This window comes from Legionella sp. D16C41, from assembly GCF_048541585.1.
Classification (GTDB): Bacteria; Pseudomonadota; Gammaproteobacteria; order Legionellales; family Legionellaceae; genus Legionella_C.
In genome coordinates this window covers 322,501-380,171 of sequence record NZ_CP183303.1, presented here as the reverse complement: position 1 = coordinate 380,171, position 57,671 = coordinate 322,501, and the positions used below count along the sequence as shown (strand labels likewise).

The window sequence follows — 57,671 nt, the reverse complement described above, 5'->3', positions numbered from 1 at the left end:
TAGATCTCCGCCTGCGCGGAAATGACAATGTTTTAAGTTAGCACTATTTGGAAAAATAGCCCTGTCATTCCCGCGTAGGCGGGAATCTATTTTTATGTAGACACAGTGCCAGTATTGGGATAGATCTCCGCCTACACCAAAATAACAATGTTTTGAGTTAGCACTATTTGGAAAAATAGCCCTGTCATTCCCGCGTAGGCGGGAATCTATTTTTATGTAGGCACAGTGCCAGTATTGGGATAGATCTCCGCCTACACCAAAATGACAATGTTTTGAGTTAGCACTATTTGGAAAAATAGCCCCGTCATTCCCGCGTAGGCGGGAATCTATTTTTATATAGGCACAGTGCCAGTATTGAAATAGATTTCCGCCTGCGCGGAAATGACAGAGTATTTAAACTGAGCCATTAGAGATGAAACGCTTACTTATTATTCTCTTGAGCTCTTAAACGTCTCTCTTTTCTTAGATTTCAGCACAGCGCTGCCATTCCCGCACGCAGGAAGCTAGATTTATGTAGGCACAGTGCCAGTATTGGGATAGATCTCCGCCTACGCCGAAATGACAATGTTTTGAATTAGCACTATTTGGAAAAATAGCCCCGTCATTCCCGCGTAGGCGGGAATCTATTTTTATATAGGCACAGTGCCAGTATTGAAATAGATTTCCGCCTGCGCGGAAATGACAGAGTATTTAAATTGAGCCATTAGAGATGAAACGCTTACTTATTATTCTCTTGAGCTCTTAAACGTCTCTCTTTTCTTAGATTTCAGCACAGCGCTGCCATTCCCGCACGCAGGAAGCTAGATTTATGTAGGCACAGTGCCAGTATTGGGATAGATCTCCGCCTACACCAAAATGATAATGTTTTGAGTTAGCACTATTTGGAAAAATAGTCCTGTCATTCCCGCGTAGACGGGAATCTATTTTTATGTAGGCACAGTGCCAGTATTAGGATAGATCTCCGCCTACACCAAAATGACAATGTTTTAAGTTAGCACTATTTGGAAAAATAGTCTTGTCATTCCCGCGTAGGCGGGAATCTATTTTTATGTAGGCACAGTGCCAGTATTAGGATAGATCTTCGCCTACGCCGAAATGACAGAGTATTTAAATTGAGCCATTAGATGAGCGCTTATTTATTATTCTTTTGAGCTCTTAAACGTCTCTTTTCTTTAGGATCATTAATAAGGAGACGATAAATTTCAATTCGATCACCTGGTTTTAATACGGTTGTCTCTTCTACACGTTTAGAGAAAATACCAATTGGTAAACCGTGAGCTTCCGGACAACGAGTAAATATACTAGATTGCTTTAGTGCATCTCCTACCGTTGCCCCTTCAGAGAGACTGCAATGAAAGTGAGTTACTTTTTGCTCACTATCAACATAAATTATTTCAACTTCAACCATATAATGACTCAGCACGCTCACAAAACGCATCTACCATTTTATCGGTGACTTGTTCAAAAACGGGTCCAAGCAACATTGAAAACATTCGACCAGCAAATTCAAATTCCAAATCAAAGCAAATTTCGCAACCTTCTGCTACCTCATTAAAACGCCAAAATCCTTCCAAGTGCTTAAAAGGGCCATCAACTAGCCTGATTTCGATCATTTTATTAGGAAGATGTCGATTACAGGTGGTAAATGATTTACTCATACCAGCAGCAGCGATTACCAGTGTGGCCTGAACCTCATCTTCATCACGATAATTGACAATACTATTTGAGCAATAAGGTAGAAATTCTTGATAATGCTCAACATCATTAACTAAATTAAACATTTGCTCGCATGAAAAACGGACGATACGAGACTTTTTAACATTTCTCATGCTATCTAAACTCCTTGGAAGTGAGTAGATAACCAACTGGCAATGTCTGTAATTTCAGCAGGACAAATAGCGTGCTCCATAGGATATTGTCGCCAAGTAAGTTCATCAAAACCTTGAGCTATTAACCATTCTTTTGTTTGTTTTGACCAGTCGGGTAGAACTATAGGATCATATAATCCGGAAGCCATAAAAATTGGTGTCTTTTTCATCAAAGTTGGCTTGCACTCAAAAACTAGTGGCAAATAAGCAGATAAAGCAATGACACCTGCGAGAGGGAAACTACAATGAAGCGCTGTATATAAAGCAATTGCCCCACCTTGAGAAAAACCAGCAAGTGCAATCTGAGAGGAATCATAACCTGCTTGTATCTGCTCCATAATTACATCTTTAATATAATTATAAGAGTGTAAAATCCCTTCTCTGTCTTCTCTATCAGTCAAGGTTAGGCCAACAATATCATACCAAGCACGCATACGCATCCCAGCATTTAACGTCACCGGCCGAATAGGTGCATCAATACAAATATGCTGTAGCGCTAACTCCGAAATGGGATACTCTGTTACTAAACTTGCCATATCTGATGAATCAGCCCCCAAGCCATGCATCCAGATGACGCAACCTTTTGCGGGAACAGTATTTTGTGAATTAAATATAGTCACTAAAACTCCAAATTAGATTATTAACACCACCTCTAGCTGTTTTTAAGTGCTTTAATCATCCAGCTTATTACTACTATAAACTTGCTAAATTAAACCGTGTAGTTTAAGTGATTTTGATTATTAAATCATCTGCAAAAGTCTAATTTAATAATTTATTCATGGTCTAAAGCCTATTGTTAATGAACTCTATACCTATATACAGAGAGTAAAATTATAAAATGTTGATATAGGCTATTCATAACAACAAGATTTATTTAAAACACATAGTTTAGCCTAAATATAAATCATCAATTTGTCATATTATTTAATTACTTATAAATACATAAAGGGCTTATTTTAAAAAATAAACAAAATGTCTATTTTAAAATCAATTAAAATAATTTATAATTAGATAGTTTAATAGTTAAATAAATTTATAATTATCTAGGATCTACTCTTTATGTACTCTGAGGAAGTTAAGGCGTTTAGGGATCGTTGTATTCAATGCCTGCCTAATATAGAAACCATCATTAAAAAGCATGATACTCTTACTGAAGTAGAGAAATGGCAGAAGCTTTTCAATCAATTTCAAACGCACAAACGCCAAAAATTAACCCGCCCTTTCTTAATTTATTTGGTAAGTAATACATTAGGAAATACCTTTGAGAAAATCAATGCTCAGCTACAAAATCAAAATCCAGGCCGAAAAGTGAAAAAGGAGTTAGCACAAGAAGCTAAACCTCCAGCGCAGAAATATAGTAAAAAAAGGCGAAAAGAAGAGACCGATGATAAAGAAAATCAGGATCCTAATCGACGTTGTGTTGTATATACAACAACACCTTCCTCTGGCTTACAAACCCATTGTGAGGAAAAAAACATACCACTTACACAGGGACTTGAGGACGCCTCACCACATAAGGATTATCCAAACATTTCAATCAAAAGAACTCCTAGGGGCAAAACTAAAGTTCGCCTTTTTCATAGCCACACTACTACCAATCAAAATGCACCTCACCAATCAGAGGTTGTTTCTTGCTATACACCGTTTACTCCAGAAAGTAAAAAACCTGGTGAAGGAAGACTGGTATTTAGTCTAGATGAAGATATAGAAACTAAATTACCTAATTTGACCGTAGAACGCATAGAACCTACAGAATTTGAAATCACCTTAGATAATATAGAAAAATCTATAATCCGCCGTATGGGCCAAAATCAACTAGCACACGCGACCTCCCGCGAAGTCTTTGTAGCCCATGGTGTAGAAACGATAGTCCTAGTTAGAGGTAGTAAATACCATTGGAGCCATCTCAGAGCACTTTGGTTAGGTGGGCAGCATACACCTAAGCATTTGCTGCCAACTACAGCTGCTGCAAATTATAACACACTGAATTTAGTCGAGCGGTTTATTGTTGAAAAATTAACTGAAGAAAGGAAATACCCTGTTCAAAAAATAAAAGTCAAAGTTGTGCCAGTTTATGGTAATGACAAATCTATTATCCCTAAATTATTAACTTTTGAACTTAAATGGGAAGAAAAGAAAAGTGACTTAACTATTCTTGAAAAAACGGAGACCATTATTATTAATGCTCGCTCTTATCAGCAAGTGACTACTAAAATGCGACAAACTGTTGACTTTATAAGAAAACAAGATAGTTTTACAGCTAAGGAGGCCACTTCTTCTGTAGAAACAGGTGAAAAAAAAGAGTCTCTAGCTGAAGAAGGACTACCTATAAAGAAGAAGAGCAAAGTTGCGTGTACTACAGCTCCTGTCCATACGGAGGTTATCGATGGCGAAACTATTGAAAGCTCCTCTGCACCATTTCCAAAATAATCCTCACTAATTTAGTTTATAAATCAGATAGCGATTTAGTTAGCTATTTTCTATAATCGACAAATAGTTTAATCCATTATTATAATTATGAAATTTTCATTAATCACTTTACTTGCTTTAGTTAGTATATTAAATCTTACTTCTTGTGGACAGAAAGGTCCTCTCTATCTTCCACCGCCGCCTCCCCCACCCGACCAACAAAAACCGGTGACCTAACCTTCGAATTGAGATTATCATGCCCCTTTATTTTACTAAAATGCATGGCTTAGGTAATGATTTTATCGTGATAGACGCTATAAGACAGTCTATTAAGCCAGATGAATTAGATATACCTACTTTAGCTAAACGTCATACCGGCATTGGCTTTGATCAATGTTTGCTTGTAGAGCCTGGTCAAGATAATACAACTGATTTTTTTTACCGCATTTTTAATGCCGATGGCCAAGAGGTAGGACAATGTGGTAATGGCGCTCGTTGCCTCGCACGCTTTGTTAGCTATTATGGCTTAACTAATAAAAAGAAAATAAGTGTTGCTACCAAAACAACACGCATGTTTTTACAAATTAATGAAGACGATACAGTCACGGTTGATTTGGGTAAGCCTCTTTTTGAGCCGAAAAATATTCCATTACTTGCCCCTAAATTGATGCCGCTTTATTCACTACCTTTAAAAAATGGCCAGTTACACTACTTTCATGCTTTAAGTGTAGGCAACCCTCATGCAATTACGGTTGTTAATGATTTAATTAATACCTCAGTCGATGAATTAGGAAAGGAGATTAGCGAGCATGCTCTTTTTCCAGAACAAACTAATGCAGGCTTTATGGAGATTATTAATAAACATCATATTGCTCTTCGTGTTTATGAGCGTGGTTGTGGCGAAACACAAGCTTGCGGTAGCGGCGCTGTTGCAGCGGCTATAGCTGCACAATTATATCATGGTTTAGTAAGTCCGATTAAGGTATCGTTACAAGGAGGTGACTTACTTGTGGAATGGTTAGATGAACAAAGTTCTATTTTTTTAACAGGTCCTGCAACTTTTGTTTATGAGGGCGTGTTATGCGAATAGTAATTCTTGGTGCCGGCCAAGTGGGAGGTACTTTAGCCCGTAACTTAGCGCGCGAAGAAAATGATATAACCTTAGTTGATTTGGATGAAAATAAGCTACGTGATTTAGGACACCGCCTAGATATCCAAACGGTACATGGCTCAGGCTCACATCCAAGTGTGCTTATAGAAGCTGGTATAGAACAAGCCGATATGCTTATTGCAGTTACCAATAGTGATGAAATTAATATGATGGGTTGCCAGATAGCTTACAGCCTATTTCGAACACCTATGAAAATAGCACGTATTCGTTCACAACATTATTACACCTATCCTGGACTTTTCCATAAAGATCACGTCCCAGTGGATGTATGTATTAGCCCTGAAAAACTTATTACCGAACATATTCAAAGCTTAATTGATTATCCTGGTGCAACTCAACTTTTTGAATTTGGTGATGGTTTATTGTTGATGGCCACTATTAAATTATCCTCCCAAAGTGCCTTGGAGATGCAAACCTTAACTTTATTACAACAAAAACTTACTAATATTGATTGCCGTATACTAACTATTTTTCGTAATAATACAGCGCTTGAACTTACTGCGACAACTGAATTATTAGCAGATGATTTAATTTTATTCATTGCATTACCTCAAGCTGTTCAGCATATTATGATTGTTCTAGGTTGTTATACACCGCCCAATCGACGTATTATCATTGCTGGTGGAGGGCATATCGGTTCGCAACTTGCCCAGACTCTAGAAGCCAATTATCGCATTAAAGTTATTGATCATAATATTAATCGGACTATGGACTTAGCATTACAATTACACAAAGGAACTGTATTACAAGGCGACATCGCTGACTGCGATTTATTAATTAATGAAAATATTGAATTTACAGATGTTTTTTGTGCAGTTACAGATGATGATGAAGCTAATATTATGTCCTGCTTACAAGCTAAACGCTTAGGTGTTCGTCAAGCTATGGCGCTTGTTAATCGTCACGCCTATGTAGAACTAATTAAGGATAGTGCGATTGATCAAGCTATTTCACCACAGCTCATTACAATAGGCTGCATACTTGCGAAATTACGTGGTGGTCATATGGTTAAAGTGCACCGACTTCAGGATGGGGAGGCAGAGGCTATCGAGCTTATTACGCATGGCGATCATTATACTTCCCAAGTTGTAGGACGTAGCCTATCTGAGATAGAATTACCACCTAGTTGCTTTATTGCTGCTATTATACGAGATAATAAGCCCATTTTAGCAACGTCTGAATTAATAATTGAATCCAATGATCATGTTATTTTACTTTTACTTAAACGACGCTATGTGCGTCAACTTGAAACATTATTTCAGGTAACTTTAACTTTCTTAAATTAATTAATTTACCATGTTGTCTAGCTTTACATCGGACAAAAATGAAAAATCTTTTTTTAGGTTACAGCTCTTGCTCGTATAGACAAGCTATGGGATGTTGAGCTACAAAAATAGCCTGTCAACAAATTTTCATTTTTGTTTGGTGCTGAGCTAAACAACTTAATCGATTGTATTACGTATTATCATGCAACTTAAAACTATATTTCGCTTACTGGGTTTTCTTTTAATGATGTTTAGCATAAGTATGCTAACTCCATTACTTATTAATCTTATCTTTCATGAACAATTTTGGCTTCCTTTTGTCGCTGCCTTTACCTGTACATTTAGTATTGGCGCTTTCTTTGCTTTTCTATTTAGGCATGAAAATCATGAATTAAAAATACGTGACGGCTTCTTAATTGTCGTTTTATTTTGGTTTGTTTTATGTTTTTTTGCCTCTCTGCCTTTCGTTTTTGCTCTAAAAGGCCATCATATTACCGACGCAGTCTTTGAATCAGTATCAGGTTTTACGACCACAGGAGCAAGTATTATTCCTAATCTTGATGGCTTGCCAAATGCGCTTTTATTTTATAGACAACAATTACAATTTTTAGGTGGTATGGGTATTGTTGTGTTGGCGGTAGCTATCTTACCTATGTTAGGCGTGGGTGGTATGCAGCTTTATAAAGCAGAAACGCCAGGGCCACTTAAAGACAGTAAATTAACTCCCCGAATAGCACAAACAGCAAAAGCCCTTTGGTCCATTTACTTATTATTAACCCTCATATGTATGTTTTGTTACTGGCTAGCAGGTATGAACTGGTTTGATGCACTAGGAGAAAGTTTTGCTACTGTCTCAACAGGCGGCTTTTCTATGCATGATACTAGTTTTGCTTATTATCATAGCGAAAGTATTGAATTAGTCGCTTGCTTTTTTATGCTATTAGGCGGTACTAATTTTGCTCTTCATTTCATTGCCTTTAGAAAAAAAACTATATCTCATTATTGGCAAGATGAAGAATTTCGCTGTTACCTGGCTTTTCTTTTATTAGCTACTTTAATTGTCACTTTAAGTTTAGTGATGTATGGTTTTTTTAGTGCCAGTCATCATACCTTAATTAAAAGTTTATTTAATATAATATCGCTTGCCACAACTACAGGCTTTCTTTCAGAGCCTTTCAGTCATTGGCCAACCTTTGTGCCTTTATTAATTATTTTACTTGCCTTAATTGGTGGATGTGCTGCCTCTACAAGCGGAGGTATTAAAGTTATTCGTGCTTTATTGCTGTTTAAACAAAGTAAGCGAGAAATGGCGCGTTTAGTTCATCCAAATGCTGTTTTTACTATTAAATTTGGTAAACATGCGTTATCAGAGTCTGTTTTACAATCGATGTGGGGCTTTATTTCTGTTTTTATTGCCTTATTTTGGACACTGGTTATTCTTTTAATGGCCCTAGGTAATGACTTTGTGACCTCTTTTTCAGCTGTCATCGCAAGTCTTGCCAATGCTGGAGCAGGAATTGGAACTATTAGCTCCAATTTTGCTTTATTAAACTTACCAAGTAAATGGGTATTAATTTTTGCTATGTTAGCGGGTAGATTAGAAATATTCTCTCTACTTATTCTTTTCTCACGTCATTTCTGGGAAAAGTAATTACTCTTTAAAAGAATATATTTAATAAACTTTTGGTAGATACCTAATGAAATATAATAGTATTTGATAAGTTTTATATTAGGTGTAAATATTTATTCGATCATTCCTTACGTGCTATATCAAAAAAATTACACCCTGCTTTAAATTAAAAATTTGCCGATTATGCAAGAACTTTAATATTAATATCGATTTTCAAGTTGATATAATTTCTGGGCATACCCCAAAATACCTTTATTATTCTGCATCTCGGGGTTTTCTTATATCTGTAACCTTAAATGCTTCTACATACCTAAATATGAATTTGAATCGATAATGGCATCATGAGTTGTACATACTGATTCATCAGTAGCTCTTACAACGGGAAACCCATCACAGTTTTCAATAAAACTATTATCAACTAAGTTCTTTGGAATATAAACAGAATTGACGCTGGTACGTTCGTGTTCTCTATTTTCTCTTTTACAGTAGAAGCTATATCTACACATTGCTGTGGGAGACGGATCCTTATCGGCTATAGAGGGTTCAACTTTAACATGACAAGTCTTTGTATAAGAGCCTCGTGGTGGTATACAGTTAGCCTGACTTGGAGTTACATAGGTGGCTAACAGAAATAATGAAAATACAGTTGTCAATTGAGAATTAGAATCCCTATCTCGATCATGATTTAATAATAAGCTTAATTCGTTTTGCTTCGCTGCTTTATTATAGCGAGGTTTTTGTTGGGGTCTATGTACGAATAACTGCGACCTCTTATTATGAGGCATAATATCTCCTTGTTTATTAAAAGATTTTTATTCTTTAATTTATAATATCCAATTGTGCCAAGGCATATTATCTAAGAAATGTATGAGGTTCAATATAGCCGATAACAAGAATATTAATGATATTAATCCGAAGCAACATCAATTATTGATAGTGGCATTTTGCGCTTGATTAATGATTTCTTCATTCACTATGCCATCAACTATTTTATAAGCGTCACTTGTATCTAACCAATTAAATTAAAATGATAATTTTTGTAGACAAAAACAGGGCAAGGTAATATAAATTAGGCTACCTTGTTTCAATTATATGAAAGCCGTTTAATTAATATAATTTTTAATGGCAAGCACATTAATTGAAATTGATGTAATGGAGTTAAACTAATGCCTGCTCATGCTAATTTGATATCAGATCTTAAAAAAATAACCACAAGTAAATCATTTGATCGCGTCTTTAAATACATAAATAAAAAAAATTATACTAAAGCCTTATTACTGCTATGTCAGAAATGTAAAAATAGTGATGAAACTCGCTTGCGTCTAGTTAAAGCGCTATTAAATTATAAAACTGAGCTAAGTATTGATATCAATAAACAAGATGTTCTAGGTAAGTCACCTATTCTTTACGCTCTACAGCATCAAAATAGTCATTTGTTTACTTTATTAAAAAATGCTGGAGCCAATATAGAGCAAAAATTAAGTGATGGGTTTACCATTCTTGATAAACACCGCTACAATGTAGTACAAAAAATCTTAAATAATTCTGAAGCGAAATTTAAAGAAAAACTAACCAATCTTGATACTCTCTTTAATAAGTTACCTACTAAGAATAATTTTAAAACAGATAATGAAAATGCCCGCTATGATCAACAAAGACTTGAATTTATTTTAGCATCTATCAACCATTTATTAACCTACCATAATATGGCGTCAGACCGGCGTATTCCTGTAGCGTTTACACCCGATGCCATTGAGGCTAATGTCGTCTTTGATTTTACTTTAGTGCAAGCACGTAATCATTTAGAAAAAATTTCTTTAACGATTCGTAATTTGTCAGGTGAATTTCGTGAACGATATAAAAAACTTTTTGGACCAGCGCCCTTTACTTGGTTTACATTTGAGCAATTTGGTGGCCTAGTAAGAATTAAAGATGATAATCGGTATATTTTTTTACCTATCCCGGTGTCTTTAAATCAACCGCTTGAAAATCACCCTGATGTTTTTTTAAGACTATATAATGAATTTGAGGATATGGAAGAATTCGTTGAAAATGCCGTGCCATCTATAATTAGTATGGATTTACCTATCCTAAAAGATTTCTTCGAGAAAATTTTAATTAATCACTCGCAAAGTCAGAATAATCCTATTTCATCTATTTCGTTAACCGCTATTAAAGCCTTTACAAGTCATTTAGGTGATAACTTAACATTACTCAATTTACTTAACTTATTTAATTATTCTGAGCATGAAGCATCTAATCTTTATGAAAAGAAACAGCTTTCCGATAGGCTTTCATTCTTAGTTAATATTCCGCCAGAAAAAGGTAAAGAATATAGGCAGCGTTTTGACTTAACTAAAAAATCTGGCCGACATGCTGCCTTACGTCGTCTGCAAGCAATAGGAGAACTTTGTACCGGTAAAAAACTTTCTAAAGATATTACGGAACTTGATAATACTATTGATTGGAATGCATTTGTTACGGTAAGAGACGGCTTGTGTCATCCTGATGAACGAGATAATAAATATAAAATCGATTTACTACTTACCAATTTGCCTCGCTTAGAAAAAATTGTTGGTGAAGAATTTAGTGACTTTCAGAAAAAATTAACACAAATTGTTAAAGCACGTGAAGTGGAAATTGGCCGATATGAGCATGATTCGGGAAAACGGTGGCTACAAATCTTAGAACGTTATGTTAAAGCAACTTCTGTAGTAGCGAAAGAATCTCCAAAAGAAGAAGTAACGAGACGTGTACCAGAAACCGAGGAACAATTGTTTCTTGAAGCACTTATTGAGAAGAATGCGCCACAAGAAATTATAGTAGAATGTCATAATATTTTTGCAGGTGAAATTCCAATTCCCGATAAAAGAAGACAAGGCGAGCTTCTACGTTATTTACCTACCCGCGCAGAAAATAAAGAGCGTTATAAAAGCCTTACAGCCATTTTTCCAAAAAGTGATGCTATTAAAACTACGGAAGAAGAAAGAAATCGCAAGCGTCGAGAGTTAGAAGAGCAAGCTAAGCAAAAAGAATTAGAAAAGGAAAATAAATTTCTTTTCTTTCCTACCTTAAGAGAATTAGCACGTTTTTTTAAGCAAGATCCAATCGCGGCGCATCAACTTAATCCAATCAAACGAATTTATGCAGCCATTGAAGCACTTAATAACATTGAGGAATTTCTTTTTGAAGAAGGTTATCTACTAAAAGAACATCCCTATAAAACGCTTGAAGAGTGGGATCGTTATCACTTATCGCATGGCCGTAAAAAATTAGCTCAACAACTAGAGCTTAACCGACAACTCAATGATGCCCTGGAGTATAATGCAGGTCACCTTTTACAACATTTAGATAGAATTCAACATTACCCTGAAGCCAAATTTTGCAAATATTTAAATGAAGATTACGAAGCTATTCGTACTTTGCGCAATTATATTGAGCATGGCGATCCTCTAAACGACCCAGTCGGCTATGACCTAAAACGCTATGAAAAAGGTGAGCTTCGCCAGCATACTATTTTAAAAGTTATTATTGAATTAGTGTTTAATTTAAACCCTGCCCTACATCAAATTGCAGAATTACTCAAACAAGCAGAAGTAATAGAAAATCCTAAGGAAGAAGTTGCAACTATAAGTGATAATGAAAAGCAATTAAAAACGAATAATGTTTCTTCATATTCAAGCTCCAATACTAATTATGCGCTCCAATTTTTTAGTAAAACACCCGATGATTCTAACAATACTTCTGCAAAGACTAATGTAGCAACGCTTCAATAAAGCAGGTGTTTACGATTCACCAAGGCTTAAGGATATTTTTGAATCTTGGTGAATGGATTAATTTGAGCGCAGGTTGTGCGAAAATGATAGTGAGAAAACGCAGCATACATTAGTATGTGAGGCTTTCGAACCGTTATTTTCGCGCAAGATGCGCCAAATTTAGCCATTCGGTGTGAGCTCCTGAACGCTCACTTGAGTTTCCAGCGCTTGTGTAACCACATCCACTGCTCCGGGCGGGCTAAAATAATGCGCTCTAAGGCTTGATTGTACTTTAAAGTATTTTGATAGATTGCCTCTTGCGTACTTGGGTAATCCTGCCAAAAAATTGGTTCGTGAAATTCAAGTACATGTCGTCCATTGGGTAGGCGATAGCCTGCTGCTGGAACAACGGGCACCCCTGTATGCCGAGCCAAACTTGCTAGACTGCGATAAGTTCCTGCTTTCTTACCAAAGAATTCAACCGCAATACCATCACGATTTTTTAATGAGGCGTGTTGATCTAAAACAAAAATGACTGCATGATTTTGCTCTAAAGCATTACAAACTTGCTCAAGGGAATTCTTTTTCGGAATAACATTTAAGCCTGCCTGATAATAACGACGAAATAAAATGCGTTCTATCATTTTATTTCCTAACGTGCGTCTTATAAAATGAAATTGTCCCTGAAATTGTTTAAAATTTAAAATACCCCCCAGTGGCGCAAATTCCCAGTTACCGAAATGCCCTGTTAATACTAGAACACCTTGACCTTTGGCAACAACTTCTAACATCCGTTCATAACCACGTACTTCAACGCGTTCTTTTAATGCTTTCTCCGACATAAACCGCAGTTGAATAGTTTCTTTAATTGATGTAGCTAGATGAGAATAAAAAGCTTTAGCTAGATGCTTTTTTTGCGCATCATTTAATTGTGTGCCAAAAACTTGGTTAATATTATTCATAATCACAGAGCGACGATAGGGCAATAACCTATAAATTAAACGTCCACTAAGTGAAATCGGTAGTTTATGAATATCTGCAATACTAGACACAAGATTTAATCACCAAACAAGCATTCATACTTGCAAACCCACGATTAATCATTACAGCAATATGATTTTTGTTTTGCATAACCCGATGCTCTTTACTTATATTTAAATTATTACAATTTACAGCTGGCGTAGAAAAATTGGCAATACCTGGTATTATGCTTTTATTTAATGAGTAGGTAGTTAATACAGCATCAATTAATCCTGACGCACATAATGTATGTCCCATCGCCCATTTAAAAGCAGTCACAGGAACTGAATAGTTATTAAACACACTTTGAATAGCTTGTGCCTCGGTATCATCCGATTTAATATTTCCATTGCCATGTGCCACAATCAAATCAATATCAGTTGGTGTCAAAGCTAAGTTATCTAAAGTTTTAGCAAGTAAATTAGCTAAAGGTTCGCCATCGCTTGCTAGAGAAAACAATCCAGCTGCCTCAGTAGCAGCACGACCGCCTAAAACCTCGCCATAGCATCTTGCACCGCGGGCTTGTACACTTGCCTGACTTTCCAAGATAAAAGCTGCTGCGCCTTCAGCTAGCAATGTCCCATCATGCTCTTTATCGAAAGGCTTTAAGTGCCTTTTACTAATAACGCCTAACTTGTCATAATAAAATAAGGCTTGTGGTTCAACGCCCATATCGTAAGCAACTACGACTGCACGTTCAGCAAAACCGCTTTTAATAGCATGAAAAGCTTCAAGTATAGCCTGAGTCCCACCAACTGCATGATTTGTAATGTTATGATTAGGGCCTTTAAAGCCATAAGTAATTCCCGTATAGGCTAAAACATTATTAGGCAAAATACGCAGTAACCACATAGGATGAACTTCAGAAAATAAATTCTCAGCAAATTGGCGCATATTGCCTTTTGTTTTAGCTAAAAGAGGTAAAAAATCATATTGCTGAAAATATTTATTTCCGGGTGAGCCGACATAAACTGCAGTATTTTCATTAAAAATATCAGCGTTTGGCAAACTGTCCCGATACATTAATAGTTGACTATCTTCAACAGCTTTGACTGCGGCGTGGATTCCCATGACATCTTGGCGCGAAATAACTTTAATTAATTTTCGATCGGGTAAAAGACGGGCTGGATTAAAATTTTTTAATTCACCACCCAATGAGCTAGGCCAAGAAGAAATATCCCAATTGTTAATTTGGTCTAAACCACTTTTTCCTTCTAAAATAGCTTCCCAATTTGACTGCGCCGTATCACCACAAGCCGTTAAAGCACTTAGTCCTGTAATAAAAACACGATTGTTACATTCATTGCTCATTTAAGTCATCCTCTTAATTCAGGGTGCTTAAACAGCAAACAGCTATTAGAGCCACCAAACCCAAATGAATTAGACAGTACAACACCTAAGGACTTCTCACGAGGTCCATCAATAACATAATCAAGATCACAATCTGGATCAGGTGTTGTTAAATTAGCTGTAGGAGGAATTTGCTGGCGCTCAATTGATAATACAGCTAAGGCTGCCTCTAACGCGCCTGCTGCAGCAATTAAATGACCCGTTTGGCTTTTCGTTGAGCTTACTGGCAATTTATAGGCTTTTTCACCAAAAACAGCCTTAATGGCATTGGTTTCACTTAAGTCATTCATTTTGGTCGAGGTACCATGAGCATTAATATAATCTACATCACTCGCTTCTACTCCGGCGTCATACAAAGCACGTTCTATAGCTTGAATTGCCCCATCACCATTAGGGTGAGAATCGGTAATACGATAAGAACTTAATGAATTTCCCTCACCAGCTAATTCTGCATAAATCTTGGCACCTCGGGCACGCGCCTTTTCCCACTCTTCAAGGATTAGAAAAGCAGCGCCTTCACCTAAAACAAAACCATTGCGGGTTTTATCAAAGGGCCGGCTTGCTGAAGCAGGCGTGTCATTGTATGTAGATAAAGCACCTAACAAACAAAAACTCGACAGCCCTAATGGATTGATCATAGAGTCAAACCCACCAGCTAGAATAAAATCTGCTTCACCTCGCCTAATAACCTGCATTGCAAGTCCCAAAGCCTGTCCGCCTGAAGCACAAGCCGTATGCACTGAAGATGCATAGCCACGAATATTAAAGTGCTGAATGAGAAGTGCTAAACCAGAATTAGAAGTTGTCTTACCAAAATCAGTTAACTTATAAAAATCAGCTGTTTCTTGTTGTAGTAAATTCCAATCAATGTCACCAGTTAAAGCACATGTTTGTTGAAAACGATGTAAATAATCAAATTCAGCTGTCATCATTCCACTGCCAGCTACAACACCCCAACGCTCAGCATCAACTGCTGAAGGTTTGATACCAGCATCACAGAATGCTTGCTCTGCAGCCTCTAGTGCAAAACTCGTAAAATGCATGGCAAAACGGTTATGTTTACTCTTATGATAAGTCGGCTGAAAAGGCTTCACCTCAGCGGCAATGTAAGTAGGAAAGGCTGATGCATCAAACTGCTGGATTGGTGCAATGCCCGACTGACCTGCTAATAAATTTTGCCAGGTAGTTTCAGTATTATGGCCTAAAGGCGAGACAACACCTAAACCAGTTATTGCAACTCTTCGTTTATTCATACGAAATACCCTTTGCAGTCATAATGACATCTAAAATACAAACTCGTTTACTTTCAACTTCGCTACGAAATCTTAAAATTAGCTGCTGCTCATCTTGTTGCACAAGAGAGACGTAACAATATAATATATCACCTGGATAAACAAATTCACTCATCTTTATCTTACGTAACTCTCTGACTTGGAAATTAGAAGTAAAATCTGCTTCCTGTAAAAATAAATGAGCTAACTGTAATTTACATTCTAATAATACCGTCATAGGTAAAACTGGTTTATGAGGAAAATGATCAGGAAAGTAAGGCGCGCTACGACTAATTCTTTTGACTGCTACCATGGATACACCTGGTTCATGCTGAATGATTTTGTCAAAGGACAAGTTAATAAGGCGTATACTTTCTTGTTTAACAGGTTCTTTAAGGTCTAACCACGATAATTCTTGATATGCTGACCAATCTGCAGGACGATAAATTTCATTAAATTGCTGCTGAATTTCTTCATTAGAAATGAATTGATGCATAGGTAGTAAGGGCCCTAACGCACCTTCAACAGTAAAAATAACCTCACTTCCAATGCGGGCAATACTATGGTACTGCACCGCTTGTTCATCAAGCGAATCAATTATAGATTCTAATAAAATCGTCTCACCAAGATAGGCTTGTCGATACAGCCGAGCAGAAGCAACAATGCCAGCAACCGGACGTGCAGTAAAATCATTAGTAAACATCACATTCCAGGCAGCCAGCTGTCCTAAAGTCTCACCAATTAGAGAAGCAGCAAAATAATACTGCCCTTGCTCATTTTTGCATAAATAGTTATCATCCTCGGTGACATGCTTAATACCTCTTATTAAGCTCCCTGGAACAAGTTCTACTATGCGATCAACAAATAAAAAGCGCATCAGGCAACAGATTCTTCACAAGTTTTTTTAGTATTTACAGCATTAACTACTAACTTACAAAAAGTCTCAACTGTAAAAAGCATAGGAATCTCATTTACTTTTAAATTAGGTTTAAAATAATCTTCAGGCACTTCAGTTAAATAATTCTTTAGTGCTTGCATACCTTGCTCTGTTAAGACACCACCTTTCTCGAACTCATCTTCTGCAAGTGAACCACGAGCATTTTTTTCAAGCTGACCACGCGGAATTTTAATACCAAATTCTTTTTCTAATTGAAAAACCAAATCAAGAAAATCGATTGACTCAGCACCTAAATCAGCAATTAATCGACTGTTTAGATTAATTTCATCTTCATCAATAACAAGTACATCAGCGATAATTTCCCTTACCTTAGGGTAAACGCTTTCTACATTCATTTTAGATCCTCAGAATTCTCGATGGTAAATTTAAGGAGTATATCATAAAGTTTTAATCTCGAGCTATGCGTTATAGCCTAGGTTTTATAATATAGATTGGGCTTTGATCCAACATCGTATGGCTATTGTTGGGCCAGGGCCCAACCTACATCACTTAACCTACTTGACTATAACCTGCATCAACAACTAACGTATGTGCGTTAATCATTTTAGCTTCAGGCAAGCATAAAAGATAGATAGCATTGGCTACATCTTCTGGTGTTAAAGGTCGAGAAGCTAAAGAGCGCGATTGAGACTCATCAAGCAATTGCTCGCGATTAGGAAAATACTTCAGTGCATCCGTGTCAACGACTCCAGCAGAAACAGTATTAACCCGAATATCAAATGGTGCTAATTCTAGACTAAGTGAGCGCACTAATGCTTCTAATGCAGCTTTTGAGGCACCAATAAAAGCATAATTAGGAATTGCTCGATGTGCACCTAAGCTAGATAAAGCAATAACAGCGCTACCTTTAGGCATTAAGTCTTTTCCCGCCTGCACTAAATGATTTAAAGCCAAAGCATTAGTTTCAAGGCACCAGCGCCAGTGTTTAGTTGACATTTTTAATGCAGACTTAAGAACACCACTGGCAGCATTACTAATTAAAAAGTCTAATTGAGTAAATGTATTACGAAACTCTGTAAAAAGGTCTTTAACCGATTGCGAGTCAGCAACATTAGCTTGAATAGCTACTGCCTTGCGTCCAAGTTCATTAATTTCAGCAGTTAACTGTATAGCTTCGCTAGAACTGTTGTAATACACAATAGCAATATCACTACCTGCCTTCGCTAGTTTTAGTGCTGTAGCACGACCTATGCCGCGCGCACCACCGGTAATTAAGGCAACTTTATTGTTAAAAACTAGACTCATACTGGCGTCCTAAGTTTAAATAAATGACCACAAAGCTACCGGCAATATTATTAACTGTCAACGTTCAAGTTATGTGTAGTTTAAAGTAGTTTATTTAAAGTTTAAATTTTTAAGCAGGTTCGCGATAACTTGCTGAAAGTCCGCCATCGACTATCAAATCAGTTCCGGTAATATAAGCTGCTTCATCACTCGCCAGAAAACAAGCTGCCTTTGCAATATCTAGTGGCTTACCAATTCGACCTAAAGGAACTAAATCTTGTCTTTTATTAAGATAATTAGGATCTTCGCTAATTCGCTTGGCAAAAATAGGTGTCTCGATATAACCTGGTGAAAGGCTATTGACTCGAATCCCACGAGAAGCAAGATCAAAAGCAAAGCTTTTGGCTAATTGTATTACTGCAGATTTAGTCGATGAATACACACTATGATTAGGTAACGTTACATGAGCCGCAACCGATGCAATCAATATAATAGCTGCACCATCCTTTAAATAAGGAAGTGCATAATGGACAGTAAAATAAGCTCCTTTATAGTTTATATCGACCATTTGATCAAAATCAGCTTCCGTTATATCAACGACAGAAATACGTGTGCCAACACCAGCGTTAGCAACTAAAATATCTATTTTGCCAAATGTTTTTTCTGTTTCCTGAAATAAATGAATTAAGTCTTGAGGCTTCGTCACATCACCAGTAATAGTGAGTATTTCTGGATGAATTTCTTTTAATCTAGCTAAATCTTGTTTGTTGCGTGCAAAAGCTACAACTTGAGCACCTTCATGTAAAAAATGCTCAACAAGTCCTTGGCCAATACCCTTATTTCCACCTGTTATAACTGCTACTTTTCTATCTAATCGCATAACATTTTCCTTTAAATATTAAGAAATTTTAGCAGTATAAAAATAAGGTATCTTAATAACAATAAAAAATAGAAAAGCAAATTAGCGTTTAACAGTTACACCGTTAAAAATTTCTAGCATTTTAAATTAAAATTTATAGGAATAATTTAATACATTATGTTTATTTTTAGACGAAAGTCAGCCCTTAAGATAATACCTTTTCTGAGCATAATTTACCTATAATCTCCTAGATTAAGCATTATAAAAGAAAAATATTAAGAAATTTTTGACTACTAAACAATATGAATACAAAGGAACTTAAAAGATTTAAAATAAGTCAGTCAATTAATTGCAAGTTTCAGGAAAAACAACTTGTCTAGACGTGCTCAACTTTGTACTATCTCTCGATCGATATAGGCTTTTTAATATACATGAAATATTCCTGGTCAAAATCTGTTTTCCCAATTGCTGCTATTTTTTCATTTCGTATGCTTGGCTTGTTTATGCTCATTCCAGTATTTACTGTTTATGCTAGACAATTAAATCATGCAACGCCTACGTTAATTGGTATTGCTCTAGGTAGCTATGGTTTAAGTCAAGGCTTGCTACAAATGCCATTTGGCATCTTATCTGATTATTATGGTAGAAAAAGAATTATTGCTATTGGATTAATCTTATTTGCCATTGGCAGTGTATTAGGTGCTTTAACAAACTCCATTTATGGGATGATTCTTGCTCGTATTCTGCAAGGAATGGGGGCTATTGGCAGTGTCCTAATTGCTTTGCTTGCAGACTTAACAGAAGATGAAAAACGTACTCGAGCAATGGCTGTCATTGGTATGACGATTGGTATTTCTTTCAGTTTAGCTATGGTGCTTAGCCCTGCTATCGCACACTATTATGGTTTGGCAGGTATTTTTTATTTAACATCTCTCTTATCTCTTTTTGGTTTAATAATGCTCTATGGTGTTATTCCTAACCCACAAAACGAATGTCCGCATATGGATAGTGAAGCAAAAATTTCACTCTTGAAAATAACTGTTAGTGATAAAAGTTTACAACGGCTAGATTTAGGAATTTTTCTGCAACACTTTATTTTGACATCTACATTCTTTGGTATTCCACTACTGCTACTTCAGCAACTTAAATTAGGTCATTTAACTGAGCAATGGCATTTTTACCTTCCCATAATGCTCTTTTCTTTCATATTAATGACTCCACTCATTTTTCTGGCTGAGAAAAAACAGTTATTTAAGCCTATCTTTTTAGCAGCTATTATAGCCACTGCAATTACTCAATTTTTGCTTATATTTTTGCATAATAACTGGCTTAGCTTTTGCTATATTATGCTTTTTTATTTCACAGCCTTTAACCTGCTTGAAGCCAGTTTACCCTCATTAATATCAAAACAAGCAAGTATTAAAAACAAAGGAACGGCAATGGGAGTTTATTCAAGTTGCCAATTCTTAGGGATTTTTATTGGAGGTTTTAGCGCTGGCGTTTTATATCAATATTTAGGTATCTGGAGTATTTTTGCTATCAATGCATTATTAGGACTAATATGGTTTATTATCTCGTTACCTATGTCTATTAACACCTCTCAAACTATTATTATTCTGTCTAAACCCAATCTAGATAATCTGACAGAACGTAAATTATTAACTAAATTACAATCTTTATCAGGTGTTATTAATATTAGTATTGTGGATGAAGAAAATACTATTTATTTAAGCGTTAATAAAACAACGTATGTTGCTGGAAGTGCTGAGAAAATAGTAAATGACTATAATTAGATTATATCATTTAAAACTTCGAAATTAAGCTTAGATTGGCTATAATGTTCCTTCTAACTATCTCGCATGCAGGAGAATTTAATGGCTCGCGGAATTAATAAAGTTATCTTAATTGGTAATGTTGGTAGTGATCCTGAAGTCAGATATATGCCTAATGGTAATGCTGTGGCTACCCTATCAATTGCAACAAGTGAAACGTGGAAAGATAAGCAAAGTGGAGATAAACAAGAGCGTACCGAATGGCACCGCGTTGTTTGTTTCAATCGCCTAGGTGAAATTGCAGGTGAATTTGTACGTAAAGGTTCTAAGCTATATATTGAAGGAAGCTTACGTACTCGTAAATGGCAGGATCAGCAGGGTCAAGATCGCTACACTACCGAAATTATTGCAACTGATGTACAAATGCTTGATAGTAAAGGCGGGAGCTCAGTAGGTTATGATGATGCTCAGTCAGCTGCTGCACCACAACACCAGCAACAGCCTGCTTATCAGCAACCAACTAACCGTAAAGGCACTGCTGACGATGTCTTTGCTGAATTAGACGATGATATTCCATTTTGATTTTCAATAAAATGAAGTTAATTAATAAAATTAAGCCATTATTTAAGTAGAAATGATGGCTTTTTTATTATACAAGCAAAGCAAAACGTCGCAAAAACTTATTTTAAAATTTAGCAGATAAATAACTACTGAAAGATTTAAGATATTAATATTAAAATTAAGTGAATTAACATGCCAGCATTAACCAATATAAAAACATTTGAATCCGGAGGATTTCAACTTTAGTATATGAATTACTACCTAAAAAAATTTCATACACATTAGTAAAATATTATTTTTTAATTATCGTGGTACAAAAAATAAAAACTATAGATTTACAGCAAAGGTAGCTGCTAAAGGCTTATTAGTAGGTACCGCGTATTTAACTCCTAGTTTTGCTGTTATTCAATATTTAATCCATATTAGAGACGCGGCCTATAAATGGCTGAGTAGTCGTCCTGGTTTACCAAGCCAATTCAATTAGATTGATTTTGTTTTGTTTATTTTTAAGATAGGCTAATAATATTTTATAATTATCAAAACTATCAGCAGTTTGCCCTATACGTTCTTTTAAAGTTTCTAATTCTGTCTCAGAAGCTACAGAGCCGAGGTAACGCCATTGATTAAAAACTAGATATTGAGTTATTTTATTACTTTCATTTACTTCCTTAATAGCAATACTTCCACGAAAAGGCCAAGCTTCTCGTTTAAATTGCTTTAGTGCTTTAGTAACGCGACTATTATAAACTTCACTAGCTTCAATTTGGATGCAAGCACCATGACATCTATGTAATTGATAGGAAAAACAGGCTTGCCTCGCTTGCTCAATACCACATAATTTAGGACAAAGTTCGTATTCTTTAATCCAACTTAACAGCGTCTTTTTAACTGCATGGACACTTCTAAAAGCACCATATAAATTATTTGTAATAAGTTCGAATTCCTCTTCTTCATCTATAGAGGTTCGTGTAGGAGCTAGTGTCAAATAACCCTGGATATTTTGAGTTTTAATCACGACTAAATTTTTTTTTCTTCTTAAGCGGCGATTATACACTGGCATTTTTTCTTTAATTAAAGTTGACTCTAAAATTAATGCACTTAATTCACCTGCGGTCGGAATGGTTTCTATGTATTTAACTTGCTGTGACAATGTAAATTCTTTTGCATTAGAATGATCAGCTTGGAAATGTGATAAAACTCGCTGCCGTATCGATACACTTTTTCCTATATAAAGCGGCAAAGATTTTTCATTCCCATAAAATATATATACACCAGGTGTTTCAGGAAGAATATTACAATCAGTCACTAGGGTAGAAGGAATACTTGGCTGCTTATAAATTTTTTTAGCTTGATTTAATAGTTCTACCAATGAAAAATCATCGGCTAGCCGACTTATAATTTTTTGCAATAAATTAACATCTTTTTCCGCCCTATGCATAGAATTTATTTCAAGACCAAAAGCCTCTGCTATAGATGCTAATTTATAATTATTTAGAGCTGGATAAAAATTTTTTAATAATTTAATTGTACAAAGCACTGGAGCTTGGAAAGTTATTTGAGATAATTTAAATGCATTCTTTAAAAAGCTATAATCAAAACGAGCATTATGTGCTACTAATACACACCCATTTAATAGTAGAATCAATTCTTCTGCTATAGATTGAAAAACAGGTGCTTGGCTAACAAGTGAATTATTAATCCCTGTTAACTGTGTAATAGGCTCAGGGATAGAACGTTCTGGATTAATTAAACTATGCCAAGTAGCTAGTATTCCTTGTTCAGATAAAATAATGACAGCTATTTCAATTATTCTATCTTGTTTAATATGTAAGCCCGTGGTTTCTAAATCAATTAATGCCCATTTAAAGCTTTGCTGCATGAAAACTATACTAGCTTAAAAAATAAATAAGCACTTAGTATAATTTTTTTAAAAAGAAAAAGCATCCATAACACTCGCATAGATACTAATGTTAAATGCATGATGCATTAAAAGAAGCCGATAAAAACATCGGTAAAAAAAATTTATAAAAAAACCCACGTTATTGGTGGGTTTTTAAAGTTGAATATAATAAGTTATTCGTTGTCAGCTTCTTCAGTAGGTGCAGGCCTATCCACTAGCTCAACTATAGCCATGGGCGCATTATCACCAGGACGATAACCGCATTTTAAAATACGTAAATATCCACCTGGTCTTTCAGCGAAGCGAGGACCTAAAATAGTAAATAACTTACCTACAGCACTTTTAGAGCGTAAACGATCGAAAACTTGCCTTCTAGAAGCAACAGAGTCCTTTTTACTAACAGTAATTAAAGGCTCAATATAGCGACGTAGCTCTTTCGCTTTAGGAAGCGTAGTTTTGATTAATTCATGTTCAATTAAAGAGCAGCACATATTTGAAAACATTGCCTTACGATGGCTGCTAGTTCGGCTAAAATTTCGGCCGGCATTACGGTGACGCATTTTAAACTCCTAATATTAATCGCCTAGATTAGCTGGAGGCCAATTTTCAAGTTTCATTCCCAAAGATAATGATCGAGAAGCTAGTACGTCTTTGATTTCAGTAAGTGACTTTTTACCTAGATTAGGTGTCTTTAACAGTTCATTTTCTGTTTTCTGTACTAAATCGCCAATATAATAAATATTCTCAGCTTTTAAACAGTTAGCAGAGCGAACAGTAAGCTCTAAATCATCAACTGGTCTTAGTAAAATAGGATCAAAGTTATTTCTTTCTTTGTTGTCTGTACGAGACTCTTCAAATTTCATATCAACAAATGCATGCAATTGTCGTTGTAAAATAGAAGCAGAAATTCGAATAGCTTCTTCAGGATCTAAGGTACCATTAGTATATAAATCAATAGTTAATTTATCTAAATCAGTTCGATTTTCGACACGAGCACTATCGACAAAATAAGCTACTTTAACCACAGGTGAGAAACTATTATCAACTTTAAGCTTACCAACAGATTTTTGAGCAATCTCTTCTTCAAAAGCAGTCATTGCAGTATCAGTAGTATGAAAACCAATACCACGCTCAGCTTTCATTGTCATATTAAGCTTACCATTTTCATTAAGAGTAGCAATGACAAGCTCAGGATTAACAACTTCTTGATCAGCTGATAACTCAATATCTCCTGCAGTAACAATGCAAGGACCTTCTTTATTTAATGTAAGAGTCACTTCTCTTTCTGTCGATACAATCTTTAATGCAACTTGCTTTAAATTTAATAGTATATCAACAACATCCTCGCGAACGCCTTCAATAGTACTATATTCATGCAAAACACCGTCAATTGATACTTCAGTAATAGCCCAACCCGGCATAGACGAAAGAAGAATTCTTCTTAATGCATTCCCTAAAGTATGACCATATCCACGCTCTAAAGGCTCAAGTACAATACGAGAATGATTTTTAGTGTTCGCCTGTACTTTTAGTACAGTGGGTGTCAGCATTTCATTAATTTCATACATTAGACAATGTCTCCAGATCTTACTTAGAGTAAAGTTCTACAACTAAATTGACGTTAAAATCAGACGACAAGTCATTGATACTAGGAGCAGAAGCAAATGTACCTTTTAACGAATTAGAATCTACTGTTAACCAATCGCAGGGGGCTCTTTGCTCTGATAAAGCCATTGCAGCTTTAATACGACCTTGCTCTTTAGCTCTTTGACGAATAGCAATAACATCTCCTGGACTAACTAAATAAGAGGGGATATTAACGACTTGATCATTAACTAAAATCGCTTTATGAGTAACAAGCTGTCTTGCCTCAGCACGGGTACTAGCAAAACCCATACGATAAACAATGTTATCAAGACGGCTTTCTAGCAAAACCATTAAATTCTCACCAGTAGAACCTTTTTTGCGAGCAGCGGCTTTATAATAATTACGAAACTGCTTTTCTAAAACACCATAATATCGACGTAATTTTTGCTTTTCACGTAACTGAAGGCCATAGTCACTTAAACGTGGCTTTGTTCCACCATGCTGACCTGGTAATTTATCTGCTTTACATTTTGATTTAAAATCCCGTACAGCACTTTTTGTAAGAAGATCAACACCTTCTCTACGAGATTGTTTACATTTGGGACCAAGGTATCTAGCCATTAATTACTCCTGAATCTTAAACGCGACGTTTTTTAGGTGGTTTACAACCATTATGCGGTATACCAGTAACATCGGTGATTTCAACAATTTTGAAATCTTGTGATATTAATTCCCGAATTGTCGACTCGCGCCCAGGTCCCGGGCCGTGGACAAATACAGCCACAGATTTCATACCAAACTCTTTAGCTACAGCAGAAGCTCGTTCAGTAGCAACTTGCGCAGCATAGGGAGTACTTTTCCTTGAGCCACGGAAGCCAGATCCACCTGCTGTTGCCCAACACAGAGCATTGCCTTGTCGATCGGTAAAAGTAACTATAGTGTTATTAAAAGAAGCATGCACATGCACAATACCATCAGAAACGACACGTTTAACTTTTTTTCTGGTCTTTTGTTGTTTTGCTTTAGCTGTAGCCATCTTTATATCCTAAAATAATTATTTACTTACGCCTTTGCGACGACCTTTACGGGTTCGCGCATTTGTTTTAGTTCGTTGTCCACGTAGAGGAAGACCACGACGATGACGTAAGCCTCGATAACAACCTAAGTCCATTAGACGCTTAATATTCATCGTAACAACACGGCGTAAATCACCTTCGATTGTCATTTTTGCAATTTCAGTACGTAACGCCTCTAACAATTCCTCAGAAACTTGAGAAACTTTAGTTGCAGGATCAATTCCTACAGTTTGACATAATTTTTTTGAAGTAGTGTTACCAATGCCATAAATTGACGTTAACGCAATTACAATATGTTTGTTATCTGGTATATTTACACCTGCAATACGAGCCATTAATCTCTCCGTACGTTATTTTTGCTCTGCCAGAAAGGGACAGAAGAATACTATTATATTGATACAAAATCAAGCAATAATTAACCTTGTTTTTGCTTATGTCTTGCATCCTTACAAATAACGCGAATAGTCCCACTTCGCTTAATAATTTTACAATTTCGGCATAGGCGCTTAACTGATGCTCTAACTTTCATTCATAACTCCAAATAATTTACTTATAAAAGACCAGGCAACTTAGTACCTCTAAAATTGGCCTTTTTCATCAAAGAATCATATTGTTGAGTCATTAAATGGGCTTGTATTTGGGCAACAAAATCCATAATTACGACAACAATGATTAAAAGTGAAGTCCCGCCAAAATAAAAAGGAACGTGCCAGGTATACATTAAAATTTGCGGTAACAAACATACTAATACTAAATATAAAGCACCAATTAATGTTAAACGCGTCATAACTGAATCAATATAGCGCGTTGTTTGTTCACCAGGACGAATACCAGGAATGTAAGCGCCAGACTTCTTTAAGTTATCTGCAGTGTCTTTAGGATTAAAGACAAGAGCAGCATAGAAAAAAGCAAAAAACAAAATAGCTACAGCATAAACGATAAGATAAAGCGGCTGACCTGGGGAAAGAGCCATACCAATATCTGCAAGCCAATCCATCCCCTTACCCTTTGCAAAAAACTGCGCTAAAGTAGCAGGTAATAAAATAATACTAGAAGCAAAAATAGGCGGAATAACTCCAGACATGTTAATTTTTAAGGGCAGATGACTAGATTGAGCTGCATAAACTTTTCTGCCATGAGTTCTTTGGGCATAATTAACACGAATTCGCCGCTGTGCTCGTTCCATAAAAACAACAAAGCCTGTTACAACAACTACAATTAAACCTATTAATATTAGAGTTAATGCTTGCATTTGACCTTCACGAACTTGCTGAAAGATTGATGCAAGAGCATGAGGCATACTAGAAACAATACCTGAAAAGATAATTAAAGATATACCATTACCTACACCTTTTTCAGTAATTTGCTCTCCAAGCCACATTAAAAACATAGTTCCTGTAGCTAAAGTAATAACTGCTGTAAAATAAAAGAAAATATCTGGATTCAAGGCAATATGTTGGCCAGCTAACCAACGCGCCATACCCAGTGATTGAAAAATAGATAAAACAAGTGTTAAATACCGAGTATATTGATTTATTTTCCTGCGTCCAGATTCTCCTTCTTTTTTCAATTGTTCTAGCTTAGGAGATACTACTGAAAAAAGTTGAATAATAATAGATGCAGAAATATAAGGCATTATACCAATAGCAAAGACGGTAACGCGTGATAAAGCACCACCTGAAAACATATTAAATAAGCCAAATATTGTATTTTGTTGCTCACCAAAAAAATTAGCTAATTTTTGTGGATCAAGTCCAGGTACAGGAATATGAGCACCTAAGCGATATATCAAAATACCTAGAATTACAAATAAAAGCCTGGCTTTTAATTCTGCCAACCCGCCTTTAGGTTGGCTCGTTAACTGTTTTTTGCTATTCATATTAGTCTTCTACGCTTCCACCTGCTTGTTCAATTGCTGCCTTAGCACCTTTAGTTATACGAAGTCCTTTAATTTTTAACGGCTTAGTTATTTCACCTGAAAGGATTATTTTGACATCTTTAATAGCGCTATTAATTACGCCATGTTCTTTCAATGTAAGAAAGTCAACAGTATCGACATCTAATTTTGATAATTCAGACAAAGTTACTTCATCAACTAATTTAGCAATTCTTGATTTAAAGCCCATCTTAGGTAAGCGTCTTTGAATAGGCATTTGACCGCCTTCAAAATTAATTTTATGAAATCCGCCTGCTCTTGCTTTTTGACCTTTATGGCCTCTTCCGCAAGTTTTACCTAAACCAGAGCCAATACCACGGCCAACGCGACGTCTAGAAGGACGCGAACCAAAATCTGGGGAAAGTGAATTTAAATTCATTTAAGCACACTCCTCGACTTTCAATAAGTATTCTACAGTATTCACTAACCCACGAATCGAGGGATTATCATTATGAATAACAGAACTATTTAATTTACCTAAGCCAAGCTGTTTTACAATTAGAATATGCTTAGGCTTACGACCGATAATACTTTTAACTAAAGTAATTTTAATATTTTTACTCATGTTGATCAGCCATTATTTGTTCAATAGATTTACCACGCTTCGCAGCAACGTAATCAGGAGTGCCGATATTAGTTAAAGCGTCAATAGTTGCTCTTACAATATTGCTAGGATTAGTTGAACCAATACTTTTAGCTAAAATATTTTGCACGCCTAAAACTTCTAACACAGCACGCATAGCACCACCAGCAATAATACCAGTACCTTCACTTGCTGGTTTCATAAATACTTTTGAAGCACCATAATTCCAAGTAATTTCGTGATGAATAGTATTTCCGGCAAGCGGAATATAAGTCATATTCTTTCTTGCTTGCTCCATTGCCTTTTGAATAGCTACTGGAACTTCACGTGCCTTACCACGGCCAAAACCTACTTTACCTTTGCCATCACCAATTACCACTAAAACAGCAAAGCCAAACACACGGCCACCTTTTACAACCTTTGCTGTACGAGTAACAGAAACTAATTTTTCTTGGTAGCCCTCGTTTACTTTAGAATCGTCAAATGCCATCACTTTTCCTTTAAAAATTCAAACCAGCTGCACGCGCACCATCGGCCAATGCTTTAACACGACCGTGATATTTATAGCCGGAACGATCAAATGCTACATTAATAATTTCTTTAGCCTTAGCTCTTTCACCTAATAGCTTACCTACTTGATGAGCTTTTTCTACTTTTGTGCCATTTAGAGAAGGCTTCAATTCAGTGTCAAGTGTTGAGCATGAAACTAAAACAATATCTCCATTCTCACCTTTTACAACAATCTGCGAATAGATGTTGCACGCACTGCGATAAACTACAAGACGAGGACGATCACAATTGCGTTGAATTGCCTTACTTTTCATTCCACGTCGAACACGAGAAGTTCGTTTACTCATTTTTAAACCCTATTTCTTCTTAGCTTCTTTACGAGCTATACGTTCGCCAGCATATTTAACCCCTTTACCTTTATATGGCTCAGGTTTTCTAAGTGCTCGAATTTCAGCAGCAACTTGACCTAATAGCTGCTTATCAATACCAGTTAGATTAACAGTAGTATTATTTGGTGTCTCAGCTTTTACACCTTCAGGTAAGTTATATTCAACAGGATGTGAAAAACCCAAAGATAAATTAAGTGTTTTTCCACTAGCTTGCGCTCTATAACCTACACCTACTAATTCTAATGTAACAGTAAAACCTTCTGTAACTCCTCGAACCATATTATTAAGTAAAGCTCTTGCAGTACCTGCCTGAGCCCAACCATTAGGATCTTTAGAGGCTGGCTTAAAAGTTACAACATTTGAACTGTCGGTAGAAATATCAACCAACTTATTATATGGCTGAGATAATTCTCCTTTCGGTCCCTTAACAGTCATCTTTTCTTTAGTTAAAGTTAACCCTACGTTAGCGGGTAGGGATATCGGGGCCTTAGCTACTCTTGACATATCATTCCTCGCAAACGTTTAAGCTACTTCACAAAGTATTTCGCCACCAACCCGTTGAGACTTGGCTGCTACATGGGTCATAACACCCTTAGAGGTAGATAGAATTGCAATTCCAAATCCAGGTATAGCTGATAATTGATTAAATGGCTTGTAAACCCTTAAACCAGGGCGACTTATACGTTCAATTCGTTCTATAACTGGTCTACCATGATAATATTTTAAATCAATAGTAATACTTTTGATATTATTTTTAGTAGACTCGATACTATAATCTAGTATGTAGCCTTCCTCTTTTAGAACCCGAGCAATTTCCTCTTTCAAATTTGATGAATGAAGAGTAACGCTTCGGTGTTTTGCCTGCTGTCCGTTTCGAATTCGGGTCAGCATATCAGCTACGGGGTCATGCATACTCACACTTTTTCTCCAATAGACTAAATATTACCAGCTTGATTTACGTCCGCCAGTAACATTACCATTCATTAATTGTTGCCGTAAGCAAATTCTGCAAAGCCCAAACATTCTATATACGGCGTGAGGTCGGCCACATTGTTGGCATCGAGTGCTATGACGAACCGGACTAGAATTGACAGGCAGTTTCGCTAACCGCTCTTGTGCATCCATAATTGTATCAAAATCTTGTGAAGTTTTGATTAAATCCTTTAGCTCAATTCGCCTCTGTATATACTTTTCAACTAGCTTTGCACGCTTTTTTTCTCGTTCAAGCATTGATTTTTTAGCCACGGTAATACCCTTCTTTAATGTTTATCTCTGTCTTTCAAAGGCAGATTAAATGCTTCCAATAAAGCTTTTGCCTCTTCGTTGGTTTTAGCACTGGTCGTAATACAGATATCTAAACCTCTGATTCCATCAGTTTTATCAAAGTCAATTTCTGGAAAAACGATTTGCTCGCTTAAGCCCATACTATAATTTCCGGTACCATCGAATGACTTAGGACTTAGACCTCTGAAGTCACGTACACGTGGAAGAGCAATAGTGATTAGTCTATCTAAGAATTCATACATTTGATTTTTTCTTAATGTAACTTTGCAACCAATCGGCCACCCTTCACGAATTTTAAAGCCCGCTATAGATTTGCGTGCTTTAGTAACAACTGGCTTCTGACCAGCAATCAACGCCATATCTTCAACAGCATGATTCATGACCTTTTTATCGCCTACAGCTTCACCAACGCCCATATTTAATGTAATTTTAACAATTTTAGGGACTTGCATCACGCTCTTGTAGCCGAATTTTTTCATCATCATTTCAACTACATCGCTTCTATAATATTCTTTAAGTCTTGCCATTTCCCGCCACCTAATTTAGATTAAGTCAACTACCTCATCATTAGATTTAAAATATCTAATTTTGTATGTCTTACCATCTTTTTCTATAAATCTAAAACCCACTTTATCAGCTTTCTTTGCAGTAGGATTGTATAAAGCGACATTAGAAATATGTAGCGGTGCTTCGATAGAGCGAATTCCGCCCTTATCATTAGCCTGAGGATTAGGCTTAACATGCTTCTTAACTAAATTGGCACCCTCAACAATTACTGAGTCACCAAAAACTCGGTTTACTTTGCCGATATGCCCTTTACTTTTACCAGTGATAACAATTACTGTATCGCCAGAACGGATACGCTTCATAATTTTATCCTTTTACAATACTTCTGCTGCTAAAGAGATTATTTTCATAAATTTCTCTCGCAATTCACGTGTTACTGGACCAAATATACGAGTACCAATAGGCTCATTTTGGTTATTTAAAAGAACAGCGGCATTTCCATCGAAACGAATAAGCGAACCGTCATCACGACGAACACCTTGTCTAGTTCTAACCACTACAGCCTTCATAACTGCACCCTTTTTTACCTTACTTCTAGGAATTGCATCCTTAATACTAACTTTGATGATATCCCCAACTCGTGCATAGCGACGGTGTGAGCCCCCTAGCACTTTGATACACATCACTTTGCGTGCGCCGCTGTTATCAGCAACATCAAGCACCGTCTGCATTTGTATCATAATAAACTCCAGTTCTTAATACGACCAGAAAAAGGTGGCTGATTATATCAGCCCTTTTGGTATTTTAAAAGCCGTTACAATCTATTAAGAAATAACTTCAACAAGAACCCAACTTTTTGTTTTAGAAAGAGGTCGTGTTTCACGAATTTTAACTGTGTTACCAACCTGTCCTATTTGATTTTCATCATGGGCATGTAATTTCGTTCTCTTCTTCATAATTTTGCCGTACTTAGGATGCTTTACTGTACGTTCGACCATGACTACAATAGTTTTTTGCATCTTATCGCTAACGATTTTACCAACCAGCGTTCTGGCATTAGATTCACTATTCTTCGACATAAGTCTTTCCAACCTTTTCCGTCATAATTGTTTTTACTCTAGCTATGGCTCTTCTCGTTTCTTTAATAGGATGAGTTTTTTCTAGTAAACCATTAGCTTTTTTCATTCTTAATTTAAACTGTGCTTTTCTTAAATCGAGTAACTCTTCTTTTAACTTTTCTACAGAGAGCTCTCTCAATTCTTTATTGTCTTTCATTACATCACCTTCCGTTCTTCAAAGATAACCTTGAAAGGTAATTTCGCTTTCGCTAGATTAAAAGCTTCCATAGCTAATTCTCTAGTTACACCTTCCATTTCAAATAAGACTTTTCCAGGTTGAATTTGAGCAACCCAATATTCAACACTACCTTTACCTTTACCCTGTCTTACTTCAAGTGGCTTTTGAGTAATTGGTTTATCAGGAAAAACACGAATCCATATTTTTCCTCCCCGTTTAATGTGGCGGGTCATGGCTCGTCGAGCAGCTTCAATTTGGCGAGCGGTTAAACGCCCACGCTCTAAAGCTTTTAAACCAAATTCTCCAAAACTAACTTTACTACCTTTCAATGCCAGGCCACGATTGCGACCTTTCATTTGCTTTCTATATTTAGTACGTTTAGGCTGTAACATGATTAACAATCCTCATTCATTTACTGCTTTCAACGTTACGATTTTTTTGCGGTAGTACTTCACCTTTAAAGATCCATACTTTAACGCCAATAATACCGTACGTCGTTTTCGCTTCTGCAGTGCCATAATCAACGTCTGCACGAAAAGTATGTAAAGGTACGCGACCTTCTCGATACCATTCGCTTCGAGCAATTTCAGCTCCACCAAGACGTCCACTAACGCAAATTTTAATACCTTTTGCGCCAGCTTTCATAGCTGAAGTTACAGCTCTCTTCATTGCACGTCTAAACATGACACGTTGCTCTAACTGTTGAGCAATACTTTCGGCAACTAAAACTGAGTCAAGTTCAGGTTTACGTACTTCTTCAATATTTAAGTGAACAGGTACATTTAGCTTAGCTGCAATTTCACTACGCAACCCTTCAATACCACCGCCTTTCTTGCCAATCAGCACACCTGGCCTTGCACTATGTATAGTTACAACTGCGTTATTAGCTGGTCTTGCAATCTGAATACGACTGACGGCAGCACCTTTAAATTTTTCCTTAAGATCTTTTCTTAAGTTAATATCTTCGTTTAATAATTTGGCATAATTTTTACTGGCATACCACTTTGAGTTCCAGTCTTTCGTAATACCTAAACGAATACCTATTGGGTTTACTTTCTGTCCCATTATGCTATACCCCGTCAGATACTTTAATTAATATGTGGCAATTGCGCTTACAAATACGATTAGCTCTACCTTTGGCACGTGGGCTAATTCTTTTTAATGTCGCCGCTTCGTCCACGCAAATAGTCCCAACTTTCAGCTCATCGATATCAGCACCATTATTATTTTCTGCATTAGCTATAGCTGATTCTAATAATTTTAGCATGAGCGTTGCACCCTTCTTAGGAGTAAAACGCAAAACATCAAGCGCCTTAGCAACACTTAGACCACGAATTAAATCAGCAATCAATCTGCCTTTTTGTGCAGAAAGAGGTGCATTACTTAATTTAGCTGTAACTTCCATCATGACCTCTTATTACTTACCTTTAGCCTTTCTGTCACCAGAATGCCCTTTAAATGTTCGAGTCATAGCAAACTCACCTAATTTGTGACCGACCATATTATCAGTAATATAGACTGGAACATGAACCTTGCCGTTATGAACCGCAATAGTATGTTCAATCATTTCAGGAATTATTGTCGAACGTCTAGACCAAGTTTTAATTGGTTTTTTAGACTTTGTCTGATTCGCCAATTCTATCTTATTTAATAAGTGTCGATCTATAAATGGACCTTTTCTTATGGAACGTGGCACCTTAATATCCTCTTAACTAATTATTTCTTTTTGCGTCGTCTTACAATGAAGCGATCAGTCCGCTTATTGCTCCTGGTTTTGTATCCTTTAGTAGGTACACCCCAAGGTGTTACAGGATGACGCCCGCCTGAAGTCCTACCCTCACCGCCTCCATGTGGATGATCAACGGGGTTCATAGCGACACCTCGAACAGTAGGTCTAATTCCGCGCCAACGTTTAGCTCCAGCTTTACCTAGGCTTCGTAAGCTATGCTCACTATTGCTTACTTCACCGATTACTGCACGGCATGAAGCTAATACCTTTCGCATTTCTCCAGAGCGTAATTTCAATGTTGCATAAGAACCTTCTTTTGCAACTATTTGGCCACTACATCCTGCACTACGTAGCAATTGTGCGCCTTTACCTGGCTTTAATTCTACACAATGAATAGTTGTTCCAACAGGAATATTACGCAGAGGAAGACAATTACCTGTACTAATAGGTGAATCTTCACCACTCACTACAACAGCACCAACTTCTAAATTAGAAGGAGCAATTATATAACGACGTTCACCGTCTTTATATACAATAAGAGCAATAAGCGCTGAACGGTTAGGATCATACTCTAAGCGTTCAACTTTGGCTTCAATACCATCTTTATTACGTTTAAAATCAATAACTCTATATTTGCATCTTGTTCCACCACCAATATGACGAACTGTGATGCGTCCATAGTTATTACGTCCGCCAGTTTTATTTAACTTTTCAACTAAAGCGGCATGTGGTTGTCCTTTATGAATATTATGATGTACAACCTTTAGCTCACCACGCTTACCCGGTGAGGTGGGTTTAGATTTTAAAAGAGCCATCTTAATCTGCCTTATTCTGCCAAGCTAAAGTCAATATCATAATTTTCCTGCAATGAAACATAGGCTTTTTTCCAATCACTTCTTTTACCTTGTAATTGTCTAAAGCGTTTTTGTTTACCAGGAACATTTAATACTGATACATTTTTAACTTTGACGTTAAACATCTGTTCTACTGCTTGTTTAATTTGTAACTTAGTAGCGGTAGGCAATACTTTAAAAGTAAATTGCTTAAATTTTTCAGCCATTACAGTAGACTTTTCAGAAGTATGGGGCTCACGCAGAACCATTATAATGTGTTCAGCATTCATTGTAATAACTCCTCAAGCCGCTTGATAGCGCCACTAGTCATAACGACCTTTTCAAATCGTAATAAATTTACAGGATCTACAGACATCACGTCACAAATATCAAATTCTGCCAAATTGCGTGATCCTAAGTATTCTTGCTCACCTATTTCATCCATTACAATTAATGCATTGGTAAGCTCAAACTCTTGAACTTTCGCAATAAAATCTTTCGTTTTATGTGAATTACATTGAAAGTCATTAACGACAATCAAATCACCATTTCGATAAAGTTCAGAGATTATACTACGCAATGCCCTTTTGTACATTTTTTTATTTAATTTTTGACTATAATCTCTTTTTTTAGAGGCAAAAACCACTCCACCACTGCGCCATAGAGGACTTCTAATAGTTCCTGCACGGGCTCTACCAGTACCTTTTTGATTCCAAGGCTTCTTGCCACCGCCTCTTACTTCAGCGCGCGTCTTTTGAGCACTATTGCCACTGCGTGCATTATTCATAAAAGTTACGACAGCTTGATGTATTAGACCTTCATTATAACCATAATCAAAGATCTGCTCATTTACTTTCAAGGAAGTATTGGTATCTCTCGTTATAAGTTCCATTATTCTCCCCTTACTTTCTTAACAGCTGGTGTAACACGAACTTGCGCACCTGGACAACCTGGAATAGCACCTTTAATAAGTAGTAAATTACGTTCTGCATCTACTCTTACTAATTCTAAATTTTGTGTAGTGCAACGAACATTACCCATTTGACCAGCCATTTTTTTACCTTTAAAAACTCGGCCTGGTGTTTGGTTTTGTCCAATAGAGCCTGGGACTCTATGTGATCTTGAGTTACCATGTGTTGCGTCTTGGGTACGAAAATTATAACGTTTTACAGTACCTGCAAAACCTTTTCCTTTCGATGTTCCACATACATCAACATATTGACCATTTTGGAACACATCAGAGATATTAATTACTTGGCCTGGTTGATAACTATCAATTGAATCAACCACAAATTCACCAATCATATCTCCTGCTTCTATTTGTGCTTTTGCAAAATGACCTGCTAGTGGCTTACTTACGCGACTAGCTTTTTTCTCGCCTGCTGTTAACTGGATAGCAACATAGCCATCATTTTCTAAATTTTTTAATTGCGAAATTCGGTTAGGTAATACTTCTATTACAGAGACAGGTATAGAAACTCCATCATCTGTAAAAACGCGTGTCATACCTACCTTTCTGCCAATTAACCCTAATGTCGTCATAGTAATACCTCTTTAGTATCCATGCCTAACAATGAATTACTCATCGTCTAAGCTTATCTGAACATCGACCCCGGCAGCTAGGTCTAGCTTCATTAAGGCATCCACTGTCTTCTCAGTTGGATGTACGATTACTACTAGACGTTTGTGGGTTCGTAATTCATATTGATCACGCGCATCTTTGTTAACATGTGGCGAAATCAATACTGTGAATTTTTTCTTTTTAATAGGAAGTGGAATAGGGCCCCGTATTTGAGCCCCTGTACGCTTTGCAGTTTCTACAATTTCGCGCGTCGAAGTATCAATTAATCGATGATCAAACGACTTTAAGCGAATTTTAATATTTTGATTGTTACTCATCTTACTCACTCAATAATTTTTGCAACGACGCCAGCACCTACGGTACGGCCACCTTCACGAATTGCAAAACGTAAACCTTCATCCATTGCAATTGGGGAGTGCAAGTGCACAGTCAATTGAACGTTGTCACCTGGCATAACCATTTCGATACCTTCGGGTAGGTCACAAGAGCCGGTAACGTCAGTGGTTCTGAAATAAAACTGAGGACGGTAACCATTGAAGAATGGGGTATGACGACCACCTTCATCTTTAGATAACACGTAGACTTCAGCTTCGAACTTGGTATGCGGCTTGATAGAACCTGGTTTTGCTAATACTTGGCCACGTTCAACCTCATCACGCTTTGTACCGCGTAATAAGATACCGACGTTATCGCCTGCACGACCTTCGTCTAGTAACTTACGGAACATCTCCACACCCGTACACGTTGTTTTCTGTGTATCACGGATACCTACGATTTCAACTTCTTCACCGACTTTAATAATGCCGCTTTCGATACGACCGGTAACCACTGTACCACGTCCAGAAATAGAGAACACGTCTTCGATAGGTAATAAGAAGCTCTTATCAATATTACGAACAGGCTCAGGAATATAAGAGTCCATCGTATCAACCAGCTTCTCAATAGCAGGAACACCAATATCACTGCTATCACCTTCTAGCGCTTTTAAGGCAGAACCAACTACAATTGGAATATCATCGCCAGGAAACTCATAACTGCTTAATAAGTCACGGACTTCCATCTCAACTAATTCTAAAAGCTCAGCGTCATCAACCATGTCCGCTTTGTTTAAGAACACAACAATATAAGGTACACCGACTTGGCGAGATAAAAGAATATGCTCACGAGTTTGCGGCATTGGGCCATCAGCAGCTGAAACCACTAATATAGCACCGTCCATCTGAGCTGCACCGGTAATCATATTCTTAACATAGTCAGCATGGCCTGGGCAGTCAACATGGGCATAGTGGCGATTTGCTGATTCATATTCAACGTGTGCTGTTGATATCGTAATACCACGCTCACGCTCTTCTGGCGCTGCATCAATTTGGTCATAAGCTTTCGCTGTGCCACCGAATTTCTTAGCCATGATGGTTGTGATTGCTGCAGTCAAGGTCGTTTTACCATGATCTACGTGACCGATTGTACCCACATTCACGTGTGGCTTTTTTCGCTCAAACTTTTCCTTCGCCATTTCAATACCTCATTAACTTATTGTTTCTTAATTATCGCTTCAGCAATATTCGAAGGTGCTTCAGCGTATCGTGCAAATTCCATAGAAAATGTTCCGCGGCCTTGGCTAATAGAGCGAACATCTGTTGCATAGCCGAACATTTCAGCTAATGGCACTTCAGCTCGAATTATTTTACCAGCCGGTGAATCTTCCATACCTTGGACCATACCCCTACGGCGATTTAGGTCACCCATTACATCGCCCATATAATCTTCTGGGGTTACAACTTCAACACTCATTATTGGTTCAAGAAGAACTGGTTTTGCTTTAAGAGCACCTTGCTTGAAGCATTGTGAACCGGCGATTTTAAATGCCATTTCACTAGAGTCCACTTCATGATATGAACCATCAAATAGCGTTACTTTTACATCTACAACAGGGTAGCCAGCAATAACACCATTTTGTAATTGCTCTTGAACACCTTTATCTACAGCGGGGATATATTCTTTTGGTATTACGCCCCCAACAATAGCATTAACAAACTCATACCCTTTACCTTGTTCTTGCGGCTCAATTTTAAGCCAAACGTGACCATACTGACCGCGGCCGCCTGATTGACGCACGAACTTACCTTCTTGCTCAACTGACTGTTTAATCGTTTCTCTATAAGCTACTTGTGGCTTACCAACGTTTGCTTCTACATTAAATTCCCGCTTCATACGATCAACAATAATTTCTAAATGAAGCTCACCCATACCTTGAATAATTGTTTGGCCAGACTCTTCATCAGTATGAACGCGGAATGATGGGTCTTCTTGCGCCAATTTACCTAAGGCGATTCCCATTTTTTCTTGGTCAGCTTTAGTTTTAGGTTCCACTGCTACTGCAATAACTGGATCTGGAAAATCCATACGTTCAAGTATTACTGGCTTATCAATATCGCATAGCGTATCACCTGTAGTGACTGTCTTAAGTCCTACTGCGGCTGCAATATCGCCTGCTCGTACTTCTTTAATTTCTTCACGCGAATTAGCGTGCATTTGTAAAATACGACCAATACGCTCTTTTTTACCTTTTACGGAGTTAAAAATAGTATCGCCGCTTTTAAGAACACCAGAGTAAGCACGAAAATAAGTTAATGTACCAACGAAAGGGTCAGTTGCAATCTTAAATGCAAGTGCTGAAAAAGGCTCATCGTAAGAAGTTTTACGGTTTACTTCGTTACCATCATCATCGTGTCCTTTAATAGCAGGAATATCGATTGGTGAAGGAAGATAATCAACCACTCCATCTAATACTGCTTGAACACCTTTATTTTTAAAAGCTGAGCCACAAAATACTGGTACAATTTTATTAGTAACAGTGAGATGACGAAGAGCATCTTTCATTTCTTTCTCAGTAAACTCTTCACCTTCTAAATATTTTTCCATCAACTCTTCAGTTGCCTCAGCTGCAGCTTCAATAATTTTGGCTCTATATTCTTCGCATTGAGCTAACATTTCAGCTGGAATATCTTTGTACTCAAAAGACATTCCTTTACTAGCTTCATCCCAGTGAATTGCTTTCATCTTAATTAAATCGATTACGCCAACAAAAGCATCTTCAGAGCCAATTGGCAGCTGTAAAACGACTGGATTTGAGCCTAAGCGTTGTTTAATTTGGCTAACTACACGTAGAAAATTAGCGCCCATACGATCCATTTTGTTTACGAAAACAATCCTAGGTACACCGTATTTATCAGCCTGACGCCATACTGTCTCAGATTGAGGCTCTACACCTGATACAGCATCAAATACAACGATTGCACCATCAAGTACCCGTAACGAACGCTCAACCTCAATCATGAAGTCTACGTGCCCTGGGGTATCAATAATGTTGATACGATGGCGAGCAAATTGCTTATCCATTCCTTGCCAGTAGCAAGTTGTAGCTGCAGAAGTAATAGTAATACCCCGCTCTTGCTCCTGAACCATCCAGTCCATGGTCGCAGCGCCGTCATGTACCTCACCAATCTTATGGGACATACCTGTATAAAATAACACGCGCTCTGTTGTTGTTGTTTTACCGGCGTCAACGTGAGCCGCAATACCAATATTTCTGTAAAGTTCTAATGGAGTAGACACGGATTACCTCTCTTTTAATTCCATCTAAAATGTGCAAAAGCTTGGTTTGCTTTAGCCATTTTATGTGTATCTTCACGTTTTTTTGCAGCAGAGCCTTTGTTTTCATAGGCATCCATTAGTTCACCTGCTAAACGTAACATCATACCTTTTTCACCACGTGAACGTGCAGCTTGTACAATCCAGCGCATACCTAATGCAATGCTACGATCTGTGCGGACTTCAACTGGGACCTGATAAGTAGCTCCACCTACTCTTCGTGAGCGAACTTCAACTGTAGGCCTAACATTATCCAGCGCCTGCTCAAAATAGCGCAGTACTAGGTTAGTACCAGCAGTACCGGCTCCTTCACCGCCTTCCTCATCATGTTTTTTCGCTTTTTTAACTCGATCAGCTAATACAGCTAAAGCGCCATATATGATTTTTTCAGCAGTTGACTTTTTACCGCTAACCATGAGCACGTTAATAAATTTTGCTAATAATTCACTATGATATTTTGGATCTGGCAAAATTTCACGTTTAGGTACTTCTCTTCTTCTTGGCATTTCACATTCCTACCATCAAATTATTTCTTATCTTTAGGTTTCTTGGTTCCGTATTTAGAACGTCCTTGCTTACGATCGTTCACACCTGAAGTATCTAAACTTCCGCGAACAGTATGATATCGCACACCAGGTAAGTCCTTAACACGTCCACCGCGAATCAACACTACAGAGTGTTCCTGTAAATTGTGACCTTCACCACCAATATAGGAAGTTACTTCAAAACCATTTGTGAGCCGAACACGAGTTACCTTACGCATTGCTGAGTTAGGTTTTTTGGGTGTAGTTGTATAGACACGTGTGCATACGCCACGACGTTGAGGGCATGATTCTAGCGCAGGGACATTACTTTTCTTTTTTGCGTGTACCCGAGGCTTTCTTACTAACTGGTTAATAGTAGCCATTTATTCTTTAACTCCGAACTTTTTTGTAATATTTCGAATGCATAAGGAGGCCGGATTCTATATAGGGATAGCAGATTTGTCAAGCAAATCTGCTATTGTTTCATCCGAATTAATGATCATGATTATCTGCATTAAGTGCTTCACTAAGTGCATGTTCAACATCACTTGCAGTCACTGTATGCGTACTATGCTCATTTCCTGCCACTTTTGCACGTTTTGCTTTTCGCTTTTGATGGTAGGTATATCCGGTTCCTGCTGGAATTAGACGACCAACCATAACATTTTCCTTTAATCCACGTAGATCGTCCACTTTTCCACTAACTGCCGCCTCAGTTAAGACACGTGTAGTTTCTTGGAATGATGCAGCAGAAATAAAGGACTCTGTTGCTAAAGAAGCTTTAGTAATTCCTAATAAAATAGGCGTTCCTCTTGCCAATTCTTTTTCAGCTGCTGCAAGTTTATCATTTTCTTGCAACATCATACTTTCTTCGACTTGCTCACCTACTAGGAACTTTGAATCACCAGCATAAGTGATTACACGTTTACGCAGCATTTGTCTTACAATAGTTTCAATATGCTTATCATTAATTTTAACACCTTGTAATCGATAAACGTCTTGAACCTCGTTAACAATATAATTAGCCAACGCGCCAACACCTAATAATCGCAATATATCATGTGGATTTAGTGGCCCTTCGGCGATAATTTCTCCACGTTCAACATGCTCCCCTTCAAACACCGAAATGTGGCGCCATTTAGGAATAAGCTCTTCATGCGATTTATGTTCTGATTCAGTAATAATTAAGCGTCGCTTACCTTTGGTTTCCTTACCAAAGTTTACTACCCCAGAAATCTCAGCCATGACAGCCGCATCTTTAGGCTTACGCGCTTCAAACAGATCTGCTACGCGAGGTAAGCCCCCTGTAATATCGCGTGTCTTAGAACGCTCTTGTGGTATACGAGCAATAACATCTCCTATACCTACTTCGCTACCGTCTTCAAAGTTAATAATTGCATCAACAGGCAGATAGTATTGCGCAGCAACATTTGTTCCTGCCAAATAAATATCATCACCGTCATCCGATACAAGCTTAACCATTGGACGCATATCTCGCCCTAAAGCACTACGCTGTTTAGCGTCTGTTACCACAATATTACTTAAACCTGTGATTTCATCAGTTTGCCGATTCATTGTTAAACCTTCGATGAGGTCTATAAATTTTAATCGTCCACTTACCTCAGAGATAACAGGGTGAGTATGCGGATCCCAGCTTGCGATAATCTGACCTGCTTCAACAGCTGTATTATCTTGAACTGTTAACACCGCACCATAAGGTAATTTATAACGCTCTCGCTCACGACCAAAATCATCTACAATCGAAACTTCGCCCGAACGAGATACAGCTACAAGATTTCCATTGGCATGTGTTACGGTTTTAATATTATGTAAACGAATAACACCTTTATTTTTAATCTGAATATTATTCGCTGCAGTTGCTCGAGAAGCCGCACCACCAATATGGAAAGTTCTCATTGTTAACTGAGTACCTGGTTCCCCAATTGACTGAGCTGCAATAATACCAACTGCTTCGCCTGTGTTAACTAAATGACCTCGCGCTAAATCGCGACCATAGCACTTAGCACAAAGGCCAAAACGTGTTTTACATTCAATAGGAGAGCGAACAAGAACCTGATCAACACTGTATCGTTCTAGTTTCTCAACTAATTCCTCATCTAAGAGTGTACCCGCTGTTACAATGGGCTCGCTGTGATTTGGAATATAAACGTCTTTAGCAACAACGCGACCTAGTACCCGCTCATGCAGAGGCTCAACTATATCACCTCCCTCAATTAAAGGTTGCATGAGAATACCTTGATCAGTTCCACAATCATCTTCAGTGATTACCACATCTTGTGCAACGTCTACTAAACGACGCGTTAAATAACCTGAGTTAGCTGTTTTTAAAGCTGTATCTGCTAAACCCTTACGAGCACCGTGAGTTGAAATAAAGTACTGGAATACATTTAAGCCTTCGCGGAAGTTTGCCGTAATTGGAGTTTCAATAATCGAGCCATCTGGAGCTGCCATCAAGCCACGCATACCAGCTAGCTGACGAATCTGAGCGGCAGAACCCCGCGCGCCTGAATCCGCCATCATAAAAATAGGATTAAATGAAGCTTGTCTTACAACCCCATCGCGACTAACGACTTCTTCCGTTGCAATTCGAGTCATCATCGATTTGGCTACCATCTCGTTGGTACGTGACCATATATCGATAACTTTATTGTAGCGCTCCCCATTAGTTACCAAGCCTGAGCGATACTGTGATTCAATTTCACGTACTTCGTTGTCAGCTTGTTCAATAATAGTGGCTTTATCCTCTGGTATTTCCATATCCTCAATACCAATGGATGCACCTGCTCGTGTTGCAAATTTAAAGCCCATATACATAAGTTGGTCAGCAAAAATAACTGTTTCCTTTAGACCAAATTTACGATAACAACTATCTACTACTTTTGAGATAGCTTTTTTTGTCATTGCGCGATTGATTTGCTCAAACGACATACCTTTTGGCAAAATATCAGAGAGAATACCTCGACCTACGGTAGTTTCGATGAGCTCGTACTTAATACGGACCTCTCCACCTTCACTTCCGCTATCGTCATCACCTTCATTTTCTACTTCCACTGCTATAGGCATACGAATCTTAACCTTAGCATGCAAGTCAATTAATCCAGCTTCATAGAAATTCTGTGCTTCTTGGGCACTAGCGAAAAACTTACCTTCGCCTTTTGCATTAATACGCTCTCGAGTTAGGTAATAAAGTCCTAAAACTACGTCTTGACTTGGTACAATAATAGGCTCACCGCTTGCAGGCGATAAAATATTATTAGTCGACATCATCAAAGAACGAGCTTCTAATTGCGCCTCCAATGTCAGTGGAATATGAACAGCCATCTGGTCACCGTCAAAGTCAGCATTGTAAGCTGTACAGACAAGTGGGTGTAATTGAATAGCTTTACCTTCAATTAATACTGGCTCAAACGCTTGAATTCCAAGACGATGCAATGTTGGCGCACGGTTTAGTAATATTGGGTGTTCACGAATAACATCTTCAAGAATATCCCAAACAACTGGCTCTTCTCGCTCTACCATTTTCTTAGCAGCTTTAATTGTGGTTGCTAAACCTCTAAATTCAAGCTTGCTAAAGATAAAAGGTTTAAATAACTCAAGCGCCATTTTCTTGGGCAGACCGCATTGATGCAGGCGTAAAGTAGGACCAACTACAATAACAGAACGGCCAGAATAATCTACACGTTTACCTAATAGATTCTGACGAAAACGACCTTGCTTACCTTTAATCATATCTGCTAAAGATTTTAAAGGACGTTTATTGGTTCCGGTAATAGCACGACCGCGACGGCCATTATCGAGCAGTGCATCCACAGACTCTTGTAACATACGTTTTTCGTTTCGTACAATAATGTCTGGTGCGTTAAGATCTAATAAGCGTTTCAAACGATTATTTCGATTAATAACTCGGCGATATAAGTCGTTTAAATCAGAAGTAGCGAAACGGCCACCGTCAAGAGGTACCAATGGGCGTAAGTCGGGTGGTAACACCGGCAATACATCCATAATCATCCATTCAGGCTTGTTACCAGACTCATAAAATGCTTCTAATAACTTTAGTCGTTTAGTAATTTTCTTAATCTTCGTTTCAGAATTAGTTAATGGTAACTCTTCACGTAATGATTTAATTTCCTCTTCCAAATCAATTTGGCGTAGAAGTTCACGAATTGCTTCCGCTCCCATACGAGCATCAAACTCATCGCCATACTCTTCCATTGCTTCTAAATAAGCTTCGTCATTTAATAACTGTCTACGTTCTAGTTCCGTCATTCCGGGATCAACTACAACGAATGCTTCAAAATAGAGAACACGTTCGATATCTCTTAACGTCATATCAAGTAATAAACCAATTCGCGATGGTAAAGATTTTAAGAACCAGATATGCGCTACAGGGCTTGCTAATTCAATATGCCCCATGCGTTCACGGCGAACTTTCGCTAAAGCAAGTTCAACACCACACTTTTCACAGATTACGCCGCGATGTTTTAATCGCTTATATTTTCCACAGAGACATTCATAATCTTTAATAGGACCAAATGTTTTAGCGCAGAATAGACCATCACGCTCAGGTTTAAATGTCCGATAATTGATCGTTTCAGGTTTCTTGACCTCGCCATATGACCAAGAACGTATTAAATCAGGCGAAGCCAGTGCTATTTTAATTGCATCAAATTCTTCACTTTGACCTTGTTGTTTAAGAATACCTAGTAAGTCACTCATTACCGGTGCTTTTCTCATGGGATTACCGCTTAGAGTAGCCAAATCTATGCCTCCAAAAATTAGTTGTCAGAATACATCACTGATTAATTAGTCATGGTCTAATTCAATATCAATACCTAGTGCGCGAATCTCTTTCAATAACACATTAAAGGATTCGGGCATTCCAGGATCCATACGATGATCACCATCAACTATATTTTTATAGATTTTAGTTCGTCCTCCGACATCGTCTGATTTAACTGTTAACATTTCTTGCAACGTATAAGCAGCACCATATGCTTCAAGCGCCCAAACTTCCATTTCTCCAAACCGCTGACCACCAAACTGTGCTTTACCGCCTAATGGCTGCTGCGTTACCAGGCTGTAAGATCCAGTAGAACGGGCATGCATTTTATCATCAACCAAGTGGTTAAGCTTTAGCATATACATATAACCAACCGTTACGGGGTTATCAAATTTGCGACCAGTGCGACCATCTACTAATGTGGTTTTACCATCAGCTGGTAAACCAGCAAGTTCTAACATTGATTTAATTTCAGCTTCTGAGGCGCCATCAAACACTGGTGTTGCCATAGGAACCCCGTTACGAAGATTATCAGCCAGTAATCTTAATTGACTATCATCTAATAAATCTAAATTAACGCGTTGCATTTCATCATGATTATAAATCTCAGCTAAAAAGCTTCGTATCTCATCAATAGATCGTTCCTCGTCAATTAGGTTGGCAATTCGATTACCTAACCCTTTTGCCGCAAGACCTAAATGCGTCTCTAGAACCTGACCAATATTCATCCGCGATGGTACACCTAATGGATTTAAAACAATATCTACTGCCGTACCATCTTCCATATAAGGCATATCTTCAACAGGTACTACTATGGAAATTACCCCTTTATTACCATGTCGTCCTGCCATTTTATCACCAGGTTGGATACGACGTTTAACAGCTAAATATACTTTGACGATCTTTAGTACGCCAGGCGCTAAGTCATCGCCTTGAACTATTTTTTTACGGCTGTCGCTAAAACGTTTCTCCATCTCCTTGCTAAGTAACTCAAGTTGCTTAGAAAGTTGTTCTAATTGCTGGCTTACTGCCTCATCATCAACTCGAATATCGAACCATTTTTCTCGTGTAATTGAATTTAGGTAATCTGCAGAGATAGTTTTTCCTGCTTTAATGTTACCAGGACCTCCTGTGGCTGATTTATCTATCAAGAGATTAAATACACGATGGTAAATATCTTCTTCACGAATACGTCGCTCATCAATTAAATCCTTTCGTACTCGAGTTAGATGCTCTTCTTCGATACTTTTCGCCCGTTCATCTTTTTCAAGTCCATCACGTGTAAATACCTGTACATCAATTACAGTACCATTCATTCCTGAAGGCACACGCAATGAAGAGTCTTTTACATCAGACGCTTTCTCACCAAAGATAGCTCGTAATAATTTTTCTTCTGGGGTAAGTTGAGTTTCACCTTTCGGGGTTACTTTACCAACTAGAATGTCGCCAGCACTGACTTCTGCACCGATATAAACAACGCCTGATTCATCAAGGCTCGCTAATGCAGATTCACCCACATTAGGAATATCAGCTGTAATTTCTTCAGTTCCTAGCTTAGTATCGCGAGCTATACAAGTTAGCTCTTCAATATGAATAGTTGTAAAACGCTCCTCTTGAACAATTCTTTCCGAAATTAATATAGAGTCTTCAAAGTTATAACCATTCCAGGGCATAAAAGCTACAAGCAGATTTTGTCCTAAAGCTAATTCACCCATATCAGTACAAGGGCCATCTGCTAGTACATCACCTCGACGAATACGATCGCCTTTGGCCACAATTGGACGCTGATTAATACAAGTGTCCTGATTGGAACGGAAGTACTTAGTTAAATTATAGATGTCTACGCCAGTTTCGCCAGCGCTAGTTTCATCATCATTAACCCGAACTACTATCCGTGAAGCATCTACTAAGTCAATAATACCACCACGTTTAGCCACAACAGATACCCCTGAGTCAGAGGCTACTGTGCGCTCCATACCTGTTCCAACCAAGGGTTTTTCTGAACGTAAAGTAGGGACTGCTTGACGTTGCATGTTAGAACCCATTAATGCGCGGTTTGCGTCATCATGCTCAAGGAAAGGAATTAATGAAGCAGCTACTGACACAATTTGTTTTGGCGAAACATCCATATAATTAATTTTATCAGGCGTAGTTAATGAAAACTCATTCTGATGCCTGCAAGGAACTAAATCAGCAATAATATTGCCTTTTTCATCTACAGCAACGGTCGATTGGGCGATATATTGATCAACTTCTTCGATAGCAGATAAATATTCAATTTCATCGGTAACCCGGCCATCAACGACCTTACGACATGGGGTTTCAATAAAACCATAGTCATTAGTACGTGCGTAAACAGATAGAGAATTAATCAAACCAATATTAGGTCCTTCAGGTGTTTCAATAGGACATACACGACCATAATGCGTTGTATGAACGTCACGAACTTCAAAGCCTGCGCGTTCACGAGTTAAGCCGCCTGGGCCTAATGCTGATACACGGCGCTTATGTGTTACACCTGATAGTGGATTAACCTGATCCATAAACTGTGAAAGCTGACTTGAGCCAAAAAATTCTTTAATAGCCGCAGATACAGGTTTAGCATTAATTAAGTCTTGCGGCATTAAATTCTCTGATTCCACAAGGCTTAAGCGCTCTTTAACAGCTCGCTCTACACGAACTAAACCAACTCGGAATTGATTTTCAGCCATCTCACCGACACTTCGTACGCGACGATTACCTAGATGATCAATATCATCTACCATACCGATACCATTACGAATATCAATCAGTGTCTTAATAACAGCCAAGATATCTTCTTTTGTAAGAGTACCTGGGCCTGTATCTTCTTTGCGTCCAACGCGACGATTAAACTTCATCCGACCAACCGCTGAAAGATCATAACGGTCTTCAGCAAAAAATAAATTCTTAAATAATGCTTCAGCTGCTTCTTTAGTAGGCGGCTCACCGGGACGCATCATTCTATAAATTTCAACTAAGGCTTCTAGCTGATTAGTTGTAGGATCAATTTTAAGCGTATCTGATATATAAGAACCATGATCAAGATCATTGGTATAAATTAAATCGAAATTTAAAATTCCTTGTTCAGCTAATTGATCAAGCAACTCAATACTTACCTCATCGTTAGCTTGTGCTAACACTTCTCCTGTCTCAGTATTAACAATATGTTTTGCGAGTACTTTGCCTACTAGATAATCCCGAGGGACAACTAGATCTTGCATATTACTTTTTTCCATTAATCTAATATGGCGAGCTGTAATACGACGGCCTTGCTCAACAATTAATTCATTAGTATCTGGAATATAAATATTGAAAGAAGCAATTTCTCCCCGTAAACGTGAAGGAATTAAATTAATATGAAACTCACCATTTCTTAAAGTACAGACTGTAGTTTCGAAAAATTCAGCCAGTATTTCTTCGACTTCATAGCCTAAAGATCGAAGTAAAATTGTAACTGGTAACTTACGGCGACGATCAATTCTGACGAAAACGCAATCTTTAGGATCAAACTCAAAGTCTAACCATGAACCACGGTAAGGAATAATCCTTGCAGAATAAAGTAACTTTCCTGATGAATGAGTCTTACCTCTATCATGCTCAAATATCACACCAGGAGAGCGATGTAATTGTGAAACGACTACGCGCTCGGTACCATTAATAACGAAAGTACCTACGTCTGTCATTAGGGGAATCTCACCCATAAATACGTCTTGTTCACGTATATCTTTAATTGGCTTTGGCTCACCTGGAGCATCTTTGTCTAAGACAACAAGCCGAATTTTTACTCGTAGTGGTGCAGAATAAGTTAACCCACGTAACTTACACTCACGTACATCAAAAGCAGGTTCACCTAACTTATAACTTACATATTCAAGTCTGGCATTACCTGAAAAACTATGTATAGGGAAAACAGATAAAAAGGCTGCATGAAGGCCAGTATTTTGGTATAAATTCGAATTCGAATCAGCCCTTAGAAAATCGGCATAAGATTTTAGCTGAATATCAAGCAGGTTGGGAATAGCCATTTTATCAGCCTGCCTACCAAAGCTTTTGCGAAATCGTTTTTGCTCAGCATGGGAATAGTGTTGAGATTTAGCTTCTGCAGTGGCCATGGTGATTCCTCTGTAAATTATCAATAATATCAAACACATAAACCCAGCCATGTAAACATGGCCGGGTTACAAAAATTATAACAATATTACTTAACTTCGACAGTAGCGCCAGCTTCTTCGAGTTGTTTTTTGATATCAGCCGCTTCTTCTTTTGATACTCCTTCTTTAACAGCAGATGGAGCACCTTCTACTAAGTCTTTAGCTTCTTTTAAGCCAAGACCTGTAATCGTACGAATAACTTTGATGACACCTACTTTGTTAGAACCAAAGCTTGTCATAACAACGTTAAATTCAGTTTTTTCTTCTGCGGCAGCAGCGGTAGAAGCAGCAGGACCAGCAACAGCAACAGCTGCAGCGGCTGCAGAAACATTAAATTTTTCTTCCATAGCTTCGATAAGTTCTACCACTTCCATAACAGTCATATTAGAGATTGTGTCTAAAATCTCATTTTTTGAAACAGCCATTTCTAGCTCCTAATTAAAAAATTATATTAGATTATGCAGTTTGTTCTTTTTGCTCTTTAATTGCAGCAATTGTTCTTACCAATTTGGCATGAGGTTCTGCAAGCGTACGAACAAATTTCTCTACTGGTGCTTTCATCACATACATCAGTTTAGCTAATGCTTCATCACGTGTAGGTAAGCTTGCGACAGCCTCTAATTGGCTTGGTTCGTAAACTTGTCCACCTACAGATAATGCTTTGATTTCAAGCTTTTCAAATGTTTTTACAAAGTCCTTCAGCAAGCGTGCCGCGTCACTGGGGGCCTCTAGCGATAACGCTATAAATAAAGGACCAACCAATTTATCGCTTAAGCAAGCAAACTGAGTGTTTTCAAAAGCGCGGCGAGTAAGTGTATTGCGAACAACTCGCAGATAAACGCCTGACTTTCGAGCTTCACTTCGTAATTGAGTCATTTGATTCACAGTCAAACCGCGATAATCAGCAACTACAGCCGAAACAGCTTTAGAAGCAACATCAGTTACTTCTTCAACAACGGCTTTTTTTGCAGCTAAAGTTATCGTCACGTTAATGACCTCCTTAGTTGTTCAAATCAAAAATGATTTGACAGTTATGGTGGCCGTCTAAGGTAAATACCGAAGCCGGTTCACCGTCTGCGCAGGAAATTAAGCTAATTATATAGCACCTGCGGTCTTCGACGGCATCGAACCATGTCTATGCCGTGAAAGCGGATTTAAGGGCGTTGTATATTACACAGGTATTGATGCAAGATCAATAGGTAATCCAGGGCCCATAGTAGATGAAAGTGTAATTTTTTTAAGGTAAACACCTTTTGATGATGCAGGTTTTGCTTTTTTTAGATCAGCAATCAAAGCAGCAATATTTTCGATTAAATCATCTGCTGAAAAGCGAACTTTACCTACTGTACAATGTATTATACCATTTTTATCGGTACGATAACGTACTTGACCTGCTTTAGCATCTGTTACCGCAGCTTCTACATTCATGGTTACAGTGCCCACTTTAGGGTTTGGCATCAAACCTCGTGGACCTAAAATTTGTCCTAACTGCCCAACTATTCGCATTGCATCTGGTGTAGCAATAACCACATCAAAATCTAAATCGCCTGCTTTAATTTGCTCAGCTAAATCTTCAAAGCCTACAATATCTGCACCTGCATTTTTAGCTTTAGTAGCATTATCGCCCTGGGCAAACACAGCTACACGGACTTTTTTACCTGTTCCTTTAGGAAGATTAGTAGATGTACGCACGACTTGATCAGATTTACGTGGATCAACACCTAAGTTAACGCTAATGTCAACGCTTTCTTCAAACTTAGAAGTAGCAAATTCTTTTAAAACTTCAATTGCTTCAGTAGCAGGGTAAAGATAATTCGTTTTAACTTTCTCACGTATCTTTTGCTGTTTCTTGCTTAATTTAGCCATAATAAATTACTCCACACCTTCAACTTCAACGCCCATACTCCTTGCGGTTCCAATAACACATTGAACTGCAGCTTCTAAAGAGGCTGCTGTAAGATCAGGTTCCTTAGTCTTGGCAATTTCTTCTGCTTGGGCACGCGTAATTTTACCAACTTTCTTTGTATTTGGATTACCACTACCACTTTGAATACCAGCAGCTTTTTTGATTAAGACTGAAGCAGGTGGAGTTTTAGTTACAAAGGTGAAACTTCTATCATTATAGACCGTAATTACAACAGGTGTAGGTAAACCAGGCTCTAAATTTTGTGTTGCAGCATTAAAAGCCTTACAAAATTCCATAATATTTACGCCACGCTGACCTAGAGCGGGGCCAACAGGTGGACTTGGATTTGCTTTTCCAGCCGGAATCTGCAATTTTACATACGCTTCTACTCTTTTAGCCATTTAGGACTCCTCAGTGGGTTAAATAACGCTTATTAGACTAATAAGTGCTCAATAAGCTCCCCTATTACAAAAAACATAATATTATAGCAGTATTTATTAAATCCATCCAAATAAATTAAATTATTTAAATGGATAAATAAAATTTAAATGTAAATTTAGGAAATTAAGAAATTGGATTAAGTTTTTTCTACTTGGCTGAACTCTAATTCTACTGGAGTGGAGCGACCAAAAATGAGAACAGCAACACGCAATCTATTTTTCTCATAATTAACCTCTTCAACAACACCATTAAAGTCAACAAAAGGTCCTTCTTTAACACGAATAACTTCGCCAGGCTCAAATAGGATCTTAGGTCTTGGTTTTGTAACCCCTTCTTCTATACGTTGAAGTATAGCATTTGCTTCTTTTTCTGATATAGGAGTTGGCGTTTGACCTGTACCGCCAATAAAGCCTAGAACGCGAGGTATTTTACGAATCATGTGCCAAGTTTTATCATCCATTATCATATTAACTAACACATAACCAGGATAAAATTTGCGAGTACTTTTACGTTTTTGGCCAGCTCGCATTTCAACTACTTCTTCAGAAGGAACGATAACTTCACCAATTTTATCTTGCATCTCAAATTGATCAGCACGCGACTTTATTTCACGCATAACAAAATTTTCGTAACCTGAGTAGGCATGAACTACATACCACTGTTTTGATTTCTGCTCGTCCACGTTTATCAACCTAAATGAGTTATTTTAGCAATTACCCACATCATACCAGAATCAATCGCCCAAAGAACAAATCCTGTTACTGCAACCATAATCATAACGATTGAGGTGGTTTGGATAGTTTCTTGGCGTGTAGGCCACACTACTTTTTGTAGTTCAATTTTCGCTTCATTTGCAAATACAAATACTTGCTGGCCTATAGTAGTAAAATAGGCTAAAAGTATCGTTAATACAAACCAGACAATCCAAACAATAGCCTTGATAGGTGCTGAAAAGTCAAAATAATAAGTACACAGAAATGCAGCAATAGTTATTATTGCTACTCCTGCCCACAAACCAATATCTTTAAAATTACTTTTTGAATTTGCTGAATTTTTCATAGTTTCATGGTTTTTGGCAGGCCAGGAGGGAATCGAACCCCCAACCTGCGGTTTTGGAGACCGCCGCTCTGCCAATTGAGCTACTGGCCTAACTTAACAACACGGTTGAATGTGAGATGCAATTATCTCACATTCATTGCATATTACTCAATAATTTTTGCAACGACGCCAGCACCTACGGTACGGCCACCTTCACGAATTGCAAAACGTAAACCTTCATCCATTGCAATTGGGGAGTGCAAGTGCACAGTCAATTGAACGTTGTCACCTGGCATAACCATTTCGATACCTTCGGGTAGGTCACAAGAGCCGGTAACGTCAGTGGTTCTGAAATAAAACTGAGGACGGTAACCATTGAAGAATGGGGTATGACGACCACCTTCATCTTTAGATAACACGTAGACTTCAGCTTCGAACTTGGTATGCGGCTTGATAGAACCTGGTTTTGCTAATACTTGGCCACGTTCAACCTCATCACGCTTTGTACCGCGTAATAAGATACCGACGTTATCGCCTGCACGACCTTCGTCTAGTAACTTACGGAACATCTCCACACCCGTACACGTTGTTTTCTGTGTATCACGGATACCTACGATTTCAACTTCTTCACCGACTTTAATAATGCCGCTTTCGATACGACCGGTAACCACTGTACCACGTCCAGAAATAGAGAACACGTCTTCGATAGGTAATAAGAAGCTCTTATCAATATTACGAACAGGCTCAGGAATATAAGAGTCCATCGTATCAACCAGCTTCTCAATAGCAGGAACACCAATATCACTGCTATCACCTTCTAGCGCTTTTAAGGCAGAACCAACTACAATTGGAATATCATCGCCAGGAAACTCATAACTGCTTAATAAGTCACGGACTTCCATCTCAACTAATTCTAAAAGCTCAGCGTCATCAACCATGTCCGCTTTGTTTAAGAACACAACAATATAAGGTACACCGACTTGGCGAGATAAAAGAATATGCTCACGAGTTTGCGGCATTGGGCCATCAGCAGCTGAAACCACTAATATAGCACCGTCCATCTGAGCTGCACCGGTAATCATATTCTTAACATAGTCAGCATGGCCTGGGCAGTCAACATGGGCATAGTGGCGATTTGCTGATTCATATTCAACGTGTGCTGTTGATATCGTAATACCACGCTCACGCTCTTCTGGCGCTGCATCAATTTGGTCATAAGCTTTCGCTGTGCCACCGAATTTCTTAGCCATGATGGTTGTGATTGCTGCAGTCAAGGTCGTTTTACCATGATCTACGTGACCGATTGTACCCACATTCACGTGTGGCTTTTTTCGCTCAAACTTTTCCTTCGCCATTGGAAAATCTCCCCTTAGAAAGTTCATAATTATGGTGCCCACAACTGGACTCGAACCAGTGACCTCTTCCTTACCAAGGAAGTGCTCTACCGCCTGAGCTATGTGGGCTTTCAAGCATCAGACCGGGTTTTGAAGCTTTTGACAACACATTTGGAGCGGGTGATGGGAATCGAACCCACGCTATCAGCTTGGAAGGCTGAAGTTCTACCATTGAACTACACCCGCTTGTCTATTACTTCTGCGTAACTGGTGGAGGGGGAAGGATTCGAACCTTCGAAGGCTGAGCCGTCAGATTTACAGTCTGATCCCTTTGACCGCTCGGGAACCCCTCCAGAATGAACGCCATTTTCTTTCACGAAAAGACTATTGTCAAGTACGATATCTTGAGGACTAGCTTAAACTAAAAAACAGCTGTGGTTTGAGCACCGACTGCCTTTAAAATTCTACAGTGTTCTCATAATGGAATTGCTTTTTGAAGTAATTTCAATGCTAAGACAATAACCATAAAAAAAGCGTGCATACTAAAGCACGCTTACACTACATTAAATGGTGCTGGCACTAGGAATCGAACCCAGGACCTACTGATTACAAGTCAGTTGCTCTACCAACTGAGCTACGCCAGCATATTTCTTATTACAGAGTTCACATTATAACTATAATTTCTGTAATTACAACTAAATAAAACCCTGGCGATGACCTACTTTCACATGGGGAAACCCCACACTATCATCGGCGCGAATCTGTTTCACTGCTGAGTTCGGGATGGAATCAGGTGGTTCCAAATTGCTATAGTCGCCAGGAAAACCGGTTGGCTTTAAAAAAAGCCGGTAAAGATTAACGTCACACACGCGTTTAGGTGCCTTATAACCTTCCACACGTCACAGCGCTTGAGGTTATATGGTCAAGACAATCAGCCAATTAGTACAAGTTAGCTTCATACGTTACCGTACTTCCACACCTTGCCTATCAACGTCGTCGTCTTCAACGGGCTTCATGGGAAAACTCATCTTGAGGGAGGCTTCCCGCTTAGATGCTTTCAGCGGTTATCCCGTCCGAACTTAGCTACCCGGCAATGCCACTGGCGTGACAACCGGTACACCAGAGGTTCGTCCACTCCGGTCCTCTCGTACTAGGAGCAGCTCCTCTCAATTTTCCTACGCCCACGGCAGATAGGGACCGAACTGTCTCACGACGTTCTAAACCCAGCTCGCGTACCACTTTAAATGGCGAACAGCCATACCCTTGGGACCTGCTTCAGCCCCAGGATGTGATGAGCCGACATCGAGGTGCCAAACACCGCCGTCGATATGAACTCTTGGGCGGTATCAGCCTGTTATCCCCGGAGTACCTTTTATCCGTTGAGCGATGGCCCTTCCATACAGAACCACCGGATCACTAAGACCTACTTTCGTACCTGCTCGACCCGTCGGTCTCGCAGTCAAGCACCCTTTTGCCTTTACACTCTTGGTACGATGTCCGACCGTACCGAGGGTACCTTTGTGCTCCTCCGTTACGCTTTGGGAGGAGACCGCCCCAGTCAAACTACCCATCATGCACGGTCCTCAGCCAGGATGACTGGCTTAAGTTAGAACCTCAAGGATAACAGGGTGGTATTTCAAGGTCGGCTCCATGACAACTAGCGTCGTCACTTCTTAGCCTCCCACCTATCCTACACAGTTATCATCAAAGTCCAGTGCAAAACTATAGTAAAGGTTCACGGGGTCTTTCCGTCTAGCCGCGGGTACACTGCATCTTCACAGCGATTTCAATTTCACTGAGTCTCGGGTGGAGACAGTGTGGCCATCGTTACGCCATTCGTGCAGGTCGGAACTTACCCGACAAGGAATTTCGCTACCTTAGGACCGTTATAGTTACGGCCGCCGTTTACCGGGGCTTCGATCAAGAGCTTCTCCTTACGGATAACCCCATCAATTAACCTTCCGGCACCGGGCAGGCGTCACACCCTATACGTCTTCTTACGAATTTGCAGAGTGCTGTGTTTTTAATAAACAGTCGCAGCCACCTGGTCTCTGCGGCCCCGAGTCGCTTTGCCATGTAAAATGACTCACCACCCAGGGCGTACCTTCTCCCGAAGTTACGGTACCATTTTGCCTAGTTCCTTCACCCGAGTTCTCTCATGCGCCTTAGTATGCTCTACTTGTCTACCTGTGTCGGTTTGCGGTACGGTTTTTAATAAGTTATGGCTAGCAGCTTTTCCTGGAAGCGTAGCGTCAATGACTTCTCTGCACCTCGAAAGGTCAGAACCCTGTTGCCCCTTAGCGTTAGTATGTGTCCGGATTTGCCTAAACACACCGCCTACAAGCACAGACCGGGATAACCATCACCCGGCTCACCTAGCTTTCTTCGTCCCCACATCACCACTTATCAAAAGTTAAGGACTATTAACCTTATTCCCATCGACTACGCTTTTCAGCCTCGCCTTAGGGGCCGACTCACCCTGCTCCGATTAAACGCGTGCAGGAAACCTTAGACTTCCGGCGAGAAGGGTTTTCACCTTCTTTATCGTTACTCATGTCAGCATTCGCACTTCTGATACCTCCAGCCCACCTCTCGGTGAACCTTCATCAGCCTACAGAACGCTCCCCTACCACGTGCACATAAGTGCACATCCGCAGCTTCGGTGGATGATTTGAGCCCCGTTACATCTTCCGCGCAGGCCGACTCGACCAGTGAGCTATTACGCTTTCTTTAAAGGGTGGCTGCTTCTAAGCCAACCTCCTGGCTGTCTGTGACTTCCCACATCGTTTCCCACTTAATCATCACTTGGGGACCTTAGCTGGCGGTCTGGGTTGTTGCCCTCTTCACGACGGACGTTAGCACCCGCCGTGTGTCTCCCGTGATTCAATTAGCCCGTATTCGGAGTTTGCATCGGTTTGGTAAGCCATGACAGCCCCCTAGCCGAAACAGTGCTCTACCCCAGGTAATCATTCACGAGGCGCTACCTAAATAGCTTTCGGGGAGAACCAGCTATCTCCGGGCTTGATTAGCCTTTCACTCCTAGCCACACGTCATCCGATAATTTTTCAACATTACCCGGTTCGGACCTCCAGTTGGTGTTACCCAACCTTCATCCTGCACATGGCTAGATCGCCCGGTTTCGGGTCTACTCCCAGCGACTATCGCCCTTTAAGACTCGCTTTCGCTACGGCTCCCTTAATAAGTTAACCTCGCCACTGAAAGTAACTCGCTGACCCATTATACAAAAGGTACGCAGTCACCCAACCTAAGTCAGGCTCCCACTGCTTGTACGCAAACGGTTTCAGGTCTATTTCACTCCCCTCACAGGGGTTCTTTTCACCTTTCCCTCACGGTACTGGTTCGCTATCGGTCAGTAAGGAGTATTTAGCCTTGGATGATGGTCCACCCGTCTTCAACCAGGATTTCACGTGTCCCGGCCTACTTCTTCGTGTGCTTAGTTCTTCTAATAGGCTTCGTGT

At 38.5% G+C, this 57,671-nt stretch carries 61 protein-coding genes, 5 tRNA genes and 2 rRNA genes (1 of these 68 running past the window's edge); 8 read left to right on the top strand and 60 right to left on the bottom strand.

Annotated features, from left to right (window positions below; all coding sequences use genetic code 11):
* Positions 1–1,132 precede the first annotated feature (1,132 nt).
* The 3 genes from ACNVED_RS01765 to ACNVED_RS01755 are packed head-to-tail and all read right to left on the bottom strand — an operon-like array spanning position 1,133 to position 2,488.
* Positions 1,133–1,408, bottom strand: coding sequence for an RnfH family protein (locus ACNVED_RS01765; RefSeq protein WP_419420049.1), 276 nt, complete (start codon positions 1,406–1,408; stop codon positions 1,133–1,135).
* Positions 1,401–1,829, bottom strand: a complete 429-nt coding sequence (locus ACNVED_RS01760; RefSeq protein WP_419420048.1) for a type II toxin-antitoxin system RatA family toxin — start codon at positions 1,827–1,829, stop codon at positions 1,401–1,403. Before ACNVED_RS01760 ends, ACNVED_RS01765 begins: the two co-directional genes overlap by 8 nt.
* Positions 1,830–1,834: 5 nt before the next feature.
* Positions 1,835–2,488, bottom strand: coding sequence for an alpha/beta hydrolase (locus ACNVED_RS01755; protein ID WP_419420047.1), 654 nt, complete (start codon positions 2,486–2,488; stop codon positions 1,835–1,837).
* 439 nt (positions 2,489–2,927) lie between these two features.
* On the opposite strand from ACNVED_RS01755, the gene ACNVED_RS01750 reads away from it, so the two are divergent.
* The 5 genes from ACNVED_RS01750 to ACNVED_RS01730 all read left to right on the top strand — a co-directional run bounded on the left by ACNVED_RS01750 (position 2,928) and on the right by ACNVED_RS01730 (position 8,364).
* On the top strand, positions 2,928–4,298 hold the full coding sequence (locus tag ACNVED_RS01750) for a hypothetical protein (RefSeq protein ID WP_419420046.1): 1,371 nt from the start codon (positions 2,928–2,930) through the stop codon (positions 4,296–4,298).
* Positions 4,299–4,385: 87 nt separating this feature from the next.
* The gene (gene lptM / locus ACNVED_RS01745) at positions 4,386–4,514 is read left to right on the top strand and encodes an LPS translocon maturation chaperone LptM (RefSeq protein WP_419420045.1); all 129 of its coding nucleotides are present in this window, start codon (positions 4,386–4,388) and stop codon (positions 4,512–4,514) included.
* Positions 4,515–4,533: 19 nt separating this feature from the next.
* Complete coding sequence (gene dapF / locus ACNVED_RS01740) at positions 4,534–5,367, top strand: diaminopimelate epimerase (RefSeq protein ID WP_419420044.1); 834 nt, start codon at positions 4,534–4,536, stop codon at positions 5,365–5,367.
* Complete coding sequence (gene trkA / locus ACNVED_RS01735) at positions 5,358–6,734, top strand: Trk system potassium transporter TrkA (RefSeq protein ID WP_419420043.1); 1,377 nt, start codon at positions 5,358–5,360, stop codon at positions 6,732–6,734. The genes dapF and trkA overlap by 10 nt, the downstream gene beginning before the upstream one ends.
* A gap of 223 nt (positions 6,735–6,957) precedes the next feature.
* Positions 6,958–8,364 (top strand): TrkH family potassium uptake protein, encoded by a 1,407-nt coding sequence (locus tag ACNVED_RS01730; RefSeq protein ID WP_419420042.1) that lies wholly within the window; start codon positions 6,958–6,960, stop codon positions 8,362–8,364.
* Between the two features lie 281 nt (positions 8,365–8,645).
* On the opposite strand, the gene ACNVED_RS01725 is transcribed toward ACNVED_RS01730, so the two are convergent.
* A complete protein-coding gene (locus ACNVED_RS01725; RefSeq protein WP_419420041.1) occupies positions 8,646–9,128 on the bottom strand; it encodes a hypothetical protein in 483 nt (160 codons plus the stop codon).
* Between the two features lie 381 nt (positions 9,129–9,509).
* Here ACNVED_RS01725 and ACNVED_RS01720 point away from each other — a divergent pair, with 381 nt between their 5' ends.
* The gene (locus ACNVED_RS01720) at positions 9,510–12,119 is read left to right on the top strand and encodes a hypothetical protein (protein WP_419420040.1); all 2,610 of its coding nucleotides are present in this window, start codon (positions 9,510–9,512) and stop codon (positions 12,117–12,119) included.
* Positions 12,120–12,307: 188 nt separating this feature from the next.
* Here the strand turns inward: ACNVED_RS01720 and ACNVED_RS01715 are convergent, their stop codons facing one another.
* The 7 genes from ACNVED_RS01715 to ACNVED_RS01685 form a co-directional block, all read right to left on the bottom strand.
* Positions 12,308–13,150: a lysophospholipid acyltransferase family protein gene (locus ACNVED_RS01715; protein WP_419420039.1), complete on the bottom strand. Its 843-nt coding sequence runs from the start codon at positions 13,148–13,150 to the stop codon at positions 12,308–12,310.
* Positions 13,143–14,429, bottom strand: a complete 1,287-nt coding sequence (locus ACNVED_RS01710) for a beta-ketoacyl-[acyl-carrier-protein] synthase family protein (RefSeq protein WP_419420038.1) — start codon at positions 14,427–14,429, stop codon at positions 13,143–13,145. The genes ACNVED_RS01715 and ACNVED_RS01710 overlap by 8 nt, the downstream gene beginning before the upstream one ends.
* A gap of 5 nt (positions 14,430–14,434) precedes the next feature.
* Positions 14,435–15,721 carry a beta-ketoacyl-[acyl-carrier-protein] synthase family protein gene (locus ACNVED_RS01705; protein ID WP_419420037.1) on the bottom strand — a complete coding sequence of 429 codons (1,287 nt, stop codon included), beginning with the start codon at positions 15,719–15,721 and terminating at the stop codon, positions 14,435–14,437.
* Entirely contained in the window at positions 15,714–16,616 is a 903-nt protein-coding gene (locus tag ACNVED_RS01700) for a hydroxymyristoyl-ACP dehydratase (RefSeq protein ID WP_419420036.1), read from the bottom strand. Before ACNVED_RS01700 ends, ACNVED_RS01705 begins: the two co-directional genes overlap by 8 nt.
* The gene (locus ACNVED_RS01695) at positions 16,616–17,032 is read right to left on the bottom strand and encodes an acyl carrier protein (protein ID WP_419420035.1); all 417 of its coding nucleotides are present in this window, start codon (positions 17,030–17,032) and stop codon (positions 16,616–16,618) included. Before ACNVED_RS01695 ends, ACNVED_RS01700 begins: the two co-directional genes overlap by 1 nt.
* A 154-nt stretch (positions 17,033–17,186) precedes the next feature.
* Positions 17,187–17,942 (bottom strand): enoyl-[acyl-carrier-protein] reductase FabL, encoded by a 756-nt coding sequence (gene fabL, locus ACNVED_RS01690; RefSeq protein ID WP_419420034.1) that lies wholly within the window; start codon positions 17,940–17,942, stop codon positions 17,187–17,189.
* Positions 17,943–18,051: 109 nt separating this feature from the next.
* Entirely contained in the window at positions 18,052–18,801 is a 750-nt protein-coding gene (locus ACNVED_RS01685) for an SDR family NAD(P)-dependent oxidoreductase (protein WP_419420033.1), read from the bottom strand.
* A gap of 410 nt (positions 18,802–19,211) precedes the next feature.
* Between ACNVED_RS01685 and ACNVED_RS01680 the strand changes: the two genes are divergently transcribed.
* Positions 19,212–20,573, top strand: coding sequence for an MFS transporter (locus ACNVED_RS01680; protein WP_419420032.1), 1,362 nt, complete (start codon positions 19,212–19,214; stop codon positions 20,571–20,573).
* 81 nt (positions 20,574–20,654) lie between these two features.
* Positions 20,655–21,134, top strand: a complete 480-nt coding sequence (gene ssb, locus ACNVED_RS01675) for a single-stranded DNA-binding protein (protein ID WP_419420031.1) — start codon at positions 20,655–20,657, stop codon at positions 21,132–21,134.
* Positions 21,135–21,576: 442 nt separating this feature from the next.
* Here ssb and ACNVED_RS01670 read toward each other — a convergent pair whose 3' ends face one another.
* The 49 genes from ACNVED_RS01670 to ACNVED_RS01430 all read right to left on the bottom strand — a co-directional run.
* Positions 21,577–22,992, bottom strand: coding sequence for an exonuclease domain-containing protein (locus ACNVED_RS01670; RefSeq protein WP_419420030.1), 1,416 nt, complete (start codon positions 22,990–22,992; stop codon positions 21,577–21,579).
* A gap of 194 nt (positions 22,993–23,186) precedes the next feature.
* The gene (gene rplQ, locus ACNVED_RS01665) at positions 23,187–23,573 is read right to left on the bottom strand and encodes a 50S ribosomal protein L17 (RefSeq protein ID WP_419420029.1); all 387 of its coding nucleotides are present in this window, start codon (positions 23,571–23,573) and stop codon (positions 23,187–23,189) included.
* Positions 23,574–23,588: 15 nt separating this feature from the next.
* A complete protein-coding gene (locus ACNVED_RS01660) occupies positions 23,589–24,581 on the bottom strand; it encodes a DNA-directed RNA polymerase subunit alpha (RefSeq protein ID WP_419420028.1) in 993 nt (330 codons plus the stop codon).
* A gap of 19 nt (positions 24,582–24,600) precedes the next feature.
* Positions 24,601–25,221 carry a 30S ribosomal protein S4 gene (gene rpsD, locus ACNVED_RS01655; protein WP_419420027.1) on the bottom strand — a complete coding sequence of 207 codons (621 nt, stop codon included), beginning with the start codon at positions 25,219–25,221 and terminating at the stop codon, positions 24,601–24,603.
* A gap of 16 nt (positions 25,222–25,237) precedes the next feature.
* On the bottom strand, positions 25,238–25,636 hold the full coding sequence (gene rpsK, locus ACNVED_RS01650; RefSeq protein ID WP_419420026.1) for a 30S ribosomal protein S11: 399 nt from the start codon (positions 25,634–25,636) through the stop codon (positions 25,238–25,240).
* Positions 25,637–25,654: 18 nt separating this feature from the next.
* On the bottom strand, positions 25,655–26,011 hold the full coding sequence (gene rpsM / locus ACNVED_RS01645; RefSeq protein WP_419420025.1) for a 30S ribosomal protein S13: 357 nt from the start codon (positions 26,009–26,011) through the stop codon (positions 25,655–25,657).
* Positions 26,012–26,091: 80 nt separating this feature from the next.
* Positions 26,092–26,205, bottom strand: coding sequence for a 50S ribosomal protein L36 (gene rpmJ / locus ACNVED_RS01640; protein ID WP_419420024.1), 114 nt, complete (start codon positions 26,203–26,205; stop codon positions 26,092–26,094).
* A 21-nt stretch (positions 26,206–26,226) separates the two neighbouring features.
* Positions 26,227–27,555: a preprotein translocase subunit SecY gene (gene secY, locus ACNVED_RS01635; protein WP_419420023.1), complete on the bottom strand. Its 1,329-nt coding sequence runs from the start codon at positions 27,553–27,555 to the stop codon at positions 26,227–26,229.
* A gap of 1 nt (position 27,556) precedes the next feature.
* A complete protein-coding gene (rplO, locus tag ACNVED_RS01630; protein ID WP_419420022.1) occupies positions 27,557–27,991 on the bottom strand; it encodes a 50S ribosomal protein L15 in 435 nt (144 codons plus the stop codon).
* Positions 27,992–28,177, bottom strand: a complete 186-nt coding sequence (gene rpmD, locus ACNVED_RS01625; RefSeq protein ID WP_419420021.1) for a 50S ribosomal protein L30 — start codon at positions 28,175–28,177, stop codon at positions 27,992–27,994.
* Positions 28,170–28,685 (bottom strand): 30S ribosomal protein S5, encoded by a 516-nt coding sequence (gene rpsE / locus ACNVED_RS01620; RefSeq protein ID WP_419420020.1) that lies wholly within the window; start codon positions 28,683–28,685, stop codon positions 28,170–28,172. Before rpsE ends, rpmD begins: the two co-directional genes overlap by 8 nt.
* A gap of 10 nt (positions 28,686–28,695) precedes the next feature.
* Positions 28,696–29,052: a 50S ribosomal protein L18 gene (rplR, locus tag ACNVED_RS01615; protein WP_419420019.1), complete on the bottom strand. Its 357-nt coding sequence runs from the start codon at positions 29,050–29,052 to the stop codon at positions 28,696–28,698.
* Between the two features lie 9 nt (positions 29,053–29,061).
* On the bottom strand, positions 29,062–29,598 hold the full coding sequence (gene rplF / locus ACNVED_RS01610) for a 50S ribosomal protein L6 (protein WP_419420018.1): 537 nt from the start codon (positions 29,596–29,598) through the stop codon (positions 29,062–29,064).
* Positions 29,599–29,616: 18 nt separating this feature from the next.
* Positions 29,617–30,012: a 30S ribosomal protein S8 gene (rpsH, locus tag ACNVED_RS01605; protein ID WP_419420017.1), complete on the bottom strand. Its 396-nt coding sequence runs from the start codon at positions 30,010–30,012 to the stop codon at positions 29,617–29,619.
* 24 nt (positions 30,013–30,036) lie between these two features.
* Positions 30,037–30,339, bottom strand: coding sequence for a 30S ribosomal protein S14 (gene rpsN, locus ACNVED_RS01600; RefSeq protein ID WP_419420016.1), 303 nt, complete (start codon positions 30,337–30,339; stop codon positions 30,037–30,039).
* A 14-nt stretch (positions 30,340–30,353) separates the two neighbouring features.
* A complete protein-coding gene (rplE, locus tag ACNVED_RS01595) occupies positions 30,354–30,905 on the bottom strand; it encodes a 50S ribosomal protein L5 (RefSeq protein WP_419420015.1) in 552 nt (183 codons plus the stop codon).
* 15 nt (positions 30,906–30,920) lie between these two features.
* On the bottom strand, positions 30,921–31,250 hold the full coding sequence (gene rplX / locus ACNVED_RS01590) for a 50S ribosomal protein L24 (protein ID WP_419421130.1): 330 nt from the start codon (positions 31,248–31,250) through the stop codon (positions 30,921–30,923).
* Between the two features lie 9 nt (positions 31,251–31,259).
* Positions 31,260–31,625, bottom strand: a complete 366-nt coding sequence (gene rplN, locus ACNVED_RS01585; RefSeq protein ID WP_419420014.1) for a 50S ribosomal protein L14 — start codon at positions 31,623–31,625, stop codon at positions 31,260–31,262.
* 84 nt (positions 31,626–31,709) lie between these two features.
* The gene (gene rpsQ, locus ACNVED_RS01580) at positions 31,710–31,964 is read right to left on the bottom strand and encodes a 30S ribosomal protein S17 (protein WP_419420013.1); all 255 of its coding nucleotides are present in this window, start codon (positions 31,962–31,964) and stop codon (positions 31,710–31,712) included.
* Positions 31,951–32,160, bottom strand: coding sequence for a 50S ribosomal protein L29 (gene rpmC, locus ACNVED_RS01575; protein WP_419420012.1), 210 nt, complete (start codon positions 32,158–32,160; stop codon positions 31,951–31,953). Before rpmC ends, rpsQ begins: the two co-directional genes overlap by 14 nt.
* A complete protein-coding gene (gene rplP / locus ACNVED_RS01570) occupies positions 32,160–32,573 on the bottom strand; it encodes a 50S ribosomal protein L16 (protein WP_115329929.1) in 414 nt (137 codons plus the stop codon). Before rplP ends, rpmC begins: the two co-directional genes overlap by 1 nt.
* A gap of 16 nt (positions 32,574–32,589) precedes the next feature.
* Positions 32,590–33,246 carry a 30S ribosomal protein S3 gene (gene rpsC, locus ACNVED_RS01565; RefSeq protein WP_419420011.1) on the bottom strand — a complete coding sequence of 219 codons (657 nt, stop codon included), beginning with the start codon at positions 33,244–33,246 and terminating at the stop codon, positions 32,590–32,592.
* Positions 33,247–33,250: 4 nt separating this feature from the next.
* The gene (gene rplV / locus ACNVED_RS01560) at positions 33,251–33,586 is read right to left on the bottom strand and encodes a 50S ribosomal protein L22 (protein WP_419421129.1); all 336 of its coding nucleotides are present in this window, start codon (positions 33,584–33,586) and stop codon (positions 33,251–33,253) included.
* Positions 33,587–33,598: 12 nt separating this feature from the next.
* On the bottom strand, positions 33,599–33,877 hold the full coding sequence (rpsS, locus tag ACNVED_RS01555) for a 30S ribosomal protein S19 (protein WP_419420010.1): 279 nt from the start codon (positions 33,875–33,877) through the stop codon (positions 33,599–33,601).
* A gap of 20 nt (positions 33,878–33,897) precedes the next feature.
* Positions 33,898–34,725, bottom strand: coding sequence for a 50S ribosomal protein L2 (gene rplB, locus ACNVED_RS01550; protein ID WP_419420009.1), 828 nt, complete (start codon positions 34,723–34,725; stop codon positions 33,898–33,900).
* An 11-nt stretch (positions 34,726–34,736) separates the two neighbouring features.
* Positions 34,737–35,033: a 50S ribosomal protein L23 gene (gene rplW, locus ACNVED_RS01545; protein ID WP_419420008.1), complete on the bottom strand. Its 297-nt coding sequence runs from the start codon at positions 35,031–35,033 to the stop codon at positions 34,737–34,739.
* Positions 35,030–35,635 carry a 50S ribosomal protein L4 gene (rplD, locus tag ACNVED_RS01540; RefSeq protein ID WP_419420007.1) on the bottom strand — a complete coding sequence of 202 codons (606 nt, stop codon included), beginning with the start codon at positions 35,633–35,635 and terminating at the stop codon, positions 35,030–35,032. Before rplD ends, rplW begins: the two co-directional genes overlap by 4 nt.
* A complete protein-coding gene (gene rplC / locus ACNVED_RS01535) occupies positions 35,635–36,285 on the bottom strand; it encodes a 50S ribosomal protein L3 (protein ID WP_419420006.1) in 651 nt (216 codons plus the stop codon). Before rplC ends, rplD begins: the two co-directional genes overlap by 1 nt.
* A 36-nt stretch (positions 36,286–36,321) precedes the next feature.
* On the bottom strand, positions 36,322–36,642 hold the full coding sequence (gene rpsJ, locus ACNVED_RS01530) for a 30S ribosomal protein S10 (RefSeq protein ID WP_419420005.1): 321 nt from the start codon (positions 36,640–36,642) through the stop codon (positions 36,322–36,324).
* A 5-nt stretch (positions 36,643–36,647) separates the two neighbouring features.
* Positions 36,648–37,838 (bottom strand): elongation factor Tu, encoded by a 1,191-nt coding sequence (gene tuf, locus ACNVED_RS01525; RefSeq protein ID WP_419419995.1) that lies wholly within the window; start codon positions 37,836–37,838, stop codon positions 36,648–36,650.
* A gap of 17 nt (positions 37,839–37,855) precedes the next feature.
* Positions 37,856–39,940 (bottom strand): elongation factor G, encoded by a 2,085-nt coding sequence (fusA, locus tag ACNVED_RS01520; RefSeq protein ID WP_419420004.1) that lies wholly within the window; start codon positions 39,938–39,940, stop codon positions 37,856–37,858.
* Positions 39,941–39,954: 14 nt separating this feature from the next.
* A complete protein-coding gene (gene rpsG, locus ACNVED_RS01515) occupies positions 39,955–40,482 on the bottom strand; it encodes a 30S ribosomal protein S7 (RefSeq protein ID WP_419420003.1) in 528 nt (175 codons plus the stop codon).
* Between the two features lie 20 nt (positions 40,483–40,502).
* A complete protein-coding gene (rpsL, locus tag ACNVED_RS01510; protein ID WP_115301537.1) occupies positions 40,503–40,883 on the bottom strand; it encodes a 30S ribosomal protein S12 in 381 nt (126 codons plus the stop codon).
* Between the two features lie 109 nt (positions 40,884–40,992).
* Positions 40,993–45,237 carry a DNA-directed RNA polymerase subunit beta' gene (gene rpoC, locus ACNVED_RS01505; protein ID WP_419421128.1) on the bottom strand — a complete coding sequence of 1,415 codons (4,245 nt, stop codon included), beginning with the start codon at positions 45,235–45,237 and terminating at the stop codon, positions 40,993–40,995.
* A gap of 87 nt (positions 45,238–45,324) precedes the next feature.
* Complete coding sequence (gene rpoB, locus ACNVED_RS01500) at positions 45,325–49,434, bottom strand: DNA-directed RNA polymerase subunit beta (RefSeq protein ID WP_419420002.1); 4,110 nt, start codon at positions 49,432–49,434, stop codon at positions 45,325–45,327.
* Between the two features lie 86 nt (positions 49,435–49,520).
* Positions 49,521–49,898, bottom strand: coding sequence for a 50S ribosomal protein L7/L12 (gene rplL, locus ACNVED_RS01495; protein ID WP_419420001.1), 378 nt, complete (start codon positions 49,896–49,898; stop codon positions 49,521–49,523).
* 31 nt (positions 49,899–49,929) lie between these two features.
* The gene (gene rplJ / locus ACNVED_RS01490) at positions 49,930–50,460 is read right to left on the bottom strand and encodes a 50S ribosomal protein L10 (protein ID WP_419420000.1); all 531 of its coding nucleotides are present in this window, start codon (positions 50,458–50,460) and stop codon (positions 49,930–49,932) included.
* A gap of 183 nt (positions 50,461–50,643) precedes the next feature.
* Positions 50,644–51,339 carry a 50S ribosomal protein L1 gene (rplA, locus tag ACNVED_RS01485; protein ID WP_419419999.1) on the bottom strand — a complete coding sequence of 232 codons (696 nt, stop codon included), beginning with the start codon at positions 51,337–51,339 and terminating at the stop codon, positions 50,644–50,646.
* A 6-nt stretch (positions 51,340–51,345) separates the two neighbouring features.
* Positions 51,346–51,780, bottom strand: coding sequence for a 50S ribosomal protein L11 (gene rplK, locus ACNVED_RS01480; protein WP_419419998.1), 435 nt, complete (start codon positions 51,778–51,780; stop codon positions 51,346–51,348).
* Between the two features lie 176 nt (positions 51,781–51,956).
* Entirely contained in the window at positions 51,957–52,502 is a 546-nt protein-coding gene (gene nusG / locus ACNVED_RS01475; RefSeq protein ID WP_419419997.1) for a transcription termination/antitermination protein NusG, read from the bottom strand.
* A gap of 5 nt (positions 52,503–52,507) precedes the next feature.
* A complete protein-coding gene (gene secE / locus ACNVED_RS01470; protein WP_419419996.1) occupies positions 52,508–52,879 on the bottom strand; it encodes a preprotein translocase subunit SecE in 372 nt (123 codons plus the stop codon).
* A 14-nt stretch (positions 52,880–52,893) separates the two neighbouring features.
* Positions 52,894–52,969: transfer RNA gene (locus ACNVED_RS01465), tRNA-Trp, on the bottom strand.
* A 53-nt stretch (positions 52,970–53,022) separates the two neighbouring features.
* Positions 53,023–54,213 (bottom strand): elongation factor Tu, encoded by a 1,191-nt coding sequence (gene tuf / locus ACNVED_RS01460; RefSeq protein ID WP_419419995.1) that lies wholly within the window; start codon positions 54,211–54,213, stop codon positions 53,023–53,025.
* Between the two features lie 32 nt (positions 54,214–54,245).
* A tRNA-Thr gene (locus ACNVED_RS01455) sits at positions 54,246–54,321 on the bottom strand.
* A gap of 43 nt (positions 54,322–54,364) precedes the next feature.
* Positions 54,365–54,438, bottom strand: a tRNA-Gly gene (locus tag ACNVED_RS01450).
* A gap of 22 nt (positions 54,439–54,460) precedes the next feature.
* Positions 54,461–54,545 (bottom strand) — tRNA-Tyr (locus ACNVED_RS01445).
* A gap of 215 nt (positions 54,546–54,760) precedes the next feature.
* Positions 54,761–54,836 (bottom strand) — tRNA-Thr (locus tag ACNVED_RS01440).
* 61 nt (positions 54,837–54,897) lie between these two features.
* A 5S ribosomal RNA gene (gene rrf, locus ACNVED_RS01435) occupies positions 54,898–55,013 on the bottom strand.
* Between the two features lie 97 nt (positions 55,014–55,110).
* A 23S ribosomal RNA gene (locus ACNVED_RS01430) occupies positions 55,111–57,671 on the bottom strand (it continues 338 nt past the right edge of the window).

Bases quoted from the DNA above. Each gene is read 5' to 3' on its own strand.
- ACNVED_RS01760 (WP_419420048.1), bottom strand. From the start codon at position 1,829: ATGAGAAATGTTAAAAAGTCTCGTATCGTCCGTTTTTCATGCGAGCAA.
- rplP (WP_115329929.1), bottom strand. From the start codon at position 32,573: ATGTTACAGCCTAAACGTACTAAATATAGAAAGCAAATGAAAGGTCGC.
- rplN (WP_419420014.1), bottom strand. From the start codon at position 31,625: ATGATACAAATGCAGACGGTGCTTGATGTTGCTGATAACAGCGGCGCA.
- rpsQ (WP_419420013.1), bottom strand. From the start codon at position 31,964: ATGTCGAAGAATAGTGAATCTAATGCCAGAACGCTGGTTGGTAAAATC.
- ACNVED_RS01730 (WP_419420042.1), top strand. From the start codon at position 6,958: ATGATGTTTAGCATAAGTATGCTAACTCCATTACTTATTAATCTTATC.
- rplW (WP_419420008.1), bottom strand. From the start codon at position 35,033: ATGAATGCTGAACACATTATAATGGTTCTGCGTGAGCCCCATACTTCT.
- ACNVED_RS01680 (WP_419420032.1), top strand. From the start codon at position 19,212: ATGAAATATTCCTGGTCAAAATCTGTTTTCCCAATTGCTGCTATTTTT.
- ssb (WP_419420031.1), top strand. From the start codon at position 20,655: ATGGCTCGCGGAATTAATAAAGTTATCTTAATTGGTAATGTTGGTAGT.
- rplB (WP_419420009.1), bottom strand. From the start codon at position 34,725: ATGGCTCTTTTAAAATCTAAACCCACCTCACCGGGTAAGCGTGGTGAG.
- rplO (WP_419420022.1), bottom strand. From the start codon at position 27,991: ATGAATTTAAATTCACTTTCCCCAGATTTTGGTTCGCGTCCTTCTAGA.
- rplE (WP_419420015.1), bottom strand. From the start codon at position 30,905: ATGGCAAGACTTAAAGAATATTATAGAAGCGATGTAGTTGAAATGATG.
- rplA (WP_419419999.1), bottom strand. From the start codon at position 51,339: ATGGCTAAATTAAGCAAGAAACAGCAAAAGATACGTGAGAAAGTTAAA.
- rpmC (WP_419420012.1), bottom strand. From the start codon at position 32,160: ATGAAAGACAATAAAGAATTGAGAGAGCTCTCTGTAGAAAAGTTAAAA.
- rpsE (WP_419420020.1), bottom strand. From the start codon at position 28,685: ATGGCATTTGACGATTCTAAAGTAAACGAGGGCTACCAAGAAAAATTA.
- rpsJ (WP_419420005.1), bottom strand. From the start codon at position 36,642: ATGAGTAACAATCAAAATATTAAAATTCGCTTAAAGTCGTTTGATCAT.
- rplD (WP_419420007.1), bottom strand. From the start codon at position 35,635: ATGGAACTTATAACGAGAGATACCAATACTTCCTTGAAAGTAAATGAG.
- ACNVED_RS01725 (WP_419420041.1), bottom strand. From the start codon at position 9,128: ATGCCTCATAATAAGAGGTCGCAGTTATTCGTACATAGACCCCAACAA.
- tuf (WP_419419995.1), bottom strand. From the start codon at position 37,838: ATGGCGAAGGAAAAGTTTGAGCGAAAAAAGCCACACGTGAATGTGGGT.
- rpoC (WP_419421128.1), bottom strand. From the start codon at position 45,237: ATGAGTGACTTACTAGGTATTCTTAAACAACAAGGTCAAAGTGAAGAA.
- rplF (WP_419420018.1), bottom strand. From the start codon at position 29,598: ATGTCAAGAGTAGCTAAGGCCCCGATATCCCTACCCGCTAACGTAGGG.
- rpsG (WP_419420003.1), bottom strand. From the start codon at position 40,482: ATGCCAAGAAGAAGAGAAGTACCTAAACGTGAAATTTTGCCAGATCCA.
- ACNVED_RS01710 (WP_419420038.1), bottom strand. From the start codon at position 14,429: ATGAGCAATGAATGTAACAATCGTGTTTTTATTACAGGACTAAGTGCT.
- ACNVED_RS01685 (WP_419420033.1), bottom strand. From the start codon at position 18,801: ATGCGATTAGATAGAAAAGTAGCAGTTATAACAGGTGGAAATAAGGGT.
- rpsD (WP_419420027.1), bottom strand. From the start codon at position 25,221: ATGGCTAGATACCTTGGTCCCAAATGTAAACAATCTCGTAGAGAAGGT.
- rplR (WP_419420019.1), bottom strand. From the start codon at position 29,052: ATGAGTAAACGAACTTCTCGTGTTCGACGTGGAATGAAAAGTAAGGCA.
- ACNVED_RS01700 (WP_419420036.1), bottom strand. From the start codon at position 16,616: ATGCGCTTTTTATTTGTTGATCGCATAGTAGAACTTGTTCCAGGGAGC.
- lptM (WP_419420045.1), top strand. From the start codon at position 4,386: ATGAAATTTTCATTAATCACTTTACTTGCTTTAGTTAGTATATTAAAT.
- ACNVED_RS01765 (WP_419420049.1), bottom strand. From the start codon at position 1,408: ATGGTTGAAGTTGAAATAATTTATGTTGATAGTGAGCAAAAAGTAACT.
- dapF (WP_419420044.1), top strand. From the start codon at position 4,534: ATGCCCCTTTATTTTACTAAAATGCATGGCTTAGGTAATGATTTTATC.
- tuf (WP_419419995.1), bottom strand. From the start codon at position 54,213: ATGGCGAAGGAAAAGTTTGAGCGAAAAAAGCCACACGTGAATGTGGGT.
- rplC (WP_419420006.1), bottom strand. From the start codon at position 36,285: ATGACGACATTAGGGTTAATTGGCAGAAAGGTAGGTATGACACGCGTT.
- ACNVED_RS01695 (WP_419420035.1), bottom strand. From the start codon at position 17,032: ATGAATGTAGAAAGCGTTTACCCTAAGGTAAGGGAAATTATCGCTGAT.
- fabL (WP_419420034.1), bottom strand. From the start codon at position 17,942: ATGAGTCTAGTTTTTAACAATAAAGTTGCCTTAATTACCGGTGGTGCG.
- rpoB (WP_419420002.1), bottom strand. From the start codon at position 49,434: ATGGCCACTGCAGAAGCTAAATCTCAACACTATTCCCATGCTGAGCAA.
- rpsL (WP_115301537.1), bottom strand. From the start codon at position 40,883: ATGGCTACTATTAACCAGTTAGTAAGAAAGCCTCGGGTACACGCAAAA.
- rpsC (WP_419420011.1), bottom strand. From the start codon at position 33,246: ATGGGACAGAAAGTAAACCCAATAGGTATTCGTTTAGGTATTACGAAA.
- rplL (WP_419420001.1), bottom strand. From the start codon at position 49,898: ATGGCTGTTTCAAAAAATGAGATTTTAGACACAATCTCTAATATGACT.
- rpmD (WP_419420021.1), bottom strand. From the start codon at position 28,177: ATGAGTAAAAATATTAAAATTACTTTAGTTAAAAGTATTATCGGTCGT.
- rplQ (WP_419420029.1), bottom strand. From the start codon at position 23,573: ATGCGTCACCGTAATGCCGGCCGAAATTTTAGCCGAACTAGCAGCCAT.
- rplK (WP_419419998.1), bottom strand. From the start codon at position 51,780: ATGGCTAAAAGAGTAGAAGCGTATGTAAAATTGCAGATTCCGGCTGGA.
- rpsK (WP_419420026.1), bottom strand. From the start codon at position 25,636: ATGGCTACAGCTAAAGCAAAACAACAAAAGACCAGAAAAAAAGTTAAA.
- trkA (WP_419420043.1), top strand. From the start codon at position 5,358: ATGCGAATAGTAATTCTTGGTGCCGGCCAAGTGGGAGGTACTTTAGCC.
- ACNVED_RS01720 (WP_419420040.1), top strand. From the start codon at position 9,510: ATGCCTGCTCATGCTAATTTGATATCAGATCTTAAAAAAATAACCACA.
- rpsM (WP_419420025.1), bottom strand. From the start codon at position 26,011: ATGGCTCGTATTGCAGGTGTAAATATACCAGATAACAAACATATTGTA.
- ACNVED_RS01750 (WP_419420046.1), top strand. From the start codon at position 2,928: ATGTACTCTGAGGAAGTTAAGGCGTTTAGGGATCGTTGTATTCAATGC.
- rplV (WP_419421129.1), bottom strand. From the start codon at position 33,586: ATGGAAGTTACAGCTAAATTAAGTAATGCACCTCTTTCTGCACAAAAA.
- ACNVED_RS01660 (WP_419420028.1), bottom strand. From the start codon at position 24,581: ATGTATGAAATTAATGAAATGCTGACACCCACTGTACTAAAAGTACAG.
- rpmJ (WP_419420024.1), bottom strand. From the start codon at position 26,205: ATGAAAGTTAGAGCATCAGTTAAGCGCCTATGCCGAAATTGTAAAATT.
- ACNVED_RS01670 (WP_419420030.1), bottom strand. From the start codon at position 22,992: ATGCAGCAAAGCTTTAAATGGGCATTAATTGATTTAGAAACCACGGGC.
- secE (WP_419419996.1), bottom strand. From the start codon at position 52,879: ATGAAAAATTCAGCAAATTCAAAAAGTAATTTTAAAGATATTGGTTTG.
- ACNVED_RS01705 (WP_419420037.1), bottom strand. From the start codon at position 15,721: ATGAATAAACGAAGAGTTGCAATAACTGGTTTAGGTGTTGTCTCGCCT.
- secY (WP_419420023.1), bottom strand. From the start codon at position 27,555: ATGAATAGCAAAAAACAGTTAACGAGCCAACCTAAAGGCGGGTTGGCA.